We start from the raw sequence: 57,487 nt of genomic DNA, 5'->3' as shown, positions 1-57,487 counted from the left end.
AATTATTTGAAGATATATATCAAATAGAGGTAGAACTTCCGGATAATCCTTTAAGGGCACTAAATGCCTATTTAATTAAGGGTAATGAAAGAAATCTACTTGTGGATACAGGCTTTCGCAAGGTTAAATCTTTAGAAAGCTTAAGACAAAGTTTAAAAGAATTGAATGTAAATATGGACAATACGGATATATTTTTAACTCATCTTCATGATGACCATACAGGTCTTGTACCATTTCTTTTAAATTCTAATAATAAGGCTTATATTCATCCAAGAGAAAGTGAAGAGATATATAATTTAAGAAAAGTAACTTATATGGAAGAAATTAATATATTTAATGAAGCAATGGGATTTCCTAAGGGCGAGGCGGTATCAGCACTAAAAGCTCTAAGAGATCAAGAAGGTTTTGAAGAAAGTTTCACTGAGCCAACTTATACAGATATTAAGGATGGGGAAACATTAAAGGTAGGAAAGTATGAGTTTAAATGCATTTTGACTCCAGGGCACACCCCAGCTCATTGCTGCTTATACGAAGAAAACCATAGGATTTTAATTGGTGGAGATTTAATATTAGCAAAGATAACTCCAAATATAGCCTATAACCTTGAGCAATGGATGGAAAACCCTTTACACGAATACTTTGATAGCTTAGATAGAGTTGCATCTCTACCTATAGACGTAACACTTTCTTCTCATAGAGCTATTATAAGGAATACTAAAAGGAGAATAAGAGAACTCAAGGATCATTATGATCTTAGGTTAGAGGAAATCATGGATATTTTGGCTAATGGAGAAAAACTTTCCCCTTATGAAATTGCAGGAAGAATGCACTGGAGTATAACAATTAAAAACTGGGAAGACTTCCCAATAACTCAAAGATTCTTTGCGTTAGGGGAGTGTATGTCCCACTTAGTCTATCTTGAAAAGCTTGAAATGATAAATAAGTTATATAAAGATGGAAAGATTTATTATGTTATATCAAATAAAGGATTAGTGTGGGCAATAGTTAAATACATTAAAGAAAGTTAAAAGAGTGAGTTTTAAAATAAATATAAAGGATGTTTAGAAATAAGGTTATTTCAAAACATCCTTTTAAGTTCTGAAATTATTGAGCTACTGTTGATGAACAGATTTTACAGATGTTTATAGTTTTTCCGTCTTCACATTTCTTAGTCCAAACTAATTTTACTCTTTTTCTACCGCATAGAGGGCATGTACCTCTCCAACCTACTATTTTCTTAATAACCTTACCTCTTCTTTGCTTACCCATTTTCTCATCGCTCCTTTCTTTAAAAATATATTTTTAGAAAGGCAGAGTTATGACTAAAAGTTAAGATAAGCTTAAATAAAAAAAGTAGTACCACAATTAAATTAGTACTACTCTTATATATTTTTAGGGTATGTTGATTATCTATACATTTTGGTTATAAGATAAATGCTGGAAATGGAAACGAAAACATAACCAGCATTCATCTCATAAGAGTTTAAAATTAAATAAAAATGTAAAACGTAAAATTTTAATGTAAGTAATATTATAGTTTTATTTTAACATAAAACACTATAAATAAATTAATTAAATTAACTATTTACAATAAATTTTAAAAGCTGTTAAGTAATTGTGAAATATATTAATAGAGTGTGTATATAAAGTAAAAAAAGTGATAAGTAGTATAACGTATTTTATTTTACAATACGGTTTATTATTTTACAAATGTTGTATATAATAAAGATATGAATATTAGAAAAGTTGGTGATCACATTGTCAAACCAATTAATTAAAGAAGAAATCTTAAATAAGTTAAAATCAGAAGAATTTACTGGTTTTATAAAGAAATTTGACATTATAAATATAGTTGTATTTGGAAGTGTTTTAACTGAAGAGTTTAATGAAGAATCAGATGTAGATATTGCAGTATTAGGAAGAGGTAGTTTCTCCTTAGATGATATTTTAGAAATAGAATTATTTTTAGAAAAGTTTTTAGAAAGAGAAGTTGATGTTGTAGATTTAAAGAGTAAAACTTTAGATATATTTGTTAAGATAAGTATTCTAAACTCTTGCGAAATTATATATTCAACTGATAATGAGGTCTTTGAAGAGTTTTGCGATGACGTGGAGTGGATATATAGAGAAAATGAAAATTTTATTCATTTTAGAAAGGTTGATGTTTTGTATGAATGAAGAAAGACTTATGAGGATAATTGAGGATTTAAAGGAATGTAGTAGTGATATAGAAGAATGTATAGAAATTATTAAAACTAGCAATGATAGATTACTCTTAAAGTTAGCAAAATCAAGTTTAAGGCAGTTATTTGTTAGTTTTCATACCATACTTGAGGATTTATGCTCCATTATACTAAAGGAAATAAAAAGATTTAAGATAGGTATAAGCTTAAGTGATAGCTTAAAAATATTTAGAGAAGAGGGAATTTTAGATCAGGATACTTATGAATTCTTAGAAAAATCTAAGTTAATTAGAAATAGAATTGCTCATAGATACAAAGAACCAACTCATGAAGAACTTTTCAATCATATTGTGAAATATAAAAGTAAATTCAAAAAGATTATTAGAATAGCAGCTAGTTATTTATAAATTATGAAAGAAGAAAAGAGAGTATTATGAAAAAACACAATCTACAAAAGCAACTAAAATGTAAAATTCTATTTTAGAAAGGAGCACTTAAGATGGATAACAATACTTTATGGTATATGGAGAAGAGAATTGATAGAACTATAAAAAATCTGAACAGAAGAAACATGGGTGGATTCTTTGTTAAAGATAAAAATGAGCTAATAATGCTTTTAAAGAATCTAATAGATGATAATTCCACAGTAGGAGTAGGAGACTCTATGACACTTTTTGAAACAGGAGTTATAGATTTTCTACGCAAAGGTGATTATGTATTTTGGGACAAGTATAGAGATGATATTACTAGTGAAGAGAAGAGGGAAATTTATCTAAAAAATTTTTCTGCAACTACATTCATGTGTAGTACTAATGCATTAACAGAGAATGGTGAACTATATAATATTGATGGTAATGGAAGTAGGGTTGCACCCATACTTTATGGTCCAAAGCAAGTTATTCTAGTAGCTGGAATAAATAAGATTGTAAAGGACATAGAGGAGGCAGAAAAAAGAGTTAGAAATTATGCTGCTCCTATTGATGCCAAGAGGTTAAATAAAGATACTCCATGTACTACCTTAGGGTATTGTGTAGATTGTAAAAGTCCCAACAGAATATGTAATGATTTCACAATTATAAGAGGTCAGTTTATTAAAAATAGAATAAAAGTAATTATTGTGGGAGAACAACTAGGTTATTGATAATTTTAAATAATGTATAGTTCGTATAGAACATGAATTTTTTAGTCTGCAATACTATAATAGACTTTAATAAATCCTTATATCAAGTAATAGATTGATGTAAGGATTTTTTTGTTTATAGAAAATATTTATATATAAATTTATTGTAGTATTTTGAAATATTGAAAAAATATAAAAAATATTCATAATTATATAAAAAATGATTAAAAAACATTGCAATTATTCATGAAAGTAGTATAATTATATAAAAAATAAAAAATTACAATGGAGGTATTAAAATGAATAAAAAGATTAAAATTACATTAATTGAAAATTTAATCCGATTTATGGGGAGGAAAAATTTTAAGCGAAATGCTTCATTAGCATGTTTAAGTGTATTTATGGTGGTAAATACATCGACTGGAGTTATGGCTATGACTATGGAAGATATGGACAAGATACCAATAAATATAGCAGCAGAAAATAATAAGGATAGTTTAAAGCAAAATTTAGAACAAAAGCTAAAACCATATGGAGTATTAAAAAATGGGATTTCAAATAATGAAGAAATTATTCAAGCTAAAACATTAGCAGAGGCTAAAGTAGATGATGTCAGTTTACTTAAACCTTCAGAAGAGAAGAGGGTAGATACAAAAGCAGTTGAAGCTCAGCGCAACTATACATTAAAAGAACTTTCAGCGATGAGCTATCAAGAAATGGTTAATACTATTGCATCCTTAGAGTGGAGAAATATCGATGGACTATTTAAGTATTCTGCAGATTCACAAGAATTTTACGGTGATAGAGCTCGTGTAAAGTATATAATAGAGGCTCTAGATACAAGAGCTAAAACTTTTACAGGCACTAATAACAATGGTATTCCCACTATAGTAGAAGTTTTAAGATCAGGGTTCTATTTAGGATATTATAATACTGAATTAAGTTATCTAAATGATAGAAACTTTAAAGACTTATGCTTACCAGCATTAAACTCAATGATTGACAATCCTAACTTTAAGTTTGGAAATAAACTTCAAAATGGTGTAGTTGAAAGTTTTGGATCTTTAATTGGAAATGCATCTTCCAGTGTAGAAATAGTTAATAAGTCAGCAGCACTATTAAGAGATTATAAAATCAATATAGAGATATATGGCACTGATTTATCAAAGGCTAATGCTATCTACGGAGTAATTAAAGGTATATCCTATGATTTAACTTCTGCAGCCTACGGAAAAGATCCTGCAACAATGCCTTACTACGGTAAAATTGATACCTTTATAAATGAATTAAAAGAAATAGCATTGATGAAAAATACTAGTAGTGGTAACCAATGGTTAGTTAATAATGCCATTTATCAAATAGGAGAACTAGGTGTGTTCCACAGCAATCAGAAGATGGCAATTGGATTATTAACTGATGTTATGGATACTTCAAATAAGTATTCAGAGAAATTTTTTATAGCAGCAGAAAGAATTGATTATCTATACAAAGGCATCAACTCACGTGGAGAAAATATAAACTATACCCAACTTCAAGAAGAGGGCTACAACAAGTACCTACCTAATAAGTATACATTTGATAATGGCTCAATAGTAATGCAAGTTGGATCTAATGTTTCAGAAGAAAAGGTAAAAAGACTTTATTGGGCAGCAAAGGAAGTAGAAGCTCAATTCTTTAGAAATATTGGAAGTGATAAAGTTTTAGAAGCTGGAAATAAAGATAATGTTCTAACTATAAAAATTTTCAACTCCCCATCAGAGTATAAAATGAATCAATATTTAGGTAATGTTAGTACAGATAATGGTGGAATATATATAGAACCTATAGGAACTTTTTACACTTACGAAAGAACAATTCACGAAAGTATTTATAGCTTAGAAGAACTATTTAGACATGAATTTACTCACTATCTACAGGGTAGATATTTAGTTCCTGGTTTATGGGGACAAGGCCCATTTTATGAAAATGAAGATTTGACTTGGTTTGAAGAAGGTTCAGCAGAGTTCTTTGCTGGATCTACTCGTACAGAAGGAGTAAAACCAAGAGAAGCTATAGTGAATCAACTTGCAAAGGAAGAAGCCAACAGATTTACATTAAGTCAAACTATATCTTCAGGATACAATAGTGGATGGCAATTCTATAATTATGGCTTTGCCCTTGTAAGCTACATGTATAATAATGATATGGAATCATTAAATAAAATAAATGATTATGTGATTAATACTGACATAAAAGCATACAGAAATTTTATTTCACAATTAAAGGTTGACTCAAACAAAAATGTAGAATATCAACAATATATGCAGCAATTAATAGGGGATACTACTATAGGAACTCCATTAGTATCAGATAGTTATACAAAGGTTCATCCTAAAAGAACTATAGAAGAAATTTCTTCCGACATAGTAAGTATAAGTAGAATTAGTGGTGTAAATCAAGATAAAACTTATTCAGCAGATTTCAACACATTTAAGATATCTGGTAAGTATGTAGGTGGAACTTCAAAAGGAAGATTACAGGATAATAATGAAATGAATCAAAAAGCTAATGAAATGCTTAAAAACCTATTATTAAAGGGTTGGACAGGCTATGAAACAGTAACTTGCTATTTTACTGATTATAAAGTTGTCAATGGTAAATATGAATATAACTTAGTGTTTAAAGGACTTTTAAATGATAGCTCAGTAAATCCTGAAAATAAAATTCCTACTGCAAGTATAGATGCTCCAGATAATGTAGAAGTAAATAAGACGGTTTTATTTAGTGCAGATAAATCTGCAGATTCAGATGGATTTATAGTAGCATATGATTGGGATTTTGGAGATGGATCTACGAGTTCAACTAAAAATCCAACTCACTCTTATAATAAAGAAGGAAATTATGTTGTTACCCTTAAAGTTACGGATAACAAAGGTGCCATTGGAGAAACAACATTTAATATTAAAGCTAGCAAAACATCTGGAGAAAATGGAATAACTTCAGAAGTAGAACCCAATAATGATTATAATCAGGCTAATTACTTTATAGCTAATAATAAAGATGTAACTGGTACTATACAAAATGCTAATGATGAGGATACATTTGCTTTTGAAGTAGATAATGCTGGTGAAGTTGATATAAAGATTACAGGAAATTCATCTAAAATAACTTGGATAGTTTCTAAGGAGAATGACTTAGACAATTACGTCTGTTGGAAGCAATACACTGAAGGAGATATAAGTAAAGGAAGCTTTAGTGCTACTCCAGGAAAGTATTATATTAAACTATACTCAACAGATGAAGCTATAGAAAATGGAAACTATAGTATAAATATCAATGGTATAAAGTCCTATAATAATGACCCAGAAGTGCCAAGTAATATTACAGAAGTAGAACCAAATAATAGCTTTGAATCTGGAAATGTAGCTATATACAACAACATTGATGCAAAAGGAAAACTACCTACAGGTGGAGACACTGACGTTTTTTACTTTGATGTAGATACTGCATCTAATGTAAATATAAAGGTTGGAAGTACTCAGCAAGGATACACTTGGATAGTGTGTAAATCAGATAACTTAAATAATTATGTATGCTGGAGTCAGAATAGTGAAGTAGATGGAACTAGTGGAAGCTTTAAGGCTGTACCTGGTAAATATTTTATTAAACTATACTCTTTAAATAACTCTAGCAGTGTTGACTATACTATTAAAGTTGATGGTATAAGACAAAGATAGCGTAAGTTTAATAGTTATAACTAAATTTATAGTTTTTTATACTTGATAAATAATAAAGTTTCAACTACAATGTAAGATTTAAAATGTAGTTGAAGCTTTTTTATTGACAAAAATACTACCATGCAATACAATATAGAAAAGGACTATTATGCATTACAATATACCTTGTGATAAATAGTACTGGAAATAAGTTTTGGAGGGGCAGTTTATGAAAACAAAACAGTATATAAAAGAGGTTAATAAGTTTATTAATAAACTAAGTAAAGAAAATGAGGAAAAGTTTGAAAATATATTATTTAAAATACGGTTTTCAAATATTAATGATCATGATGCTGAGGAGTTTATACACCATTGTTTAGATTTATTTTTACAAGCTGAGGAAAGAGGAATTGACGTAGAAGAAGTACTAGGAAATAGTGATATAAATTCCTTTTGTGATGAGTTTATATCAGAAACAATAGAAGGGTACTCAGTGCTAGAAAAAGTGTACTGGAAGGTTTCTAAGCTACCAATAATATTGATTATTTTTACTGGCGTGTTTGAGATGTTTGTAGGACAATTAATTGATAGTTGGGTAAATAAAACAACACTTTTTACAGTTTCAGTTACAGTTTCAATGTTAGTTAATACTATAATTGTAATTATATTAACTAATTATTTATTATCTAAAATACAATATATGTATAATATTTTTAATGGAGAGGATAAAAAGAAAGATAGAAAGATAACATTTTTATTATGGATAGGCTTTTGCATTATAACAGCTATATTTGTATTAACTAAACTGTTTTTAACAAAGGTACTTTTTGAAGTTAACTATTTAATATTCATGGGCATACTTATAACTATTTATTTGATACAGTATTTCTTTGAAAATAAAAATCAATAGAAGGAGGGAACCATGAATAATAAATCACAGTTATTAAAGGGAAGTTTAGAGGGCTGTGTTCTTAAAATTATAGATTTAAAAGATGAGATTTATGGATATGACATTGCTAGAATATTAAAGGATAATGGTTTTACTGATATTTCTGAAGGAACTTTATATCCACTGTATACACGCCTGCAAAAGAATGGTTTTATATCGTCAAAAATGAAGGAGTCTCCCCTTGGCCCTGCTAGGAAATATTATAGTTTAACAGATAAAGGCCGTGAAGAACTAAAGGATTTTGTGGATACTTGGGAATATATGAGTAAAAATATAAATGATATAATTAAAGGGAATATTCAGTAATATATTTCTTAATATTTAAATATATTCAATAATTTATATAACCATAAAATCCTTATATATTAGTATACTTTGGAGGCGGTAATGTTAAACTATTATTTGAATAAAAAGCTTAACATTGATATAGATTTATTTTGAATACCTTTATAGAGTATTTCTATTGTATCACTTTTATCCACCATGCCAAGTATATATAGTAATGGTAAATAGTGATCCTTAGTAGGAATGGCGTTATTTTTTTTATCTCCATATTCAATTAGAGATTCAAAGTTTCTTGATTTTAGATTTGTTACTACTTCATTTTCAAAATCAATAGCCCATTGATATGGAGTAGTATCATAATTCATATCTGCTAAGTATAAATTATGGACAATGTTTCCACTGCCTAATACTAAAATATCATGCTCTCTTAAAAATTTTAATTTTTTACCCATTTCGTAATGATATATAGCAGGTTGTGCCATATCAATACTAAGGGCTACTACAGGAACATCAGCCTTTGGATACATATGTTTTAAGACTGACCAAACTCCATGGTCAAGACCATATGTATTAATAGGCTTTATGTCAAGATTTTCAAGCATTCTACTGATTTCAGGAAAACCTGGACATGGATATTTTATTTCATATAATTCATTTGGAAAACCATAAAAATCATATATAAGTTCTGGATTTTGGGATGTAGTAACTGCAGTGGCACCGTCTGACATCCAGTGAGCAGTAACCACCATTATTGCCTTTGGTGTAGGTAGAGTCTCACAAATATTATAAATACTTTTTGTGTAGCTATTGTCAGTTATGATATTCATTGGTGAACCATGCCCTATAAAACCCATTGGGAATTTCATAATATCACTCCTTAATATACTTTATTATATAACTTAATTTTATTATATCAAAAAATAAGGTGAAATATATTTAATAATTATTTTGTTCAAAATATATCATGAAGAAGTAAGTGGTAAATAACTAATCATTTTGATAAGCTATTTACCACTTACTTTGAAATTAAGATATGTATTTTATCCGATGACTACCCGCTCTAATACTCCCATCTTCTTCAAAGTGGGAGTATTAGAGCGGCTACGACCCTGGATAACGATTTCCCCTAAAGGACAACGAATTCTAAGTATCGAAAATACTGATACTAAGAATTCTGTTAGTAACCTTCAGGGCGAGTAAAAACTCCCTCTGAAGCAAAGAACTCTGTTTATAATTGAGATAAATCTGATACAAATTCAATATCTACATTTAATGAACTTAATAATCTTTTTAATTGCATTGCAGCAATAGCTGAGCTTGGTGGTGTTGAAACTATATTTTTGAACCCAGTAGCTTTATACATTTTAATGCAGTTCTCAAGAATTGGAATCATTTCTGCTTTTGATGTTGATAATTCTGAACTTTCAAGTGCAAGAGTAAAGCTTGATGGAGTTATAGACTTTACAGCATTATTATAATCATTTAAGAAATTTTTGCCATCCTCCTCTTGAAAAAATCCTCCTACAGTGATAAATAAGACCTTCTTAGCATTATTAACTTCTACTTTATACATTTAAAATTCCTCCTTTAAAATTTATATAAAAAAGCTCCCATTGTGTATCCAGAACCAACTGAACAAAAAATAACGAGATCTCCCTTATTTATCTTTTTAGTTTCTATAGCTCTATTAAGCGCAAAAAACGGGCTTGTACATCCAGTATAACCATATTCATCTGCAACAAAGGTATAAGTGTCACTACTAACCTCTAAATTTAATTTATTTAATGTTTCTTTTATATCAGCATGGGAAAACTGTGAAAATAAGAAGTGTTTTACATCTGTTATAGATTCATTTCCTTCTTTTAAGAGTTTATTGATAAGTTTTACCCATTCATCACTAAAGTAAGACACATCATGATTTACCCAAGCATATTTTTTACTATCTATAGGCAGTTCTTCATCATATATATGGGATAATCCACATTCAGGGAAAACCATATATTTATGATTTTTAGAATCAGTATGGAAGGCAGAATTAAGAACCCCACCAGTTTCTTCATCACTAGTAAGTAATATTGCAGCTGCACCATCTCCAACAGTAGAATTTACTAACTCACAATCACTTTTGGCAAGGAGTGAGCCATATGAAGCACCAACGATTAAAGATTTTTTATATTTACTTTTAGATTTCATATAGGTTGCAATGCTATCTATAGCTGTTATCATTCCTATACAATTATCGTTCATGTCATAAGTTAAATCGCAGTTACATGCATCTATAGCATCTCGTATCAAAAGAGCGTTAGTAGGTATTAAATGTTCTACAGAATCACTAACAAATACAATAATGTCTAATTCAGAAGCCTTAACATTAGCTTTTTTCAAACAGGATTTAGTAGCTTCCAAACTCATAGTAAGAGAATTTTCTGTATTGTTATCAACTAAATACCTAGACTTTCTTCCTAAGTGATTTAAAAGTTTTTCTAAATCTTGTCCATATTTGTTAATGAAGTGTTGATTCTCTATTCTTTTTTTAGGATGATATATTGATACTTCTTGAATTTTTATTCCCATAAAGTCCTCCCCATTCACATTTGAATTTGATGTTTAAATATATATATTACATATAAACAAAATGGTACAATATATATGTAAAAATTATAAATATAGTAAAAAATATATTCTACTGAGTTTATTATTCTACAAAAATTTCAAATAAAATAAATTTAAAATATAATATAGTATTATATTTTTGATATCACTCTATTATTATCGTCACAATTCGATTTACTTTATATGTTTTATAATTTATATTCTTACTTTATTAGAAGCCGATATAAATTTATGAAAAGAGAGGAAGTTGGATTAACCTCTAACTTTTTTATAGTAGTTGACTCTTGGGTTACCGAAGGGTTTATAATAATAATAGATGGCAAGGTGCACACTTGTAGAGCTTATTTGTTGAGGTGAAGTTATGTTTAAGATTGGTGAATTTTCGCGTATGAGTGGACTTTCAATTAATACACTGTATCATTATGACAATGTAGGAATTTTAAAACCTATATATATAGACAAATTTACTGGTTATAGATACTATGATGCAAGTCAACTTATAACCATAAATAAAATAATTGCTTTAAAGGATGCTGGATTTTCACTTGTTGAAATTAGCAATTTCTTTAATAATAATTCTAGTAATGAGTCGCTTATAGAGGTTTTGGAAGTGAAAGCAGATTTACTTGAAAAGGCACTAGAACTAGAAACAAGTAGGCTTCAACGTCTTCGTACAAATATATTTTTAATAAAGAATGGAGGCATACCTACTATGAATGAAATTTCAATTAAAAAAGTAGAAAAAATCTTAGTTGCATCATTGCGAAAATGTTTTGTGAAGGATGGTAATCAAACTTATGATGAATTTTGTGAAAGCCTATGGGCACAAGTTAATGAATATATAGATAAAGTAAAAGGAAAACGTACAATTCCGTGTATGACACTTTATCATAAAGATAATACTTCAATACAGGATATGGAGGCTGTAGAACCTATAACAAAATTAATCCCAGAAGGTGATACTGTCAAAGTATCTGAACTGCCCATGATAGAAAAAATGGCTTGTATAGTTCATAATGGCTCATTTGCTACAATTGGAGAAACCTATGAAATAATGTACAAATGGATTTCAGAAAATAAGTATTCAATCTGTGGACCAGTGCGTGAAATATACCATGAAGGTGAATGGGTAACAGATGATCCCAATGAATATGTAACAGAGCTACAATTTCCTATAAATTAATATGATTAATTTTTAATAAAAATAGACTACTCAAATGTATATAAAGATAAATAGAAAATGAATATTATAATACCGTATTATTCTTTAAAATGAATATACGGTATTTTTTAATAATTGAATGCTAAAGTGTTATATATAAATTACCAAGTATAGATATTTTGTATAATATGGTATAATTTCCTTGGAGCTGCTTTTGGTTTTAATACTTACTTTTAATGACTTTATTGGAGTTATAAAATGAGGATTCACTTTTTTAGTGCTATGTGAATGAAGGGAGTAAAGATTTATATGAAAAAATCTTTAATAAAAAGTAAAACTATTACTGAATTAGAAAAAAGGATTAAACAGAATGGACATAAGGCTGTAGAAGAATTTACACATGATTTACAACATAAGGGTTCTCCAATAATAGAACATATAGAAAATGATGATAAGAATAGCTTAGTTACTTTTATATATGAAGGGATTAAAGAGTGTAAAAATGTTTTGTTTATACCTGATATAGGATTAGATAGATTTAAAGATAACTATAGAGATTTTCAAATGGAAAAAATAATGGAAACGGATCTATGGTTTATTACTTATGAAGTAAGAAATAATTTAAGATTTATATATTACTTTTCACCAAATGATCCATTGGATGATGATTGGAATGAAAGATTTGGTAGTAGAGTTAAGTATGATAAGTTTTGTAAAAAAGCATTGAGTTTTGATAAAGAGAATCCAGAAGATAAGGGTTCTTATGTATTAATGCCTAAGTCACCTGAAGATATTTGGTCAACAAAAATAGAAGATGTACCAGAAGGAAAAATAGAGGAACATAGGTTTGAAAGTAAAAACTTAGAGGATAAGCGTAGAATCAGAGTTTATACACCTTATGGATATGATAAGAAAGAAAAACCTTATGGATTTATGGTTTTAACTGATGGTGATGATTATATCTCTAATCTTTCTGCAATAGAAACTTTGAATAATCTTATTGCCACTAAAGAAATACCACCTATAGTTGCCATATTTATTGATTCAACAAAAAATAGAGGAAAAGAACTAAAGTGTAATGATTCATTTTGTAAGTGCATTGCAAGGGAAGTAATCCCATGGGCTAAAAAAAATTATAATATTTCTAGCATGCCAGAAAAAGCTATAATTTGTGGACTTAGTCTAGGAGGATTAACAGCAGCTTATTTAGGGTTAAACTATTCAGAAGTTTTTGGAAATGTCCTTTCTCAATCAGGTTATTTTTGGTATAATTCAGAAGACTATGTACCTGATGAGGATTGCTGGATGAGCAAAATGTTTAAAGAAGTAAACAGGCTTCCTCTTAAATTTTACCTAGATATGGGGGTTTTAGAAACTAAGTATAAAATTATAGATCCTAATATAAATTTAAGAGATACATTGATATCTAAAGGATATAAAGTTGATTTGCGATGGTTTAATGGAGGACATGATTACTTATCTTGGGGAGAAACCTTGGCACATGGATTAATTTCACTTATAGGAATAAAGGAGAAATTATAAGAATATAGCAATATGCATATTAGGAAGGTAAATAAAAATGATATTAAAATCTTTCGAGGTAATTGATGAAAAAATAGAATAAGATGGTGAAGGAGTTTAAAGAATGGGTGATATACATTATAATCTTCAATTTGAAAGACTATGTGAATTTTTACAAATTGGTAAGATAGTAGATGAACCTAGAAGAATATCCGGAGGTCTTTTGCATAGAATGTATGCTATCAAAACAACAAAAGATAAATATGCTGTTAAAGCATTAAATCCTCAAATAATGCTAAGAGACGAGGCAATGAAAAATTTCATCAATTCAGAGGAGATTGCTAATGTTGCATCAAAGAGTGTATCAGCTCTTCCAGCTAAAAGATTTAATGAAACTTTTATCCACGAGATAGATAATCAATTTTATCTTGTATTTGATTGGATAGATGGTAAAAGTCTAAAATCTGGTAGAATAAGCATAGTTAACTGTGAAAAGATAGGTTCTATGCTTGCTGATATACATATGACAGACTTTTCAGAATTAATGATAGTTAATAATTGGTCAGATAATGAAAAAATAACGAATTGGAATCATTATTTACAAATGGGAAAAGAAAATAATATGATCTGGGTAAACTTGATGAGTGAAGTAGTTGATAGGCTGTATGAATGGAGTATTCAGGCAAAAAGGTCTTCAAAATTACTTGCAACAGAAATGGTTATTAGTCATAGGGATTTAGATTCTAAAAATGTTATGTGGAGCAATGATAAACCAATTATTATTGATTGGGAGGCTGCTGGCTATGTAAATCCTATGCAAGAATTAATTGAAACAGCTATATATTGGGCTGAAAATGAAACCGGAAACATTAATAAAGAAAAATTTTTAGCTTTTATAGGAGGATATAAAAATATACATGGTCCATTAAAAGGAAATTGGAGAATAGTATTATTCAATGGATTTCTAGGTAAACTTAGTTGGTTAGAGTATAACTTAAAAAGATCTTTAGGTATTGAATGTGTAGATAAGGAAGAACAGAATTTGGGAATTAATGAAGTAACTGAAACAATAAATGCTCTTACATACTATTCTGAGATAATTCCTAAATTAGAAAAGTGGATAAATAATATTCTTTAAAAAAGTAATAGATATAAATATATTGAAAAGTATGTTATAATATGTATAAATATGTAATATATAAATTTAAATTACATATAAGCAGTGAAACTTACAAAATGTTAAATTATAAATAGGGGGATTCGGGGATGAATAAAATTACAAAATATGAATTTAGGAAAGTAACAAATAATGATGTTGAAGATATGATTACATGGAAGTATGAAGGAATTTACTCATTTTTTGATAATGACTTCTCAGAAGGAAAAATAAATTATGTAAAAAGTTTTCCTATGGATGATAATGTGTACGCAATTTATGATGATAAAAATGAATTAGTAGGAAATTGTGCTTTTTACCTTAATGATAAAGTAAGCTTTTCAATTCAAATGAGACCAAGTTTAACAAGCAAGGGCATGGGAAAGGAATTTTTACAAGCTATTTTAGAATTTGCTAAGGAAAGGTACAATTTAAAAAATATAGAGCTTTCAGTTCTTAAATTTAATGAAAGAGCTATAAGATTATATAAAAGTTTAGATTTTAAAGTTATAAATGAATTCATAGGAAAAACAGTTAAGGGAGAAATGGAATTTATAACCATGTCAAAAGAATTATAAATAGAGTTCTTAGTATCAGTACTTTCGATACTTAGAACTCGTTGTCCATTAGGGTAAATCGTTATCCGATGACTACCCTACATATTTGTACTAGGAATGTAGGGTAGTCTTATATTTCCTTTGTTACAATTAAATATGAAAGGGGAAGGTAAAATGGAATGGGTTGATAGAATGACAGCAACAATAGATTATATTGAGAATCATTTGACTGATGATATTATGTATGATGAAGTAGCAAAAGTTTCTTGTTGCTCAATGCATCAATTTGGACGTGTTTTTTCTTATGTTGTAGGAGTATCTCTATCTGAATATATTCGTCGTAGAAGATTAACCCTTGCAGGATTAGATTTACAAAGTAGCAATAAAAAAGTTATTGATATTGCTATAAAGTATGGATATAATTCGCCCGATGCATTTACTCGTGCTTTCGTTGGAATGCATGGTGTAACTCCTAAGGTAGCGCGCACTTTGGGAGTAAAACTTAAAGCTTACCCACCCATCACTTTTCATATTTCAATAAAAGGAGATGTTGAGATGGAGTATCGTATTGAGGAAAAGAAAGAAATAAAATTGGTTGGACTTGTTAAACAAATAAAGAGGCAGTCTGCTAATGCTGAAGCTAATGATTGGAAAGAAGCTTTAGGTGAAGTATGGGATATTTGGGATGAATTTTTGGATAGTGATATTGATAGGAAGATAGCATGTGAATACAAACTTTATCGCAGCCCCATGTGGCAGATGGGTTTCACCAAAACTTTAGAAAATGGAGAAACTATACTGGCTATTGGTGCTGAAGTTGATGAAAATGTTGTAACGGATTTGCAAAGTTATACTATACCAGCAGGAAAATGGGCAGTATTTACTGCAAGAGGAAGCCTCAATGGCAAGGCGCACCCAATTGATGTCATGTGGACAAAAATAACAGCAGAATGGCTTCCTAACTGTGGATATGAAAGAGCAGCAGACTATGAACTTGAAGTTTATCTACCAGGAGATACAAATGATGATGATTATGCCTGCGAAATATGGGTTCCTATTACTAAGAAGTAGATATATATATTCTAAAATTAAAAATATCTATAAAAAATAAATATTCATTGGTTAAAATACCGTAGTATTCAGTAATGATTACACGGTGTTTTTATTTTATGATTTAACTATATAGTAAATTGTATAATTAAAGTAATATTATTTGAGAGTTGAATAACATGGTATTTAAAATATAAATTACTATAAAAATATATAGAAAATAATTTGGTTCAATATGGTATAATTTCATTAAGTTTACTTGTTTTACAGGTCACATATAGGAAAAAGTATTATGAGTTTTAGTGTTTAATGTGATGTTTATTTAAAATAAAATAATTATTTTAATAGTGAAAAGTAGGAAGGGGCAAGTATAGATGATATCATATAAAGTAGGATTAGAAAATATTCAGTGGGATAAACTTTTTGACCTATATAAAAGAGTTGGATTATTGAAACGGTTTATGGAAAATAATGAATACCACAAAATTCAATCAGCATTTAAAATAGTTATAAAGTTGTTATAGCATGGGATGATGAAAAATTAATAGGAGCCTGTAGAATGATATCAGATGGCATATGTTATGGCTCAGTATTTGATGTGGGGGTATTGCCTGAATATCAGAAAAAGGGTGTAGGAAAGAATTTAATGAACACACTTTTGGAAGGAGAAGACTATATACCTATTCATCTTACCGCTACTTTTGGAAATGAGGATTTCTATAAAAAAATTGGTTTTAAAAGGCATAAAACGGCTTACTCTAAATATCCATGGGAAACCATATATACAGAAGAATAAGCATGTTATGGAAGGAGTAGTATAAATGGAGTCTAAAGAAATATTAATGCTCATAGATAATATATCTCCCCATGCAAAAGAGTATGTAGAAAAAGCATTTGAAAACAATCAAGTGGATATAATATATTCTGTATCAACAGTGGAAAATATGGGAGTATTTATAGCTGTTGACAATAAAGATTGTTGCATTTTTTATGCTTATTTTCTTAATGGAAACAATATAGAACAAATTTTAGATATTATAAAAAATAAGACTAAAGAATATATTTTAAAATTTGACTCAAAAGAAATATGCTTTAACGTGTACGGGAATAATCTAAAAATAATTAATGAAGTAAGAAAATTAGGTTTTAAAGTAGATGTTGAAGGATATCATCTTGAATTCATTGGTAAAGAGTTACCTAATTTAAATTGTTGTAATTTAATTGATAAAGGATTCAAAAGTGATATGTTAAAAGAATTTATTAACTTATTTGATAGTTCATATTATCAGTTATATAAAGATAATGGTTGGCGGGTAAATACTAATGCCATAAATGAAGAACAATTTTACAAAAAGCTTATTGATTTAGATAAGCATAGCCAAGTACGTTCATTCTGGATAAATAATGAGTTGGTAGGTGCATATATTTTCTGCCAAAACTATATAACTGATATTGTAGTTAAACCTACAGTTCAAAATAAAGGATATGGAAGTTATATATTAGCACATTGTATTAGAAATATGAGTATGAATGAATCTATTAGAAACATAAGACTTCGAGTAGCTAAGTCAAATACTGGTGCTAAAAAGTTATATGAAAGAAATGGTTTTATTGAAATTGCTTATTTTTCAGAACATACATATGAATAAATATGATTAGCTTATTAAATTTAATGCCTGAACTATTTGTATGGATGTTAGTAAGTAAATATAAAAAAAGAGAATAAACAATATTAAATAGTTCATGATATTTTTATGAATGATGCATTTCTAAGATAGTGAAGCAAAGTTAAGGAGAAAATTATGAATGATATAGAACAAGTATTACAGACAGAATATAGTGAAGAATTTGATAAACTAAGAAAAAATAGAATGTTCGTCAGTTATCATAAATACGGTCCTATAAAAAATAACTATGGTGAGGGTTTAATTAATTCAGTTGAAAATCTAGAAATAAGATTAAAAAAGTATAAAGAAACTGGTAATACAGAATTTTTAGTTGATGTTGCAAACTTCGCAATGATCGAATTTATGTATCCTAAACATAGTAATGTTCACTTTGATAGTGAAAACCATGGTACTAGATTAAAGGGAATGACTGTTAATGATTTGAAACAGTTATAATACATAATTCAACTAAATAGTTAAGAAACAAAAAATAATGGTTGATAAAACTCTAGTGTAGATAAATGAGTTAGATAAGATATTTGGTTTTTCAGATATAACGGAGGTAAGAATGATAAAGGATATTATTAATGAAAAAGGATTTAATATAGAAACAAGTAGGTTACTTCTTGTGCCTATTTCAGAAGAATTTGCATATGATTATTTTACTGAATTTAATGATGAAATAACAAAATACCAGTATCCAGAGCCTTTTAAAAGCCTAGATAGTACAAGAAAATTTATTGATGAGTTTACAGAACTTAAAGAAATGGGAACAAATTTGGTGTGTTGTATTTTAGATAAGGAATATAAATTCATTGGAAGTATAGAGATTCATCTGATAGATACTAAGACTCCTGAGGTGGGTTTATGGATACGAAAGAATGAGCAACGTAAGGGGTATGGATATGAAGCTATTACTGGTCTAACTAACTTTTTTCGTGAACATATGGATTTAGATTATTTTATTTATGAGGCAGATCGTCGTAATCCTAATAGTATTCAGTTAGTTAAAGCTCTAGGTGGAATAGAAGGTGGATTCAATAAAGCAGAAAGTAATTGTGGAAGTACTTTAGAGTTGAACATGTATTATATTAAATAGTAAGGTTATAAAATATCGGATTATTCAGAAATGAGTATACGATATTTTTTTATTTTCTAATTTTACTACATATACAAATATATGGATGATAATCCGGTGTAATATGGTATAATTTTATTAAGATTACTGTTTCTGGAGAATGCTAGGGAGGGAGTTTAATGATACTTTTAAAAGAAGTTACGGAGAAAAATTGGAGAGATGTTAACTTACTAGAAGTGGAAAAAGAACAGCAACATTATGTATGCTCTAATGTTGGTATTTTGGCTAGAGCTTATGTTTTTAGACCTCAAAGAAGTCAAGCTAAAGCAATATATAATGATAGTGAAATAGTAGGATTATTAATGTATAGAGAGTGTGATGAATTACAAGCCTTTGTATTTGATCAAATGATGATTGATAGAAGATATCAGAGAAATGGATATGGAGAAGAAGCGGTATTCAAAGCAATAGAACTGATGAGAAATAATGCAAAATACAGCAGAATAGTTTTATGTTACTGTGATGGTGATATTGCTGCTAAAAATCTTTATACAAAGTTAGGCTTTCTTCATACAGGAGAAGTAGATGAAGATGAAATAATTATGGCTTTAGATTTATAGAGTTAAATACATTTATTCTGTTAAATGAGGTGTAAAAATATGGACATAGATAGTATTATTTTTGATTTAGATGGAACTATATGGGACTCAACATCTAGTGTTATAGATTCATGGAATAAAACTATAGGTAACTATGATGAGGTGATAAATAAACTTACGCTAGATGATATGAAGGGTGTTATGGGGTTAGTAATAGAGGATGTTGCATTGAAGTTTTTCCCATATTTAGAAGAAAAAAATAGACTTAAAATAGTTAAGCATTGCTGTAAGGATGAATGTAATCATTTAGGCAAACATGGTGCAATTCTATATGATAGGGTAGAGGAAACTTTAAAGGAATTATCTAAAAAATATAAATTATTTATTGTTAGTAACTGTCAATGTGGATATATAGAAGCCTTTTTTAAATCACATAAGTTAGATAAATATTTTATAGATTATGAGAATGTAGGAAGAACAGGTTTAAGTAAAGGTGAGAATATAAAACTAATAATAAAAAGAAATAACTTAATTAGTTCAGTATATGTTGGTGATACTGAGGGAGATTTAAAAGCATCACGAATTGCTAATATACCTTTTATTTATGCACAATATGGTTTTGGGGAAGTTAAAGAATATGATTATGTAATTAATAGCTTTCACGAACTTTTAAAGTTTGTGTAACACTATAAGAACATATGTTTATAAATTACAATACATAGATTTATTAACAATCTGTAGATTATATTGTGAAGTAAAAAGGGGGAGTATAATCAATGAAACCTTATGAGAAATTGGCAAAGTTTTATAAAAAAGGTTGGGGAAAAGATAGTATTAAATACGGAGATTTAATTTGCAATGTAATTAATATTTACAATCTAAATATTAAATCTGTGTTAGATGTTGCTTGTGGTACAGGCATACTAGCATCGAAATTATATAATGAAAATTTTGAAGTTAGTGGAATTGATATTTCAGAAGATATGATTAATGTAGCAAAGGAGACTACAACGGGAATAGAATTTGCAGTTGCAGATATGGTAAATTTCACTTTGAATAAAAAATTTCAGCTTATAACTTGTGCATTTGATGCACTAAATTATTTAGTAACAGATTCAGACATGAAAAAAACTTTAAAAAATGTTTTTTTACATTTAGAGGATAACGGAATTTTTATATTTGATATTAATACTCCAGTTTTATATGAAGAAAGGCATTTTGGAATAATTGATAGAAAGTTTGATAATATAGAATTCAAACAAATATTAGAATATGATAAGGTAAGTAAAATAGGTAAAACTGTCTTTGACTTTGGTGATAATCAATGTGAAACACATATTCAAAGGGCATATACTGTTGAAGAAATGGATGAGTTTCTTATAAATTCTGGCTTTGAAATAATGAATAGGTATAAAGATTTTAGATTATCTCCAATTGATGATAAGTCATATAAAATATTTTATGTGGTCAAAAAGGTTAACTAATAATCTTCATGAACTGTAAAGCTAGGAAAGCTGGAGGTATACCTTATTTTAAGGAGGAGTCTATGATTAGAATTGAAGGAGACAAGATTTATTTAAAAACATATACTAGAGATGAATATCATGAACACTATAAATCCTATGTTACAGATCCAATTATGGATCCAAATACCTATATTTATGATAAAGAAAAGGTTGATAAAAAGTATGATTCTATCATAGAAAAGGAATCATGGTATCCTAGGGTTGGAATTTTTTTAAGGGATGGAACAATCATTGGAGAATTATCTTTTAAACGAGTTGATTATGAAAAAAGCAGATGTGAACTTGGGATTACCCTTGCCAATAATAATTATAAGGGATTAGGGTATGGAACTGAAGCAGTTAAATTGGCAATAGACTATGTATTTAATACATTAAAACTTAAATGCATATATGCTGATACAATGGGCTCAAATAAGAGAATGAAAAGTATATTTGATAAATTTGGATTTGAGTTTATAAATAGAGAAGAGCATTTTTTGATATGCATGATAGATGGGAAGATAAGCTAAATTATATATTAAGAAATCCAGAGGCAACGGTACTAACTAAGGAAGATGATAATATTGTAGAGAAAAATGAAAGGGTGGATATTAAATGAAAAAGAAGTTAGCAATAGTGTTGTTGGTAGCAGTATTTGTAATAAATATAACTGCCTGCAATAATAAAGTTAACAGCAAAGAAAAAATTTCTACTAATGATAATGTTAAAGAAGAGGTGAAAATTGAAAGGTTTCCATACATGGCTGATTTTGGAAGAGGGAGTATAAATAACATTGAAGAACTCAAAGATGAGTGGGGAAAAAATAGTAGTGATTTAAGAGGATATGACCTTGAGAATCTTGACTTATATGGGGAGAAAGATAGGCTTTTAAATTCAGTGTTTGATAGTAAAACAAAATGGCCTGGGAAACTTCCAGAGGAGTTTAACCCTGAAAGTTTTTTAGAGTTTCATAAAAATCCAGGTCTTGAAATAAAAAAACTTCATGAAAGAGGAATAACTGGTAAGGGCATAAACATAGCATTTATCGATTATTCTCTTTTAGTAAATCATGAGGAATATCTTGATAGAGTAAAGATGTATGAAGAAATTCATTATGAACCAGAAGAGGCACAGATGCATGCTCCAGCAGTGGCATCCATTGCAGCAGGTAAGAATACTGGAGTTGCATCGGAAGCAGATTTGTATTTTATAGCATGTGAAAACTATAACTTTGTTAATAGTGAAATGGAACTAGACTTTTCTTGGACAGCAAAAGCAATTGAAAGAATTATTGAAGTAAATAAATCCTTGCCAAAGGATGATAAGATAAGAGTTTTATCTATATCAGCAGGATGCAAGCCTGAAAGTAAGGGGTATAATGAATTTATAGAAGCAATTAAAAAAGCAATTAAAGAAAATATATTTGTTATAACTGTAAATATGTTTGACACATATGAGGATAAGTTTTATTTCCATGGATTAGATATAGATTCCCTTGCAGATAAAGATGATATTTCTAATTATAAAGTTACAGAATGGAAAAAGTGGATGTCAAAAATAGAGCATATTGATGAACTTAATAAGTATTATGAAGAGAAATTTAATATGGACAAACCAGAAGAATTACTACTTATTCCTATTGATTCTAAAACAGTGGCTAGCCCTACAGGAGAGAAGGATTATGTATTTTATAGAGAAGGGGGATGGAGCTGGTGTATGCCTTATGTTGCTGGACTTTATGCTTTAGCTTGTCAAGTAAAACTAGATATTACGCCAGAAGAATTTTGGAAACAAGCTCTTGCAACAGGAGATAGCAGACAAATAGAAAAAGGAACAGAAAAATATAAGGGAAAAATACTAAATCCTGAAAAATTAATTTATAGTCTAAGCCAATAGTATATGAGCTAGTTAAATGACAAATATGCATAGTGTTGATTTAGATTACTATACTTTTCATATGATTTTAGGCTATGCTGTAAAAATCATATGAAAATCTATAACTATAATTGATTTATTTAACTATAAGATTTTATCAAGAAGGGAGAAGATTAATGAAATCAACTTACGAGACTGAAAGGTTAGTTTTAAGAATATTAGATGAAAATGATTCCGATAAAGTGGTAGATTATGTAGTACGAAATAGAGAGTTTTTTAGCCAGGTTGAACCGCAAAGAGAAAATGAATTTTACACTGTCGACTTTCAGACAGAGGAATTAAGAGGAGATTTTAAGTATATTCAAAATAGAAGCTTTCTTAGACTTTGGGTATTTAATAAGGGAAACTATGATAAGATTGTTGGACAGGTAACCTTTTATAATATTGTACCTTATGATTTCTTATCATGTCATATTGGATATAAATCAGACAAAGATGTAGCTAGTAAAGGTATAATGACAGAGGCAGTTAAAGCTGGGATTAAGATTATGTTTGAAGAATATGGAATACACAGGATTGAAGCATATGCGCTGCCAAATAATAAAGCATCAATAAGGGTTTTAGAGAAACTTGGATTTATATATGAAGGTATGGCAAATAAGTTTTTAGAAGTAAACGGGAAATGGGAAGATCATCTACACTATGCTTTAATCAAAGAATAGTAGATTTGAAATAGAATTTTAAAGTTAATGATTTACATTTACAATATACCATATAATATGAATTAAAATTGAAAAGAGATTTATCTAAATATCGTATTAAAAGTTGTAGAAGAAATGTTAAGCTGCATAAGGGGGAAGTATTAGTGGAGTATTTTGATGTTTTAAATAGAGATGGTAGTAGAAGTGGTAAAATAGCACCAAAAGATGAAGAGCTTTTAGAAGGACAATATGATTTAGGAGCACATGCATATATACATAACTCAAAGGGAGAATTCTTAATTCAGAAAAGATCAAAATCAAAACAGTTCTTACCTGGTGGATGGGATATTCACATGGGACACGTTATAGCTGGAGAAACAAGTAAAGAGGCTATTATTAGAGAGATACATGAAGAATTAGGTATAAAAATAGATGATATAATTTTTCTTAAAAGAGTTTTATGGGAAAAATACAATCATTTCATTGATATTTTTGTATTATGTAAAGATATTGATACTTCAGATTTAACCTTACAAAAGTCAGAGGTAGACGATGTTAAATTTATTTCAGCCCAAGAGATGATTAATTTGATAAAATCTATGGACTACAGACCTGAAGAATATAGAACAGTTATGAATGACTATGTTAATGAAATTATTTTAAATTTTAAGTAGAATAAAATAAATATGTAACTATTTATATATGAAAATAGTTACATAGGAAACTATACAACTATTTAACTATTTAAATAGTTGTTGTCATACCAAGGGTTTCAGCGATTTTTATATTTGAACAACATGAAATTTATAAGTAGATTTATAATAAAATATATTTACATATGGAAGGAGAATTAGTATGAAATATGCAATAGAATTATATTTTGATAAGGAAACAGAGGAAAAAATTCTTAAATTGGCTAAAGGAATTGCAAGAGAGAGAATCAGTGAAAAATATTTAGAATGGAAGACTCGTCCTCATATTACCATAGCTATATTTAATGATATTGATATTGAAAAGTGTGACAAGTTATTAAAAGAAATAGCTAAGGATACAAAATCATTTCCCGCTTTGCTTTCTAGTATTGGGGTGTTTAATAATACTAGAACTGTATATCTTGCACCAGTTGTATGTGGTGAATTAATTGCTTTACATAAAAATATACACGAAACTTTTGCATTTTGTGATCATAGTGGTTGGGAATATTACACAGCTGGACAATGGGTACCTCATTGTGCCGTTATGCTGGGAAGTGAAGATAAAGAATCAGCATTAGTGGAAGCTACAAAATACGTAATCGAAAACTATGAGGTTTTTCCAAACAGTAGATATGAAGAAATTGGTTTTGTTGAAGTTGTAATGCCTGTAAAAGAAATAAAACCTCATAAGCTCAATATTTTCATGTAATTATAATTATTATAAGAAGTTTTTCAGAATAATTTGTTTTAAAATTTAATCTTAAAATTGAAAATATAATAAATAAAAATTTTAGTGAGGAAGTAATATGAAAAAAATTACTATGTCAAAGGGTGAATTGAGAAAATTCCTGGTGATGTATCAGGGGCTATCTTCACCAAAATCTTTTAAGGGTGAAGAGGGTATTAAGAATTTTATAAATAGAGTAGGGTGCATACAATATGATCCTTTAAATATGGTAGGGAGAAATGCTGATTTGGTGCTTCAGTCCAGAGTTGAAAATTATAACCCTATGATGCTAGAAACTCTTCTTTATAATAAAAGAGAACTCATAGATGGCTGGGATAAGATGATGGCTATCTATTCCGTTAAAGACTGGCCTTATTTTGAAAAAGTGAGATTAAGAAGAAAAGAAGAAATTGAGAGAGTATTGCATCATAGAAGTTCAATTGAAGCAATTAATCATGTGGATGCAGCAAAAGAATATATAGAGAAAAATGGTGCTACCTTGCCTTCAAAGCTGGATATTGGACGTGTAAAAAGTGGAGTTTGGGGTCATGGGAAACTTTCCAGCGCTACCATGGACTATATGTGGAACAGCGGAATTTTGGGCGTTAAAGAAAAGAAGAACACACAAAAGGTTTATGACTTGATAGAAAACCTATTGCCAAAAGAGCTACTGGATGTGAAGGAACCTTTTAATAATGATAATGATTTTTATAAGTGGTATGTTAAAAGAAGGATAGGAAGCATAGGGATCTACTGGGATAGAAATGGTGGAGGATGGCTTGGTCATTTTGTATCCGATAAAAATCTTAGAAAGAAAATATTAAAGGAACTACTAGAGGATGGTGAGCTTATACTTGTAAAAGTAGAAGGACTAAATGAAACTTTTTATATAAGGGCTGACGATACATCAATGTTAGATAATCTTAATTCTAGTATTGATAAAAAAGCAAGTTTTCTGGCTCCACTTGATAATCTTCTTTGGGACAGAAAGTTAGTTAAAGATATTTTTGATTTTGAATATAGTTGGGAAGTATATAAACCTGTTTCAAAGAGGCAGTATGGATATTATGTATTACCAGTTTTATATGGAGATAAGCTTGTAGCAAGATTTGAACCTGAAATACATCGAGGAAATGAACCATTGATAATAAAAAATTGGTGGTGGGAAGAGAACTATCAAGTAACAGAAGAGGCTATAGCTGCTATGATGGGATGCTTTGAAAGATTCTGTAAGTATCTAAAAGCAGATGGATTAGAAGAAAGTTCATGGAGGAAAATAAAAGGCTAGACTATAGTTAATTTTTATTATGTAAAGTAATTGCTAGTAATTTACCAAGGAGAGATATATATGATTATGCCAACACATATTGTTACAGGAGCAGGAGTCGTTGAAAATGATAAAGAAGAGATTTTATTAGTCAAAACTCATCATGGGGGCTGGGTTTTTCCTGGTGGTCAAGTTGAAGTCGGAGAAAACGTTATTGATGCAGTTGTAAGAGAAATAAAAGAGGAAAGTGGGATTAATGTTACAGTAAAAAAACTTTTTGCTATTTCCTCAAATACAGCCACACATGAAGGATATAATGGAGTTAAGACAGTACCTACAAAGGTGATGATGGATTTTATTTGTACATTTGTAGATGGTGACTTATGTATTTCAGATGAGAATTCAGAATCACGTTGGGTAAAGAAGGATAAAGTTCTTGATATGATTACATCACCATCTATTCGTCAACGTTTTCAAGCATATTTAGATTTTGATGGTAATGTTCAATATCTAGCATATGTTACAAAGCCAGAATTTGACTTACAAGTTAGTAGAAAGATATAAAGGGGAATTCTTTTATGAAATTTATTTATTGTCCTATATGTGGTAAAGAATTAGACGAAAAAAGTATTGGGGATGAAGGATTAGTAAGATATTGTATAGATTGTGATAAACCATATTTTGATGGCCCTGCCAGCTGTGTTGAAGTTCTAGTTATTAACGAAAATAATCAAATATTGCTATTAAAGCAAAATTATATTTCCAAAACTCATTGGGGAGTAGTTTCTGGTTATGTAAGTAATGGTGAAACATTGGAAGAGACAGTAATAAGAGAAGTTTTAGAAGAAACAGGTCAACAAGTTGAAAAAATGCAGTATGTAGAAAGCTATTACTTTAAACCAAATGAATTAATAATGGCTGGATTCATTGCCTTTGTTAAGGCAAAATCATTTAATAATTCTAATGAAGTTGATGATATTATGTGGTGTGAAATTGATGAAGTTAATAAATATATTGCAAGAGTAAATAATATGTCTGGCATTCATTTTGATAATTCAATGAAATTGCTAAACTTATAAATATTACAAAGGAATTCTTTTATGAATAAATTTATTTTAACGGAAGAGTTAATTAGACAATTAAAATTACCAAAAGGAATTTATATTAGGCAATTTAAAGAAACAGATTTTTCTTCTATTCAAGTATTATATGAGAAACAAGGATGGATGACATTCTTAAAAAGATCAGAAGATGCATTAAAGGCATGGGAAAATTCTAATATTACACTTGTTGCATTAGATGGAGACATAATAGTTGGATTAATTCGTGCATTAACAGATGGAGAAATTACTACTTATATAGCTGAAATTATAGTTGACACTAGTTATAGAGGAATGGGCATAGGAAAAGCTTTAATTGATATATGTCATAATTTATATCCGAATACAAGATTAGATTTACTTTCAACGGATGGAGCGGACGACTTTTATCAAAGAAATAGTTTTAGAACGAACATGGGATTTAGAAAGAGTTATTCTTTTGTAAGAGAATGATGTTATGCCTGTAAAAGAAATAAAACCTCATAAGCTCAATATTTCTATGTAATTTATTTTTATCATGAAAAGTAATGATCAGTAATTGATTAAGGAGTGATATATATGATTATGCTAACACATATTGTTACAGGAGCAAGAGTAGTTGAAAATGATAAGAATGTTCAAATGTTACAAAGCCAGAATTTGACTTACAAGTTAGTAGAAAGATATAGGGGTAATATTTAGATGAAAAAAATCTGTTTATTTAATGTAATTTCTATAACTTATATATTAATGATAATTTTATTGATAGCTATAAAATTAGCTTTCAATCTATCACTAATTGGAAGTTATACTAATACAGCTTTAATTATATTGGGGTTATATCTTGTTATTTTATATATAATTAAAGAAACACAATCTAGTAAAGTGATTGGATATATGGTGTTTATAGCGATCTCACTTTTAGTTATAACTTCTCAGTTATTGTTCCTTTCTAAAAAGGAGTTATATTTTCAGGCTCCTAATAGATCAAATACTATAATAGTTGTTGAAAAATCATCACTATTAGATGGTTATAGTACTATATATGAAAAAAAGTATTGGTTATTTAAGAGAAGTGTAAACTGGAATAGGGTAGAGGGGCTTAATAATTTTTCAAGTGGACAATATACAATTGAATGGATTAGTGAAAGTTCTGCTATTATAAAATGTGCTGGTGAACATTATGGACAAGTTAATATAGATTAATAGTATTTCAATTAAATTATAAATTTAAGGAGAGTATTCATAATGAAAGTTACTTTAAATAATTATTATATAAAAAATTATGAAGATAGAAATAAAAAGCAAAATTCAAAAGGAAAATTTTTGAAATTATTGGAAGAATCAAAAGCTAGTAATACTGAAATAAAAACATCAGGTAAAAGGAAAATAGAGTACATACTTGAAGGTGGTATTATAAAAGTTTATGTTAGTGATGGTAAAAATCCACCTAAGTGTATAAAGAGTATTCCAGCAAAATCTGCATCAAAGGAATTATTGGCAAGAGTGAAATGCTTAACAATAGCAGATTCTTTATACATTAATGAATTAATGAAGTCTAAAGGGGAATCTGATGAAAAGGTAAGTGGAGATACTGCCATTAATGAAGAGAGCATGATAAATAATTACGATTAAATTAAATATTTTAGGGTTGATAAGGAAATACGAGAGAGTTAGAATGTTAAGTTTAGTTGACAAATTTCCATTTTAACTTGATAGAAAAGGTGTTTAGTGTTTAGTATACTATAGCTACAAGTTAACTTGGATTTTAGGAAAGGCTGGTGATAGTTATGTCATTAGGCGAAAAATTATTATATTTACGTAAAAAGAAAGGTTTATCTCAGGAGGATGTTGCAGAGAAATTAGGTGTATCTCGACAAACGGTAAGTAAATGGGAGACCGACCAAACGGTTCCTGAACTTATTAAAGCAAAATTACTAAGTCAACTTTATAATGTAAGTTATGATTATCTTATTAGTGGAAGCCATATTAGTGGTGATGTTACTGGCATTGAAATGATAGTTGATGAAATTGACTGGACAGGTGCGTGGAGTAAAAAGTATCCAATTTTGGCTTCATATCAAGGGATAAAAGGAATATATACTTATAGTGAGAAAATATCTGAGTTATATGATGCTTTTAAAATTGAGTTTGGGTTTGATGACGTAAATACTGTTTTAGTTTTAAAAGATATTCTTTACCAAAAGTATAAAATGGCAAAAAAGAAAAACAACCAGTAAGAACGTAATTTGTGGTAAATTTAATATTAACAAGGTGTATTAGTATATTTTGTAATAAAAATTAATTAAATTGCAATGTCAGTATATAGGTATAAGCATATATTGTTAATGAAGTATTATTTAAAGGGAGAAAATATGTTATCTAAGGAGAAGTTTATTAAACAATCGCTAGAATTAAATCTATTCTTTTTAAGAATAATGAAGGAGCATCTAGTTTTTGTTGGTGCATCGTTAATGCCTAGATCTCAAAATTACCTTCATTATGCAGATATGTTAAAGGAACAACTAGATGGATTGCTTAGAAAGACTATAAAATTATCTAGTGGAATTATCGATCCAAACATTGGTAATACAGGAGAAATAATTACAAACTATACACTAGAAGCAGAAAGAGCTACAGAATTTTACACTGGAATTAATATCAATACAAATACAACTGAAATGGAATTATCTTTAGGAGATTATCAAAATAGTAAAACTCTAGATGGTTTATCAGAAGAAGTATTTTATTTAAATAAAGAGATTATTCCTGTAGTAAATGAAACAGCTAAGTTAAAAAATAAAATAAAAGTAAATGTATTAAAGTGCAAGATGTTTACAGGTTCTTATCCACTTTTAGTGGATCATATTTTAAGAGAAGCAATGTTCTATCTTAGAATGTTAGGAAGGTTACAGGAAAGAGTTGAGATGGACATTAATAAGGAAATGGTTGATCAGGAAGCTTTCTGGAACAGAATTATGGCTGAGCATTCTAAATTTATTAGAGGCTTTTTAGATCCAACAGAAGAGGAATTATTTAATGTTGCTAACAAGTTTGGTAAGCAATTTGATAGATTGACAGAAGAAGCACTTACTATGCACGATAATACAATTTCATTAGCACATATATCCACTGTAACTGAGGAGAGTAGAGAGGCCACTAAAGATATTAGAGATTTCAAGATGAAAGGAACAGAAGGATTATTAAATTGTAAGATTAAGTCCATAATTTTACCACTCTTAGGAGATCATGTTCTAAGAGAAGCAAATCATTATCTAAGATTGCTAAATAATTACAAAACAAAAACATATTCTTCATATAGATAAAATTGATATAAGAATAAATGGGTTTCTAAAATACTGTGAAATTTAGTGATGAATTTTACGGTATTTTTATTTTTCAATAATTAATTTATAAATAAGCTACCTATAATTTATATGGTATAATTTACATATAATAACCATGCAAAATGGTATTGAATATAGGCGATTAATTTATCATATGCGTTAATAAAGTCAAAGAAAATATTTTAAGTTTGGTATTATAGAAGTTAAATGGATAATTTTACAAAGATCCTTGAAGTGTATTTTAATAAATGATACCCTTATATTATCCCCTATGGGGGGATGATATAAGGAGGGATAGAATGAATTGGGTAAAGAAAAATAAAGATAATATTATTACTATATTTTTATTATCAATTCCTGTAATAGTAGAAAATATTCTTCAAACACTACTGGGAACGGTAGATACCTACTTTGCAGGACAGATTAATGATAGTGCAATTGCAGCAATTAGTGTAACTAATTTAATTGTTAATGTGTTCATTGCTTTTTATACTGCTATAAGTATAGGAACTAACGCAATTATTTCAAGAAATGTTGGGAGATGTGATTTTGAGGAAGCCAATGCGACCATAAAACAATCCAATATATTAGGTATCATAATAGGAATATTGGTTGGAGCAGTCAATTTAATATTTTATAAACCGATATTAATGATTTCAGGTGCTTCAAATGAAATATTAAGTTATACAGTACCATATTATATGGTTGTTGCAGTACCATCAGTACTCCTTTGCTTATCACTTATTCTATCAAGTTGTTTAAGAGCAACTAAAGATACTAGTACACCAATGATAGCAACGGGTGTTGCTAATATATTAAACATAATTTTAAATTATATTTTTATGAGATTAGGATTAGGAATTCTAGGGTTAGGTTTAGCTACAACTATCTCACGTATAGTAAATGTTTTAATTCTTTTATTAAAACTAGTAAATGGTAGTGTTATCAAGCTTGATTTGACAAATATAAAGATTAAAAAAGATATAATAAAATCCATAATGAGAATTGGAATACCAGCTGGAATTGAAAAATTAGTTATGAGATTAGGTCAATTAGTATACAATAGCATGATTATTTCTATTGGTATATCAGCATATGTAGCCCATAATATAGCAGGCAATATTGAAAGCTATTCCTATATACCTGCAATGGGTTTGGGGGTTGCTACAGCTACTCTTGTTGGTATAAGTCTTGGTGAAGATAATACTAATAAAGCTAAAAATATTGTTTTTTTATCGGATTTCATTGCAACTATTTTTATGATTTGTATTGGAATTATATTTTTTATATTTGCCCCACAATTTGCAATGATTTTTACAGATGCAAAAGAAATACAAGAAATGGTTATAAGAGTATTAAGGTTGATTGCGTTATTTCAGCCATTTGCAGCAATTACCCAAGTATTTACCAGCGCGTTGCAAGGTGCTGGAGATACAAAATTTCCAATGTATGCAACACTAATAGGAATTTGGTGTGGGAGAGTAATAGTTGGATATTTACTAGGAGTAACATTTGGGCTGGGATTATTGGGAGTATGGCTTGGGTATGCTTTAGATATTACAATTAGAGGTATTATTTTGCTAAAACGTTTCTTAAATGGAAAATGGCAGAAAATTAACATATAATTAAAATAAAACAAAAGGAGATAAATTTATGAGTGATGAAAATGGACATAACCATACACATAAAAATACTAAAGCTGTAATAAATAGATTATCAAGAGCTATAGGACATTTAGAGGCAGTGAAAAAGATGGTTGAGGATGAGCGAGATTGCAGTGAAGTATTAGTACAGGTCTCAGCAGTAAAATCTGCAATTAATAATATTGGTAAAATAATTTTACAAGATCATATTGAAAATTGTGTTGTTGATGCTGTAGAAACAGGAGATAAAAAAGTTCTCACAGATTTAAATGATGCAATAGGTAAATTTATTAAGTAAATCCTAAAATATTTTTAATAATACTAATTATAATTAGTTTAAATATCACATGTTCTAAAAGGAATGTGTGATATTTTTTCATTTAATAACCAAGCTATATTACAATTCAAACATTGAAATGTAAATAGTTGATGTTGGAAACAGAATAGTAGAAATTAGAAGAATGTGATATATTTTGGGACTTTCATTAAAATTATATGTTATAATTTTCTTAAAGAATTATTTGTAATTAATTTAAATATATAGTAATTATTCAAAAATAGATATGTTAAGGAGATTTATATTATGAAGGCAGAATTATATGAAAAAATTTTGGAAACTGAATTGAAATATATAAAATGTTTTTCAGATTATGCTGAACTGAAGAAATCAATCATTTTCACAGACAAAAAACTACTTGATATGTACATGCATAATTTCACTTTTCTTAAAGAGTCAATGGAGATGGGGGAACTAAGAAGCTTTATTGAAAATAAGCTTGGTGAAATGCAAAAGTCAAATAATGAACATTTACATATCATGATGGATTATAGTGTGAAATGGGATGAGTTAAAAAACTTGATTCAAGAGCCTGAGATTACAGAATACTGTTTTATGGCTATAGAGCCAAAAGATTTTAAGAAATTAAAAGTAAAAGATGATTGCATAGCTTTAAAAGCAGATACTCTTGAAATACTTGATGCTGGATACAAAGCTGATGTACAGGCCAATAAGGCAGCTATGGGAGAAGAGTTTGCTATAAAAAGAAGCAAAAGAAAGATGGAGGTATATAAGGAAAATCCTGATTTGAACCTTTATGTTTGCTACAAGGGAAAGGAACCTATAGGTAAGTGTGAGCTTTTCATAAAAGATGGCATTGCAAAGATTGAGGATTTTGATATTATTGAGGAATTTCAAAAACAAGGATATGGCACTTCTATGTTGCATAAATTGCTAGAAGAATCTCTTAATGCAGGAGCTGATATAGCATACTTAATAACAGACAATTTCGATACAGCAAAGGATATGTATAAAAAATGTGGATTCTCAATATGCGGTATTAAGACATCTATATTATTTATAAGGTAGTTATAGATTATAACATGAATTAAAGTAGATAGTTGGGGAGGAAATATGAATATGATTAACATTGTAAAGGCAGAATTAACAGATTCTAAAGTTATAACTGAAATTAAGAAATTTGCATATAATGATGAAACAAGTAGATTTGGACCAGGAAGGGATGGTGGTCCTCCAGGATATGATTCAGAAGAAGAAACACGAAGACTTATTAAAAACTATTTATGCTATAAGATTATCCTTGATAATGATATAATTGGATTCTTTTGGCTACACGGAGTAGAACAAGAGTTTTATGAATTGGAAGATCTATGTATTCATCCGAAATATCATAATAAAGGTTTTGGATTTAAGACTATGAGTCTAATGGAAGAAATGCATCCGCAGATAAAAAGATGGATATTGGGAACTCCTTATTATAGTGTAAGAAATCAATATTTATATGAAAAAGCTGGTTATAAAAAAACTGGACAATCAGAAGATGGATTTCTGTTCTTTTATGAAAAGTTAATTTGTTAAACTATAAAGTTGTATATCAAAGATGATTTAATATGAACTTCTAAAACATTACTAATAATATTTTAATAATGGTTAATGAAGCTTTGAAGATATTAACTAAGTTTTGATTTAGGCAAATAGGAGTAAAGATTATGAAAGAAAAAATAAAAAAACTTTTAGGTGCAAATATGGACATAGATTTAACAAGTAATGACAAGGTTGATTGGAAGCAAAGTCGTTGTCCTTGGAATGAAAAAGAAGGTTCTAATACACATAAATGTGCAGTGAAAAATACTTCAATATGTGAATATTTTTGTGGTATTGAGTATCTCGATACAGTAATTTGTTGTTTTCCTAATGAAAATCCAAATAGATGATATATACATTTAACTATGTCTAAATCCTTGGAACATTGGGATAAAATTACAATTGAGAGATGATAATGGGAGATATATTTTTCTTTGAAAATTAATGATTGATATCCGTTATAAATGTATAGGGGGGAATATGTGTGATAGAAAAAATCAATTCAGAGATTATTAAAAGTGAAAATGACATACTTGATATGTTAGATAATTTAGTAGAGAAACGGGATAATGAGTGGTGGAGCAATTTTTATTCTTATAAGGAAAAAGCAATTCCATTCTTTAAAAATATTCCTGATGAAAACCTTGCTTCATATTTTGAGTTAGATTTATTAAAACAAGGAAAAGCACTTGATATAGGATGTGGAAATGGTAGAAATTCATTATATCTTGCACACAAAGGGTTTGAAGTTTATGGAATTGATTTTTCAAAAACATCTATTGAATGGGGAAAACAATTGGCGAAAGAACAATCTATAGAAGTGAATTTTTTATGCCAATCAATATTTGACTTTAAATGTGAACCAGAGAGTTTTGATTTTATCTATGATTCAGGATGTTTTCATCATATAAAACCTCATAGGAGAAATCAATACCTAAGTGCTGTTTTAAAACTTTTAAAGCCAGATGGATATTTTTCCATGAACTGTTTTAATTTAAACGGAGGTGCAAATATATCTGATTATGATGTGTATAGAGATTATTCAATGCATGGTGGACTTGGATTTTCTGAGTATAAGCTAAAAACAATTTTAAAACTACACTTCAATATACTTGAATTTAGAGAGATGAAAGAGATCGAAAATGACAATATATTTGGAAAATCTTTTATGTGGACAACATTATTGAAGAAAAAATAAAATGTAAATATCTTTATATTTATATAGTGAAAATTTTAAATTAAGTTGATGACAATTTATGGTGTGTCAGATTACAAATTTGAGGGGGAGAAATATGAATTTTATCGTATCTACCGGAGAAGTTGATAATGTAATTAATATTATGAAAGAAGTCGCTTCTTGGGGACGCTCTGTTGGATTAAATGTATGGAAGGATGAACACCTTACAAAAGAAAAATTAATGGTAAATGTTATGGAAGAAGATTTTTGTGTGGGAAAAGTTTCAGGAGCTAATGCATGTTGTATGATATTGCAATGGAGTGATACTTTCTTTTGGCCAAATTCAAAGGAAAATGAAGCTGGATATATACATAAACTGTGCGTGAGAAGAGAGTATGCAGGACTGGGTCTACTAGGCAAAATGGTTAAATTTGCAATAGAAGAATGTAAAAAAAGAAATATTAAATACTTAAGATTAGATACAGGATGGACTAATAAGAAATTATGTAATCTTTATAAGAGTCTAGGATTTGAGATAGTTGATAAATTCTTATTAGATAATGGTGGAGCATTTGCATTATTTGAGATGAAAATAGAATAAATAAGCTAACCTATTAATAGGAAGTATCATACTGCCATAGAAATATTATCCACATAATAGGAGGTGAAAGGTTTGAGAGATTACTTTATGAAAACAGAGCGTATAGGTTTCTCAAATTGGTCAGATTGCGACTTTACACTAGCACATCAGCTTTGGGGAGAAAAGGATGTTACTAAATTTATTTGTGCTACAGGGGAATTTACAGAAAATGATATTCACAATCGTTTAAATATTGAAATTTGTAATGGCAAGGGTTTTCATGTTCAATATTGGCCTATATTTGAAATAACAACAGGAGAACTGATTGGCTGCTGTGGTGCACGCCCATTTAAATCTAAACAACACTCATATGAAATTGGTTTTCATCTTCGTAAAAGATACTGGGGTCAAGGTTATGCCCATGAAGCAGCAAAAGCAGTAATCAATTATTGTTTTTCTAAATTAAATGCAGACAAGCTTTTTGCAGGACATCACCCACATAATGTTGGATCTAAAAAACTTTTAGTATGCTTAGATTTTCATTATATAGGAGATAATTTCTATGAACCAACAGGACTGTATCATCCATCATATGAAATGACTAATCTAAGATTATAATCATAACGTGTAGTAAGCTAAGTCCACTAGTGAAGAACTCTATTGAAGGAAGGGAGAAATATCAATGGAGAATTATAATAGCACAAAAATACTTTGGGACAATATATTTAAAGCAGTAATACCAAATAAATATGAAAATGCAGATTTGGGACAAGCAGATTTAAATGAAGCTTTAAAGTGGTTAAGTAGTGGAACAAATAGCATTGTAGATTATATGGATGTGGAAGTGGGGCATTACACACTTAGACAATGATTTATTACTTGAAACAACAGGATTATACTTGTGGAATTTAGAAACAGAAAAATGGTGTAGTATATTGGAAAAATATTTTCATATATATCTTAAAAAGGATATTTACTATAATCAACATGAACAGTATAATAGATTATTTTTATTAGTAAACAAATAGTATAAATTTTAAATATAAGGAGTGGTAATAAAATATGCATAACCTTATAAATGCTATTCCGTTATATAATTTCTTAAAATATTGTAATAACAATTCCTCTGAGAAAATTATATTAGACTGTGGTGCTGGTGGTTCTAATCCACCTCTTTCTTTGTTTTATGAATTTGGATATGAAACTTATGGAATTGAAATATCTGAAGAACAATTAGAAAAGGCAAGAGCATTTTGTATAGAACAAGATAAAGATTTAAATATCATATTTGGTGATATGAGAAAAATACCTTTTGAAAATGAGTTTTTTAGTTTTTTGTATTCTTATAATACATCTGTTCATATGAAAAAAGAAGATTTCTCACTTGCTTTATCAGAATTTTATAGAGTGTTAAAACCTGGAGGACTATGCTATGTGAATTTTTTAGGTAAAGAGTGTGATACTTATGGCATAGGAAAAGAAATTGGTGAAGGGGAGTTTTTACAAATTGAAGATAATGATGAAGTGATCTATTGTCATTATAAGGATAACGAAATTGAGCAAGCCCTTACAAAATTTGAAGTTATATATAAGGAAAAGAAATCAGTAAAAAGAAATATCGATGATAGAGAAAATACATCAGTTTATCTTGAATATATACTAGTGAAAAAGTAATTGAATAAGATTAGTTGTATAATTGGGGGGATGAATCAATGATTGAAATTAGACAATTAAAGGAATCTGACATGCAGCAGGCCTTAGAATTAAAGATTTTGTGCTGGACGGAAGAGTTGGCAGGTAAGGCTGAAAACACCCTTTCAGTTTCTCAAGAATTAGACTTCTGGGTAGAGTGGATGCATACAGGGAAAGAAAATAATGATGTTCGCTTGTTAATTGGAGCATTTGAAAATGACAAGATGCTTGGAGTAGCCTTTAGCAGTTTTGCGGAAACCTTTGATATACCTGAAAAAGGTATAGAGTTAAATGGGATTTGGGTATATCCTGACCAGCGAAATAGGGGGATTTCTCTCATGATGATTATTTATACATTGAGTTTCTACATGTCTATGGGTATGGAAAAGATTGTTATCTATAACCATCATTATGCAGCATCAAATCAGTTTTATCACAAATTTTGTGGACAAGTTGCCAAACAAGAATATCAGATGGAGGGTAAACTTTTGGTGGATGTATTCTTAATAGACATATTATCAATGAAAAGCAGAATGGAGCAATCTCTAAAGAAATATATAGGAGAATATGCCTATGGAAATTAAAAAAATTAAAGCTGAGAATATTGAGCAAGTAAGGGAGCTACACGTATATTGTACAGGCCGTCAGTGGACTGATACTAAACCAGCAAAGGATGAATTATCATTTTATACTCCTGATGAAATATTAGGAATGTTTGATGAAGAGAAACTAGTAGCTATGATAAGGAACTATACATTTAATCAGTCAGTGAGAGGTGTAATTAAGAAGATGGGAGGGGTTTCCCATGTGGCTACTTTTCCTGAATATCGTTTGCAGGGATATGTAAAGGACTTGATAAAATCAGCATTTATAGATATGAAAGAAAAAAATCAATCTATTAGTTTATTACATCCTTTTAAAGAAAGTTTTTATAATTCTTTTGGGTATGTGGGTACAAATGACAATTTGCTAGTTAAAATTTCTTTAGATGGATTTTTTCATTATTTAAAAGATGTATCAAAAATAAATGGTGAATGGGAAGAGAAAAGAGTAAGAGCTATTGAGGTGCAAGAGGAATTTGAAGCATTTAAATTTGAACTTGATTTGTTGGAGCATCATGGACTTGTTTTTCTCAATAATATGTCCAAGGAGTATTGGATAGAAGATCATGGTGGTGTAATTGTAGTATTTATAAAGAAAAATAATAAAACTATGGCAGCAGCAAAGTATATTAAAATAGGATCAGGAGAAAATGGAAAAATTTTTGTGGCAGAAATGTATTGGAAAGACATAGAAAGCAGAGTGATGTTATTCAGATATTTTGCAAAGCACAAAGACCAATTTTCACATATAGAATTAAGAGTTCCATATGGTACTAATTTTTGGACATGGTTGAATGATCCAATGAGGCCTTTTGAAGTAAAGATTAACAATAATCCATGGATGGTAAGAATTATTGATGCAGTAGAAGCAATGAATGATATTAATGTAGCTTTAGAAGGTAATATTATTTTAGAATTATATGATGAACATTGTCAGTGGAATAATGGTATTTATAAGTTAGAAGCTGTGAATAAGAAACTAAAAATGAGCAAATATGAGAGTAAAAAACCAGATGTAAAGATGGACATAAAAGGGCTTACCGCACTATTGTATGGTGCATACTCTGTAGAAGAGCTTGAATTTAAGGAATGGATTATACTATCAGATTCAAAGTTTAAAATAATATTAGACCATTGGTTTCCTAGAAAGTTTCTTTATAATCCATATTATTTTTAATGGTGTAGTTTGTAATAATGATTTTTAAAAGATATAACATGGAATTTGATAATTGTAGTATAAGTATTGTTAAATGTGATGAGATAAGCAATACGATAGCTGTGAAATGCATTAATGATACAGGGCACTTGGAGGAAATAGGAGAGTAGAAGGTTAGGAAGATGCTTTCGCAAAATATATCACTAATCTTATATAAACTGTTGAGCATGTACTTTAATATTATTGTTAACGAACGCCATTTGCATAAGTAAGAATCTAAATCTTTGATTTAGTTATTCGAACTCAGTTCTTCTAATTTATTAGAAGAACCTCCTAGAACATTTATTACTTAGGATTTATGAATGGTAAAATCGTAAAGCAACGCAACTTGTTTGAGTGAATACGAGTTGTTGTGTTGTAGATTTTAACTTGAATAAATCCTTTTAGTAAATCAATGCTTCGAAACGGCTGAACAGCAATAATATAAGTACAAGCTCAACATTTACTTAGATTAGCTTATTTTGCGAAGGCCCCTCATACTTTCATAAAAATATAATCATTTAAGTGTTCAATACTATTAGAACTCCTTCTAATGATTTTTACGTCTATTTTTATTGGAAGATGCTATAGAAGCTATGATAATAAAAATAGATATATTTACAAGGTTAATGTAGAAATCTATACTGCTACCACTTAGGTTATATTCATCAACATATATTCCTCCTTGCCATATACTTAAATTTGATATAAGTACTAAGAATAGAGAATTTACTATAATAATAAAGGAATTAATGGCTTTACCTCTATATTTCATAAGTATCATATATAATAAGTTGAAAATAAGAAATGCTAAACATGCATATGAAAATGCCCCCAAAAGATCCAAAATGTTATCCTCCTAAAATAAATATTTAAGTATATAAAAGAATTATGTAGTTTATACATAGTTCTCACTTACTATAGAAATTCCTTGTTCGATTCTAGATTTGCTCTGAGAAATATAGTTTTTCATCCATTGACTCATGTTAGAAAAACCAGTGCTACGACATATACCTATATAGACGATAAGTTCTCTTAGTTGAAGAAATAGAGGTATTTGTTTTAGCCAATATTCATCTATATGATTTTCTTTAAGGTAACCATCCATAAAGCTTTTCATAAAAATACAACTTTGAGCTTGTCTTTCATCCATGCTATCATCTAAGAATACATAAGTAATATAAAACAATTGAATAGCTATATCTTCAATAAACCAACTATATTGACACTCATCAAAATCAAATATATTAATATCTTTATTATCTAGGAAAAAATTTCCAACATTAATATCTCCGTGAATAATTCCAAAGGAATCAGAATCCTTACAGAGCTTATTTATTCTATTCACTATATCATCATAACTTTCAAAAATCTTGAACTGATCAGCAGAAATATATTTCTTTATGTTTTGCAGATAGTAATTATGTGACCAATCAGGTCTCTTAATTTCTTTTGATGAAGGTATGTACTTCTTAGATAAAAAATGCATTTTCCCTGTTAATCTACCACATTTCTCAAATAAATCTTTATTACTAATGCATTCAGGATATCCAATCTTTCTTCCAGTAGCTTTTTCAAAAGAAGTAGCTGTAAAGTACGATCCTCCTATATGGATTTTTTCTGATAAATTACCAGAGATAGAGTAGATGGGCTTTGAAGCTGACACTCCACTATTAATTAAATATAAAACCCAGTCAAGTTCACCTTTTATAAGGTTATCGCTTCTATGTGAGCTATGAGTAAATCTTAAAATATAAGATTTCTCCTGCTTTTTATATTCATAAACATAGTTTTGAAAACCTCCAATTAAATTTAGTGTAGACATATCTATATTAAACTTTCTTGCCGCTTCTCCTAAAATTTGATTATTAAATAATTTCTCAATTTCTCTATCCAATTCTTCCACTTCCTTATTAAAATAAATATAATTCTGAGTTTAAATTTTAGACCAATTTATATAGCATGATTTGAGGTCATAATACGTCAATGTATACATATCTGGTAATCAAAAAATATATAGTTGTACAATAGTATAAGAATATTTTACTATAATTAACTTAAATGGTGTATATTTTAAGAGGAAAATTTAATATAATTTCATGTGGTATTATAACTCCATTATGCTAATAAAAAATGATATTCATGGAGATAATTAGCTTTTAATTTGAACATATGTTATAATATGGTAAAACAAGGTTGTGCTTATTAAATATTGTGTAGCATTGGGGGAGTTAAAATGAAAATAAAATCACATACGAAACTTAATTTATATTCCTTTATATCTATTGGGATTAGTGCAGTTATATATTTTATATTTATGATCATGGATATATTTTATCTACCTAAAGATAATGAGTTACTTTTACTAATCACCATATCATTAATTTTAGTAATTAGTATTATTGGAATGATATATAGCATTTTAAGTTCAAAATCACTAAGAGAAAGAGAGATTAGTAATATATGTGTTCCTAAAGTGGATTTATTTTTAACAATCGCTGCCCTAATTATAAATGTTGGTATTGTAGTTTTAACCCTACCAGCGCTTATTATTACTATAAAATTTATGTATTTTTAAGTGAAATATATTTGTATGTAGGTTATAAAATTTTTGAGTTTGATATCTTGTACTAATTATTTATAAAGGAGGATAAGTAAATGAGCATACAACTTAGAAAGAGGTTAATTAACCAAATAGAAAGACCATTTCAATTTAAAATCAGTGACCTAGTTTTAGAAGGAGCAGAGTTAGAAAGTAAATTAAATACTTATCTATCAATGTTTATAGAGGGAACCTTAGACACTGACCTTTCTGGTAAAAAACCAGATAAGTTTATTGAAAATCTTAGGAATAATATTTTGGGAGATTTTTCGAAACGATATATTATAACTGCACAATGTAAGGATGATGTAATAGGTATTTTAATAGCTTTACCTGGAAGTGTGAATGAGATGCATATTTATTCACTGCATGTTGCACCAGATCATAGAAATAAAGGAGTTGCTTCTACACTATTAGCTACCTGTGTAAATGATATGCATAAAAAGAATATAGAAGATATTATTATAGATGTACATATAGACAATAAACCTGCTTATGATCTATATAAAAAATTTGGATTTATTGAAGTTGAGAATATAATTTAATAAAGGAATAATGTTAAGTATATTAAAGCCATAGATATTAATAATTAAATTAAATAAAAAATAATAATGAATATTTAGAAAATATGCTATAATAGAAATATTAAAAACAGAATAATTATAATTTAGTTTTAATAGTGGTAACAATTATCTAAAGAACGGAGGAAGGCTTTTGATATACATTACAGAACCTGGATTTGAACCGAAGCATATAAATCCATTTACAGATGAAAGATATACTGATGATTGGATTGTATTTTGCTTAACTAATTCTAAGAATTATGAAATAACCAATGGAAGAGGCAATTCATCTGTATATACTTTAAAGGTAAGTAAAAAGTGTAAGCAGTGGGAATTTAATCTTATGGATTTTATAGAATATGAAAATAGCTATTGTAAGAATATGATTTTGTCGGTAGATGAGGAAGACTTAATTAAAGCAAAGGAAGAATATGAGAATCATCATTATAATGAAGCTTTTTTAAGGGGAAATGAACCTAGGGTTCTTATTCATAGTACCACAATGGAGAATTGGGAAAAAATTAAAAGCGATGGATGTTTAAAGTCGTGGAATATACTAAAAAAAGAAGGTAGCAACTACAAGGACAAGCCTATAGGTGAGCTTCTTGGTGATCCAAAGGACTATAGTGATTATATTATGTTTTCTAATGGGAATGTTTCAAGTGAAGTCGTTGTATTATCCAAGGAAAATAATAAAATTATTATGGATGAGAAAATGAAATATAAAACAGGTGCAAGGTTATATTTTGATATTGAAAAAATAGCTAAAGATGGATTATTAGTTCGTGATGGTTGTCATCTAAAGGTAAAGGGCATGTTACCCCTAGATAAATATCTAATCTGGACTGCTACATGGGAAAATCTTAATCTAGAAAATAAATATTCTACACCTGAGAACTTTACAAAAATAGCAAATGAAACCTTCAATTCTCTCTTTGGAGATGCACTTATTAAATAAAAGTTTATATATTAAAAAAGGAGAGAAGTAAATTTGTGTTTACACAAACTTACTTACTCTCCTTCATATTTTAAAGGATTAAAAAATTCTTTGTTTTTAACATTTCTTCATAAATTCTTCAATTTCTTCGACAGTTTTTATAATCTCATCAGACAAGACTTTACATCCATTTTTAGTTATAACTACATCATCCTCAATTCTTATTCCTATGCCTTCTTGGGATAAATATAGGCCAGGTTCTACTGTAATTACCATGCCTTCTTCAAAAGGCGCATCATAATCTTCTACATCATGGGTATCTAGTCCTAAATGATGACTTACTTGATGATAGTAATAATTAGACAATTCATTTTCATCCTTTATTATACCAAGGTCAATTAATCCCTCTGTTAAAGCTTTTTTTGTAACCTCATTTATTGACTGAAAAGTATGACCTGGTTTAAGAGCTTTTATAGTTTCAAGTTCAGCATTTAATACTATATTGTATATTTGTTTTTGTCTTTCGGTAAACTTACCGTTAACAGGAAAGGTTCTAGTTATATCTCCATGATAATAATTCCATGCTGCACCTACATCACATAAAACCAAAGAGTTATCATTAATTTCGCAATTATTATCTTCATAATGGAGAATTGTTCCATTTTTTCCACTGGCAATTATACTTGGAAAGGCAAAATCTTTCACACCATTGTTTTTTAATGAAAAATCGAAATAGGACTCAAGTTGATATTCCGTAATATTAGGTTTAGCATTTTTCATCATCGCTTCTATTCCTAATTTAGTTTTCTCTATAGCAGATTTAATTTCTTTAATTTCCTCTTTTTCTTTGCACATTCTTAGAATGGATAACTTAGGATATACGTTGTGTATAAATACCTGAGAGTATCTTTCCTTTAAATCTTTGGCAAAGCAACCATTAGTAGTTAAATCATCTTCATAGGCATCTTTTTCTAAATCTAAATATATATGGACTAAATTTTTAGTTGATATTAAACTATTTAAATCTGTTTTAAAGTCATCTATAAATCTAATATCATTTATTCCAGATATTTTTTTAGCATCCTCAACATTAATACTCTTACCTACCCACTTAGCTCTTTTTTCATCAAATTTTCTGATATAAAGTCTTTCTTCTATATTCCCATTTCTATCTTTAATAACTACAAGATTTATATGCTCTTCATCAACTCCACACAGGTAATAGAAATTTCTATTTGGTGTGAACTTATAATTATAGTCATTTGATTTCTTCGGTGCTTTTCCAGCAAACATTATTAATATGGATCCATTAGCTAATTCCATTGATAACTTTAGCCTATTCTTCTTGAAAAAATCTTTATTCATTTCAAACAACCCCTTCATTAAGTAATAGATAATAGTTAAGTTCAAGGCACATTAAATTTTTTATAAAAGATGTTTATATAATAATATTAACCTAATTTCAGTTTATAGTAAATGATTACATAAGTGAAAATATAGAAACTTATTCATGGATAAAAATAATTTTTTTTCTTAAAGATATCTTTAATATACATATGTATGGTAAAATATTACCCATAAGTAAAAAATGAAATAATTAGTTTTTATATTCCTTATAATTGTTATATTGGAGGTGAATAAATGGCAAAGATTAGAGAAATTACTTGTGATGTAGCGTGTAATAAATTAAAAAGAAAAATACCCTTTGCCTGGGATTTAAACATATATCGAGGTTGTGAACATGGTTGTAAATATTGTTATGCTATGTATTCACATCAATATTTAGATTCAGATAAATATTTTGAAGACATATATGTAAAAACTAATGTGGTTGAACAATTGGAAAAACAACTGAGTAGTCCTTCGTGGAAAAGGGAAGTTGTTAATATTGGAGGGGTAACAGATAGCTATCAACCAGTAGAAGAACAGTATAAACTAATGCCGGATATATTAAGACTTATGATAAAGTATAAAACACCATGCATTATTTCAACTAAATCAGATTTAATTTTAAGAGATTATGATTTAATAGATGATCTTTCTAGGGTTACCTATGTAAATATAGCAGCTACAATTACATCTATGGATGAAAATATACGAAAATTAATTGAACCAAATGGAGTAGAATCTTTAAAACGATTTGCAATGTTAAAGGAATTTAGTAAAACCAATGCATCTACTGGACTTCATTTTATGCCTATTATTCCATATATAACAGATACTTTTGAAAATATAAATTCTCTATATTTTCATGCTAAAGAATGTGATGTGGATTACGTTCTACCAGGAACTCTTTATTTAAGAGGTAGTACAAGAAAAGTATTTTTAGATTTCATAAAGAAAGAATTTCCAAAGATATATGATGACCTACTATTATTATATAAAACTGGTGGAGCAAATAAGGAATATAAAAATAATTTATATAAAACAGTAAATGCTTTGAGAGAAAAATATGGTTTATCAAGTAGTTATTCCAAACCAATGAAAGAAAAGTTAAATCAAGAATGCCATACTCAATTATCAATTTTTGATTGAAATTGGAAAATATAATACAAATGGCAAATTGGAAAATATTTAAAGTGTAGAAAGGTATTATAATTATGATGAAGATAAAAAATCACAATGAACTTATAATTAGAAAAGCAACAGTTGAAGATTCTAATGAAATTGTAATGTTAGTGAAACAAGTAATGGGCGAGGTAAGTTTCTTTCCTAAAGACCCAGACGAATTTGACTTAACAGCTGAAGACGAGGCAGAATATATTAAAAATACATCTTTATTTTTAGTAGCAGAGATAAATGAGAAAATAGTAGGTTCTACCACATTACAAAGGGGTAGAACTAAAAGGACAAGTCATGTTGCAGATTTTGGTATAACAATTTTAAGGGAATACAGTGGGTTAAAAATAGGAACTTTGTTAATGGAAGAGGTTATAAAGTGGTGCAAAGAAAATCAAGTTGAGAAAATTGAATTAGAGGTTTTTGAAGAAAATACACCTGCTATAGCACTTTATAAAAAGTTCGGATTTATTGAAGAGGGAAGAAAAAATAAAAACATAAAAATCAAAGGTGAATACAAAAACACATTGTTACTAGCTAGATTTTTAAAAGAAAATTAAGAGATAAAGTTAAATCGGATATAATAGTAAATAGGAGTAGGTATATTACTAGCAACATATCTATTCCTATTTTTAATGTATAATGATTATTCTTTGAGTTATTTTCTAAATTTTAATGCTACAGAATTTATTAAAGTTTTTGATATTGGTCCAAAGTCACGAGAATCTACGCTATCTAATCTATTATCCCCCATGACAAAGTATCCATCAGGTGGAATCGTAAGGTTTAAATCATCTTTGCTGGATTGACTATAATAGGCATAAGGTTCATCTAGAAGCTGCCCATCAATATATACTTTGTTTTCCTTGATTTTTATATTTTCATTAGGGAGTGCTATAACACGCTTAAGTAAGTTATAACTACCTTCATTATCAGCTTTAATAGAAACTAAATCTCCACGCTTAATTTTTTTCAAATCAGATTTAATAAGAAGTAGTTTGGAATCATCTGATAAAGTTTTTTCCATAGATTTCCCAGAAACAGTTGAATAGTATATACCTATTTTAAAAACTAAAAGTCCGCCTTGTAGGATAAAAGCAATAGATAATAAAATAACTATTAATAGGAATTCTGGTTTAGGTATAGACTTTCGTTGTAACCACTCCTTCATATGAAAAACCTCCAACATTGAATTATAAACATAATTACTACTCCTAATAAATAGGCCGTAGGAATAGCAACTAATAAACATTTACCTAAGTCTAGGAAAGAATATCTTTTCAAAACAAGCACATCCTTCTATATAATATTTTTATTAAATAGTAGATATATATTAAAACCTGACCAGATGCATTATCAAATTATCTCTATACTGACCTTCATGAAATTCTCTTTTTTTAAGGATTTTTATAGCCTTGAATCCACATCTTTCATAACATTTAATAACACATTTATTCAGCCTAAGATTTAATGAGGGTTAAGTCTATTATACTATTATTTACCATATTGGAATATATATTGATTTAAAATATTTTTTTATATTTAGGGAAATAGATTAAGAAAAATACTTACTGATAAGAATAGATAATTATTATGAATATACATAAATAGAAAAAATTTGTAATAAACTTTAAGGTTTTGTATAATAAAGAAAATAAATAATTGTAAAGATTAACAATGATAAGGATTAAAATTCAAAAAATATTAGAGATAATATAAAAATTGTCTAATATATTTATAAAAGGGAGTAATTATATGATTAAGATACGAAGGTATGGAAGCCAACCATATAATATAGCAGTTATTCACGGAGGACCTGGTGCTCCAGGGGGAATGGCTCCAGTAGCAAAAGAATTGTCAATGAAATATGGAGTTCTTGAACCTATGCAATCAGCAAATTCTATTGATGGACAAGTTTCTGAACTTAAAGAATTGCTTGAAAATAATGGACAATTTCCAGTAACACTAATTGGTCATTCATGGGGAGCATGGTTAAGTTATATTTTTGCATGGAAATATCCAGAGTTAGTAAGTAAGGTTATACTTATAGGAAGTGGATCCTATGAAGATATTTATCTTTCATCAATGAATAGTAAAAGAGCTAACAGACTTACAGAAGAAGAAAACTTAAGAGTTGGTACATTATTTCAATTATTAAATGAACATAATAATCCAAACAAAAAAGAAGTATTGCGTGAATTTGGAGAATTAATGGCAAAGGCGGATTCCTATAGTCCAATTTCTATTGAAAATGAATCTCTAGATTTCCAACCAGAAGTTTTTCAAAGTTGTATGGAAGAAATTAATAAATTAAGAAGCAATGGAGAACTTTTGGATTTTGGAAAGAATATAAAATGTCCTGTAATTGCTATACATGGTGAATATGATTCTCATTCTTTTGAAGGTGTTGAAAAGCCACTGACAAGAACCATAAAGGATTTTAAATTCATATTATTAAAGAAATGTGGACATAACCCTTGGAATGAAGTTTATAGTAAAGATAAATTCTATGAAATAATCTTCAGAGAGTTAGAATCAAGATAGATGAGGATAAAGTTAAGGCAAAAGCACTAACTTAAGGAGAAGATTAAAATGATAAGGAATGTTTATGAGCAGTGCCCTATATTAAAAAATCATTTGACTGCATTAAAACAGACAACAATTAAAGATGCAGAGGAATTGCTAAAGTGTTATTCAGATAAAGAGGCTGTGAAATTGTTTAATTCTGATAACTGTAATGGTGATGATTTCTATTATACAACAGTTGAAAGAATGGAGGAGGCAATTAAATTTTGGACTTTTTCCTATGAGAATAAATACTTTGTGAGATGGACGATAATTTTGAATGATACAAATGAAAGAATTGGAACTATTGAAATGTTTAAAAGAGAAGCAGAAGATGAGTTTAACCATTATGAATTATTGAGAATAGATTTGCATAGTAAATATGAAAAACAAAAATATATAGATGATATTTTAGAAATTGTAAATAAGAATTTTTTTGAACTCTTTAATGTTGAGGGAATTCTTACAAAAGCAATTCCAAATGCAACTGAGCGTATTGAGTCATTAAAGAAAAAATATTATGTACCATTAAATAGAAAAATGATGCTATATGATGATTATTTTATAAGGACAAAAGTATAAGTTTAAAATTTAAATAACTTTAAATAGGAGGAAACTATGAGTAAATTATCTGAATTACCTAATATAGGTAAGAAACTAGAAGAACAACTTAAAGAAGTCGGCATAAAAACTGTTGAACAATTAAAAACAGTCGGGAGTAAACAAGCATGGTTAGATATTAAAGCCATAGACGATTCTGCTTGTATCAATAGGTTATGTGCATTAGAGGGAGCAATACAAGAAATCAGATGGCATTCTCTTTCAGAGGAAGTAAAGCGAGATCTAAAAGAATTCTATAATACAGTAAAAAGCTAAGTAAATCTAATATTCCTATAATATCACCAAACAATATATTGGACAATCATCATGAAAATACTCACATAAAACTTCTGAGTGAATAATCTATCAATATAGTTATTTCATTGATGGAGGTAATGAGTGGGATATTATATTAAAGTTGAACCAAATGTGAAAATTTATGTAGAGGATCTTAATCCAGAAGGAAAAAAAACAATTCTATTTTTACATGGTTGGCCTGGTAACCATAATCTGTTTGAATATCAGTTTGACCAATTTCCAAAGTATGGGTATAGATGTATCGGAATAGACACCAGAGGTTTTGGAGATTCTGATAAACCTTATGATGGATATGATTATGATCGTTTATCTGATGATGTTAGATGTGTAGTAGATGCACTAAGTCTTAGAGATTTCACACTAGCAGGGCATTCAACAGGTGGAGCTATAGCTATTAGATATATGGCTCGTCATAAAGGATATGGAGTATCTAAGCTAGTTCTTATATCTGCAGCAGCACCTAGTCTTATTAAGCGTAAAAACTTTCCATATGGATTGGATAGAGAAGAAGTTGTTAAAATTATTGATGGGACATATAATGATAGGCCTAAAATGCTGAGAGATTTCGGAGATATATTTTTCTTTAAATATATATCTGAACCATTTTCTCAGTGGTTTTTTAATCTCGGACTACAGGCAGCTGGATGGGCCACAGCATCTATTGCAAACACGTGGCTAGGTGAGGAAAAATTATTTTCTGATTTAGAGACTATAAGAGTTCCAACATTAATTCTTCATGGCATTCATGATAAAGTGGTTCTATTTGAGTTAGCTGAAATTCAAAATCAGTGTATTAGAAATTCAAAACTTGTACCATTCAAATATAGTGGTCATGGAGTATTTTACGATCAGAAAGAAAAATTTAATGAAGAATTAATGAGATTTGTTGAAGAATAGAAGCTTATAACATAGGAGTATTTAATAAGAAATTAGAATGTTTATCTATAGAATACCGTACTATTCATTTATGTATATACGGTATTTTCTATATGAAATTATTATGGAGGTATAATCATGGATATAAATACTATAAATAAGTTAAAAGAAAACTTTAGGATGAGAAATATAGAGGTTGAATGTTTTGAAGATTTAACTGAAGTTAAGAATCATATATTAAAAATTATACATGAAGAATGTATCATTGGAATTGGTCATTCAGCTACCCTTCAGAAAATGAATATAGTAGAATCACTGATGGACAGAGGAAATATAGTTTATGATAAAGAACTTGGAAAAACTAAGGATGAAACTAAAATGCTGAAAAAGAAAGCTCTTATAACTGATTGGTATATTACTGGTTCTAATGCTGTGACCACTGATGGGAGAATTATCAATGTGGATCATAGTGGAAATAGGGTAGCAGCAATTACTTTTGGACCAGATAAAGTAATTGTAGTTGTAGGTAAAAATAAAATTGTAGACAATGTTGAAGAGGGAATGAAAAGAGTTAAGAACATAGCATGTCCTTTAAATGCAAAAAGAGCAGGTTATAATCCACCCTGTGTAGAAATAAATAGATGTGTAGATTGTAAATCAAAGGAAAGGGTTTGTAATGTTCTTTCCATAATTGAGGGACAAGCGGATAAAAATAGGATGAAATTATTTATAGTTAATGAGGAATGTGGTTTTTAATATGTATTTAACTCAATAGTTACATGAAAGGTAGAGATAAATATGATAATTAGGACGGGTAATTTGAATGAATTAAAGGCTTTATGGAAAAATGAATCTCCCACTAAAGAATATTTCATTAAAGAAATTGAAAAAGATAATATAGAGTTTTGGACAATTGAAAATGAGAAAGATAGCTCGTTAATAGGAGAGCTTTATATATTTTGGAATTCGGAAGATAAGAATGAAGCTAATGGTAAAGACAGAGCTTATCTTTGTGCTTTCAGAATAGAAAAAGGCTTTAGGGGGTTAGGACTTGGGAAGAAGCTCATGGAAAGGGTTCTTCAAAGAGTTGAAGAAAAAGGATTTAAAGAAGTAACAATTGCAGCTGATAACAATGATTTAGAAAGATTAACAGCTATGTATAAATCTTGGGGATTTATTGAATTGGTAAAGTTTCAAAACTACGATTATCATTATATTGATAACAATAATAACCCGACCTACTACGAGATTCCATTTGGATTATACTTAAAAAGATTATAAAAAAAGAAAAAATGGAATAGTATAAATCTTTTTACAATATTAGAATAAGAAAGTATTTACTATATCTTTTAGAAGGGAATACAACTATGAAAATATTAATTATAGGGGCAAGTGGATATTTAGGAAATACAATATATAAGAAACTTAAGAAATGTAATAATGATGATATTTATGGAACTTGTTATAGATTAGGGAATCATGAACTTTTACAAATCAATGTATTGAATAAATTAGATATAGAGAAGTTGCTTTCATTTAAACCTGATATAATTATTTGGAGTATTATTGATGTGGAAAAAGAGATGTCCTTATCTAAAATAGGTATAAATGAGATAGTTACTAATATCTCTAAAGATGTACGTTTAATTTATATTTCTACTACAATTGGAAAAGGAAAGAATCAAACTGAAGATGTAATTACTCATAAACGTATGCCTAATGAATATTTTTCAAAGTATATTAACGGTAAAATTGAAGGCGAAAGTATAGTTAAAAGGCATTCTAATCATGTAATTGTAAGACCAGGGAGTATATATGGTTATGACTATGATGGAAGAATGGATACTAGAATGAAGTCTTTATTGGAAATTTCAAAAACGGGTAGAAGTTATTCAAGAACCGCAAATTTCTATGCAAGTTTTATTAATGTAGAAGATCTAGCAGAGGCTATAATTGAACTTATATATAGCCATTTTAAAGGAACAATAAATATAGCATGCGAAAAACCAGTAAGTCATTATGATTTTAACATACATTTAGCAAAATTGATGAATATTGATAGCAGTTTTATAGTACCTGATTATAAGCGAGAAGATATTTATCATAATATAAGTGGATATAAAAGAAAAAATATTATTAAAACATTTATAAGGGAGATTCAAGATTAATTAGAGGATATATCAATATACCTTGGTTAAATTAGGGGGCATAGTATGGAGTACATGGGAAATAAGGAATATTGGGATGATAAGTTTAAAAATAGAAGTGACAAGCCGTTGAGTGCTGAAAAATCAATAATTGAAAATATAGCATACTTTAAAAAAGGATCTGTTCTTGATATAGCATGTGGAGATGGTAGAAATACTTTATTTTTTCTTGGAGAAGGATTTCAAGTAACAGGAATTGATTTTAGCAATAAAGCACTTGAAAGGTTGAATAGATATGCAAAAATAAATAATTATTTGGTTCATACAAAGCAAATTGATTTAAGTGTAATAAATTCTTTAAAAAATATTGGAACATTTGATAATGTTCTAGTTAACCATTATAGATTAAGCAAGAACCAGCTTGAATATGTGAGAGAATGTATAGCTGATGATGGCATTTTATTTGTATGTGGTTTTGGATGGAAGCATAAAGTAGATACTAAAATTAGAAAAGATGACTTGATTCAGCAAACTGATTTTGAAGATTTAAATAAGTCATTTAAGTTAATTAAATATAGTGAAAGTCAAGATGATAGGGGCTTTATTGTTACGTATATTTTTAAAAAGATAAAATATTAATATATAATGGATGAATAGAGAGAACATATTAGAGAGGATAGGCGTAATAAAATGAAGAATACATGGTTTTGTTATATAAAAATAGATGAAGAAAGTAATTCTGTGTTTACATCAGGAATGACCTTTAAGGACTTTATGAGTGGAATTAAAGAAACACCTAATAACATTCTAGTTTTAAAGGGATTTCCAGATGAGGGCAATTGGAGTCATAAGTTAGGGTTTGAATATATTTTGCAGAATAACATGGAAAGTTTTATAGAAGAAGATGTATATAGTTATGGGGATTTTTGTTGGGTAGATTTTCAATGTGAAGATGATCTTGAGAAAGTTAGTAATGAGGAACTGGCAGAGTTATTGTATTTAGCACATCGAGTTGAACCTTTAAGGAAGTTTACTTTCGATAGTTTACAAAATAGATATGCTTATCTTTGTCATGATGATGATTATATAGTAAAGGTTTATATGAATGATATAAAAGTTTATAAAGAGGTTATTCATCACAAAATTCTTAGTGAGTTAAAGGGAAGAAAAAGAAGTATTGAGCCAGTACCATCAGAGATATTAGATAAACTTTATGATATGTTTAAGGGTGGGGCAGCATTTGATTTTGAGAATGCATATAGTAATGGTGTCAACATATATCCCATTAAAAAAGATGGTTATATTGATGATATACACAAAAGTCTTGATAGAAAGAGAAATATACCTGGATGCGGAATATGCCTTGATTATAATCCTAGAACTAAAAAGTGGATGATATACTAGAAGATCCAGAGGGGAACACTATTGAAATAACAGGAAGATATTTTAAAGAGGTGAAATAAATGTATCTAGAAATGAGGGATAAGGTTAACTTGTATGTAAAGCAATCAGGACAAGGTATTCCGTGTATATTTGTCCATGGTGGACCAGGGGAAGGAAGTCTTGATTTTGAAGTTTTAGGTGGAATTGCATTAGAAGATTTTATGAATATGATATATTTTGACCAAAGAGGAAGTGCAAGATCAGAAGGAGACGAGGAAACTGAGTACTCTATTGATAGACTTGTAGAGGATATGGAGGAAATTAGAAAAAAATTAGGCATATCAAAGTGGATAGTCATGGCTCATTCCTTTGGAGGAATTATTGCAACAAACTATGCTCATAAGTATGGAGAGGCTATAGACAAGCTTATTTTATTAAATGTTACTCTTAGCATGGAAGATTCCTTTAAGAGTCAAATATATCATGGATCAAAATTATTATCTGAAAATGAATTAAAGTCCATAGAGGCTAAATCATATATGGAAAAATGGCAACATATAGTTACTAGACTTATTGAAAAAGATATCTTTTATAAACTTCAATATAAGGAATATGATAATTTTTTAAAATTAAGGGAAGTAAGTAATACAATAGATAGTTTTAATCCATCTATGGCAAATCAAGGACTTAGCAATAAAGAGTATTTAAAGAATTATTTTGATATTACTAAAAAAATAAACATTCCAGTCCTTGTAGTAGCTGGCAATGAAGATTATGCTGTAGGACCAGATCATCATAAAAATTTTATATTTCCTAACATGAAGATTAAAATTATTTCAGGAAAGCACATGTTATATATGGAAAATAAAGAGGAAGTTAAGTCAGTAATTGAAGCATTTATAAAGAGCTAATTTAAGTAGCAAAGACGCTGAAACCCGCATGAACAGAACAACTATTTAAATAGTTAAATAGTTATATAGTTATATAGGTTTATATATGACTATATAACTAGGTTCATATGTTAATATTTATATAGTTTCATATCTATGAGAGGATATGGACACCTTAGTAAAGTTTTAAGTTATAGAAAGGGGATTAATTCCTTGGAGTATTTTGGGTTAATTGCATTTGTACTAGTCCTATCTCAGATGGGATATTCATCAAAAATAAAAAAATTAGAAGGTGAATTAAAGAATTTAAAAAGAAAGATTAAGGGGGAAGAGGCCTTGTCAAAGTTGTTAAAGGATCTAATTGGTGTGAAATGTATTATTGATTGTGATGGAGCTGTAGTATTTACAGGCAAAAGCGAAATGGAATGTGAAGTTCTTGATGTAGATGATGAGTGGGTTAAGATAACCTATAAAGATAAAAAGAATGTTACTAAAACTAATATTATCCGTATTGAAAGCATAGATAATATAGAGATAATAAATTAGATAAACAAGTAAAGGTTAATAATTAAGCACCTTCCTAATAATCTTTAAGAAGGTGCTTTTAAAATTTAATAATATTAGATATTTATTCTTTCTTCTGTATCTTTATCAAAAAAATGAAGTTTGCTAGTATCAATTGCTATATTTATTTGTTCTGATTTTATATCTGTAGAAGATGGAACTTTTGCTATTAACTTGTTACCGTTACAATCTAGATATAAGTATGATTCTGATCCCATTAGTTCAGTAATATCAACTTTAGTTGAAATAATATTGCTTAGACTATCTTTAATGGTGTTATTCTCAACATATATATCTTCAGGTCTAAAGCCTAAGATAATAGATTTATTTGCGTAGTTGTTAAATAAAGACTTAATTTTATCTGTATTAGGTAATTTAATTGTAATGCAATTAAGTTTAGCATAAAAATTGTTAGAGTTGTTTATAAGAGTAACTTCTAGGGTATTCATTTTAGGAGATCCCATGAATTCTGCTACAAATAAGTTACAAGGATTATTATATAGATTCATAGGGGTATCTACCTGTTGAATAAGGCCATCTTTCATTAGTACAATCCTATCTGCCATGGTCATTGCTTCTGTCTGGTCATGGGTTACATATAGAAAGGTTGTACCTAAAGTTTTATGTAGCTTGATTATCTCAGTTCTCATCTGAGTTCTAAGCTTTGCATCTAAATTTGATAGAGGTTCATCAAGTAGAAACACTGATGGATTACGAACAATAGCACGTCCTAGTGCAACACGTTGACATTGCCCCCCTGACAGCTGCTTAGGTTTACGATATAATAGTTCTTCAATGTCTAGAGTTTTAGCAACTTCAGTGATCTTTTTATGAATTTCATCCTTTGGTACCTTTTTCATTTCAAGTCCAAAAGCCATATTTTTATATACAGTCATATGGGGATATAGAGCGTAACTTTGAAATACCATGGCAATATCTCTATCCCTAGGAGCTACATTGTTTACTAATTTATCACCAATGAATATTTCACCCTCTGTAATACTTTCAAGACCTGCAATCATTCTTAAAGTTGTAGATTTTCCACATCCTGATGGTCCTACTAAAACAATAAATTCCTTATCTCTTATTTCTAAGTTAAAGTTTTCAACAGCAATATTGGTTTCATCATATTTTTTAACAATATTATTAAAGGTTATAGTTGCCATTTTATTACTCCTTTTCATAAGATTTAAATAGGATAACATAGATTATAGCATACTTATTTGAAAGTTTTCATCATATTTTCTTTTAACTATAAAGATTTATATATATTGGTAGAATATTATAATATATAGTATATTAATTATGAATGTATATATTATTTGTTTTAGGGGTGTTTACAGTAAATTTAAATGCAAATAGGATTGTGGGGGAAAAATGATGTTTAAAAGTTTAGGAGAAAGCACAATAACTTTAGTAATTACTATTTTACTAGTAATAGCTTTAGCTACATTATGTGTATTTCTATTTTCAAAGTTGCTTGAGGGGTATAATTTAAAGAAAAAAAAGAAGAGTCATGAAGAACAAGTAGAAGCAGTGGTTACAGTTGATGAAAAAACTTTTGACATTAAAGATGATATAAGGGAAAAAGTTAATAATCAGATAAGTAAAGTAAAAAGAGATGTTATAGAATATGCAAATGATAGAGTTAATAATAGTATGTCTGATGTTTTAGCAACCACTATGAAAGGGAAAAAAAGATTTGTGGAGAAACAGATAGTCAATGAAATGGGAGAAACTGTTAATAATACTTATGAAGATGTAATAAAAGAGGCAAGAAACAAATTTTCACAGAATAATGAGGAGCTCATAGAAATTATAGAAACTAAAATAAAAAATTATGTTAGTGATAATAGTGAAAAAGATTATAGGGGAATTAAT

At 28.7% G+C, this 57,487-nt stretch carries 72 protein-coding genes (2 of these 72 only partly in view); 63 read left to right on the top strand and 9 right to left on the bottom strand.

Translation table 11 applies throughout. From position 1 onward, the window contains the following. On the top strand, positions 1-1,028 hold the 3' portion of the coding sequence (locus tag B3B03_RS17420; protein ID WP_346877930.1) for an MBL fold metallo-hydrolase. It extends 10 nt beyond the left edge of the window; the window shows 1,028 of its 1,038 coding nt (coding positions 11-1,038); its start codon lies beyond the left edge, outside the window; its stop codon occupies positions 1,026-1,028. Between the two features lie 76 nt (positions 1,029-1,104). Here B3B03_RS17420 and B3B03_RS17415 read toward each other — a convergent pair whose 3' ends face one another. Then, a complete protein-coding gene (locus tag B3B03_RS17415; RefSeq protein WP_167402990.1) occupies positions 1,105-1,269 on the bottom strand; it encodes a hypothetical protein in 165 nt (54 codons plus the stop codon). A 489-nt stretch (positions 1,270-1,758) separates the two neighbouring features. On the opposite strand from B3B03_RS17415, the gene mntA reads away from it, so the two are divergent. The 6 genes from mntA to B3B03_RS17385 all read left to right on the top strand — a co-directional run bounded on the left by mntA (position 1,759) and on the right by B3B03_RS17385 (position 8,253). Continuing rightward, positions 1,759-2,178 (top strand): type VII toxin-antitoxin system MntA family adenylyltransferase antitoxin, encoded by a 420-nt coding sequence (mntA, locus tag B3B03_RS17410; RefSeq protein WP_346849045.1) that lies wholly within the window; start codon positions 1,759-1,761, stop codon positions 2,176-2,178. Continuing rightward, positions 2,171-2,590, top strand: coding sequence for a HepT-like ribonuclease domain-containing protein (locus B3B03_RS17405; RefSeq protein WP_035131763.1), 420 nt, complete (start codon positions 2,171-2,173; stop codon positions 2,588-2,590). The genes mntA and B3B03_RS17405 overlap by 8 nt, the downstream gene beginning before the upstream one ends. A 92-nt stretch (positions 2,591-2,682) precedes the next feature. Then, positions 2,683-3,324, top strand: a complete 642-nt coding sequence (locus tag B3B03_RS17400; protein ID WP_346849044.1) for a lactate utilization protein — start codon at positions 2,683-2,685, stop codon at positions 3,322-3,324. 278 nt (positions 3,325-3,602) lie between these two features. Then, positions 3,603-7,019 carry a collagenase gene (locus tag B3B03_RS17395; RefSeq protein ID WP_346877929.1) on the top strand — a complete coding sequence of 1,139 codons (3,417 nt, stop codon included), beginning with the start codon at positions 3,603-3,605 and terminating at the stop codon, positions 7,017-7,019. Between the two features lie 208 nt (positions 7,020-7,227). Then, positions 7,228-7,908, top strand: coding sequence for a DUF1048 domain-containing protein (locus tag B3B03_RS17390; protein ID WP_346849042.1), 681 nt, complete (start codon positions 7,228-7,230; stop codon positions 7,906-7,908). A 12-nt stretch (positions 7,909-7,920) separates the two neighbouring features. Then, complete coding sequence (locus B3B03_RS17385) at positions 7,921-8,253, top strand: PadR family transcriptional regulator (RefSeq protein WP_035131768.1); 333 nt, start codon at positions 7,921-7,923, stop codon at positions 8,251-8,253. Between the two features lie 92 nt (positions 8,254-8,345). Here the strand turns inward: B3B03_RS17385 and ygiD are convergent, their stop codons facing one another. The 3 genes from ygiD to B3B03_RS17370 form a co-directional block, all read right to left on the bottom strand. After that, on the bottom strand, positions 8,346-9,098 hold the full coding sequence (ygiD, locus tag B3B03_RS17380) for a 4,5-DOPA dioxygenase extradiol (protein ID WP_346849041.1): 753 nt from the start codon (positions 9,096-9,098) through the stop codon (positions 8,346-8,348). 362 nt (positions 9,099-9,460) lie between these two features. Further along, complete coding sequence (locus B3B03_RS17375) at positions 9,461-9,805, bottom strand: hypothetical protein (protein WP_346877928.1); 345 nt, start codon at positions 9,803-9,805, stop codon at positions 9,461-9,463. Between the two features lie 14 nt (positions 9,806-9,819). Further along, on the bottom strand, positions 9,820-10,806 hold the full coding sequence (locus B3B03_RS17370) for a 3-oxoacyl-ACP synthase III family protein (protein WP_346877927.1): 987 nt from the start codon (positions 10,804-10,806) through the stop codon (positions 9,820-9,822). A gap of 400 nt (positions 10,807-11,206) precedes the next feature. Here B3B03_RS17370 and B3B03_RS17365 point away from each other — a divergent pair, with 400 nt between their 5' ends. From B3B03_RS17365 to B3B03_RS17175, 39 genes are all read left to right on the top strand, one after another. Further along, positions 11,207-12,028: a MerR family transcriptional regulator gene (locus tag B3B03_RS17365; protein ID WP_346877926.1), complete on the top strand. Its 822-nt coding sequence runs from the start codon at positions 11,207-11,209 to the stop codon at positions 12,026-12,028. 288 nt (positions 12,029-12,316) lie between these two features. Next, on the top strand, positions 12,317-13,549 hold the full coding sequence (locus B3B03_RS17360) for an alpha/beta hydrolase (RefSeq protein WP_346849037.1): 1,233 nt from the start codon (positions 12,317-12,319) through the stop codon (positions 13,547-13,549). A 103-nt stretch (positions 13,550-13,652) separates the two neighbouring features. Further along, entirely contained in the window at positions 13,653-14,666 is a 1,014-nt protein-coding gene (locus B3B03_RS17355; RefSeq protein ID WP_346877925.1) for a phosphotransferase, read from the top strand. A 128-nt stretch (positions 14,667-14,794) separates the two neighbouring features. Beyond that, positions 14,795-15,262 carry a GNAT family protein gene (locus B3B03_RS17350; protein ID WP_346849035.1) on the top strand — a complete coding sequence of 156 codons (468 nt, stop codon included), beginning with the start codon at positions 14,795-14,797 and terminating at the stop codon, positions 15,260-15,262. A gap of 153 nt (positions 15,263-15,415) precedes the next feature. Beyond that, positions 15,416-16,312, top strand: coding sequence for an AraC family transcriptional regulator (locus tag B3B03_RS17345; RefSeq protein ID WP_346877924.1), 897 nt, complete (start codon positions 15,416-15,418; stop codon positions 16,310-16,312). 353 nt (positions 16,313-16,665) lie between these two features. After that, positions 16,666-16,815 (top strand): hypothetical protein, encoded by a 150-nt coding sequence (locus B3B03_RS17340; RefSeq protein WP_346877923.1) that lies wholly within the window; start codon positions 16,666-16,668, stop codon positions 16,813-16,815. Positions 16,816-16,850: 35 nt separating this feature from the next. Continuing rightward, positions 16,851-17,087, top strand: a complete 237-nt coding sequence (locus tag B3B03_RS17335; RefSeq protein WP_346877922.1) for a GNAT family N-acetyltransferase — start codon at positions 16,851-16,853, stop codon at positions 17,085-17,087. Positions 17,088-17,112: 25 nt separating this feature from the next. Further along, positions 17,113-17,940, top strand: coding sequence for a GNAT family N-acetyltransferase (locus B3B03_RS17330; RefSeq protein WP_346877921.1), 828 nt, complete (start codon positions 17,113-17,115; stop codon positions 17,938-17,940). Positions 17,941-18,093: 153 nt separating this feature from the next. Then, positions 18,094-18,414 carry a hypothetical protein gene (locus tag B3B03_RS17325; RefSeq protein WP_346849031.1) on the top strand — a complete coding sequence of 107 codons (321 nt, stop codon included), beginning with the start codon at positions 18,094-18,096 and terminating at the stop codon, positions 18,412-18,414. A gap of 112 nt (positions 18,415-18,526) precedes the next feature. Beyond that, positions 18,527-19,057: a GNAT family N-acetyltransferase gene (locus B3B03_RS17320; protein WP_346849030.1), complete on the top strand. Its 531-nt coding sequence runs from the start codon at positions 18,527-18,529 to the stop codon at positions 19,055-19,057. A gap of 158 nt (positions 19,058-19,215) precedes the next feature. Beyond that, a complete protein-coding gene (locus B3B03_RS17315) occupies positions 19,216-19,656 on the top strand; it encodes a GNAT family N-acetyltransferase (protein WP_346877920.1) in 441 nt (146 codons plus the stop codon). Between the two features lie 39 nt (positions 19,657-19,695). Beyond that, positions 19,696-20,319 carry an HAD family hydrolase gene (locus B3B03_RS17310; RefSeq protein WP_346877919.1) on the top strand — a complete coding sequence of 208 codons (624 nt, stop codon included), beginning with the start codon at positions 19,696-19,698 and terminating at the stop codon, positions 20,317-20,319. Positions 20,320-20,411: 92 nt separating this feature from the next. Next, positions 20,412-21,119, top strand: a complete 708-nt coding sequence (locus B3B03_RS17305) for a class I SAM-dependent methyltransferase (RefSeq protein ID WP_346877918.1) — start codon at positions 20,412-20,414, stop codon at positions 21,117-21,119. Between the two features lie 62 nt (positions 21,120-21,181). After that, positions 21,182-21,670, top strand: coding sequence for a GNAT family N-acetyltransferase (locus tag B3B03_RS17300; RefSeq protein ID WP_346877917.1), 489 nt, complete (start codon positions 21,182-21,184; stop codon positions 21,668-21,670). 85 nt (positions 21,671-21,755) lie between these two features. Next, positions 21,756-23,036, top strand: a complete 1,281-nt coding sequence (locus tag B3B03_RS17295) for a S8 family serine peptidase (protein WP_346877916.1) — start codon at positions 21,756-21,758, stop codon at positions 23,034-23,036. Between the two features lie 155 nt (positions 23,037-23,191). Continuing rightward, positions 23,192-23,737 (top strand): GNAT family protein, encoded by a 546-nt coding sequence (locus B3B03_RS17290; protein WP_346877915.1) that lies wholly within the window; start codon positions 23,192-23,194, stop codon positions 23,735-23,737. A gap of 143 nt (positions 23,738-23,880) precedes the next feature. After that, complete coding sequence (locus B3B03_RS17285) at positions 23,881-24,390, top strand: NUDIX domain-containing protein (RefSeq protein WP_346877914.1); 510 nt, start codon at positions 23,881-23,883, stop codon at positions 24,388-24,390. A gap of 181 nt (positions 24,391-24,571) precedes the next feature. Then, the gene (locus B3B03_RS17280; protein WP_346877913.1) at positions 24,572-25,120 is read left to right on the top strand and encodes a 2'-5' RNA ligase family protein; all 549 of its coding nucleotides are present in this window, start codon (positions 24,572-24,574) and stop codon (positions 25,118-25,120) included. 97 nt (positions 25,121-25,217) lie between these two features. Continuing rightward, complete coding sequence (locus B3B03_RS17275; protein ID WP_346877912.1) at positions 25,218-26,426, top strand: winged helix-turn-helix domain-containing protein; 1,209 nt, start codon at positions 25,218-25,220, stop codon at positions 26,424-26,426. A gap of 60 nt (positions 26,427-26,486) precedes the next feature. Further along, the gene (locus B3B03_RS17270; protein ID WP_346849019.1) at positions 26,487-26,969 is read left to right on the top strand and encodes an NUDIX hydrolase; all 483 of its coding nucleotides are present in this window, start codon (positions 26,487-26,489) and stop codon (positions 26,967-26,969) included. Between the two features lie 14 nt (positions 26,970-26,983). Further along, a complete protein-coding gene (locus B3B03_RS17265; protein ID WP_346868901.1) occupies positions 26,984-27,484 on the top strand; it encodes an NAD(+) diphosphatase in 501 nt (166 codons plus the stop codon). Between the two features lie 21 nt (positions 27,485-27,505). Then, a complete protein-coding gene (locus B3B03_RS17260; RefSeq protein ID WP_346877911.1) occupies positions 27,506-27,958 on the top strand; it encodes a GNAT family N-acetyltransferase in 453 nt (150 codons plus the stop codon). Between the two features lie 105 nt (positions 27,959-28,063). Then, positions 28,064-28,186, top strand: a complete 123-nt coding sequence (locus tag B3B03_RS17255; RefSeq protein ID WP_346877910.1) for a hypothetical protein — start codon at positions 28,064-28,066, stop codon at positions 28,184-28,186. Next, positions 28,187-28,690: a hypothetical protein gene (locus B3B03_RS17250; RefSeq protein ID WP_346877909.1), complete on the top strand. Its 504-nt coding sequence runs from the start codon at positions 28,187-28,189 to the stop codon at positions 28,688-28,690. Between the two features lie 42 nt (positions 28,691-28,732). Further along, complete coding sequence (locus tag B3B03_RS17245) at positions 28,733-29,119, top strand: hypothetical protein (protein WP_346877908.1); 387 nt, start codon at positions 28,733-28,735, stop codon at positions 29,117-29,119. A gap of 155 nt (positions 29,120-29,274) precedes the next feature. Next, a complete protein-coding gene (locus B3B03_RS17240) occupies positions 29,275-29,724 on the top strand; it encodes a helix-turn-helix transcriptional regulator (protein ID WP_346849017.1) in 450 nt (149 codons plus the stop codon). 108 nt (positions 29,725-29,832) lie between these two features. After that, the gene (locus tag B3B03_RS17235; RefSeq protein ID WP_414632269.1) at positions 29,833-30,810 is read left to right on the top strand and encodes a DUF2935 domain-containing protein; all 978 of its coding nucleotides are present in this window, start codon (positions 29,833-29,835) and stop codon (positions 30,808-30,810) included. A gap of 320 nt (positions 30,811-31,130) precedes the next feature. Continuing rightward, positions 31,131-32,456, top strand: a complete 1,326-nt coding sequence (locus B3B03_RS17230; protein WP_346877907.1) for an MATE family efflux transporter — start codon at positions 31,131-31,133, stop codon at positions 32,454-32,456. 28 nt (positions 32,457-32,484) lie between these two features. Next, the gene (locus tag B3B03_RS17225) at positions 32,485-32,772 is read left to right on the top strand and encodes a metal-sensing transcriptional repressor (RefSeq protein ID WP_346877906.1); all 288 of its coding nucleotides are present in this window, start codon (positions 32,485-32,487) and stop codon (positions 32,770-32,772) included. A 285-nt stretch (positions 32,773-33,057) separates the two neighbouring features. Beyond that, complete coding sequence (locus tag B3B03_RS17220; RefSeq protein WP_346849014.1) at positions 33,058-33,840, top strand: GNAT family N-acetyltransferase; 783 nt, start codon at positions 33,058-33,060, stop codon at positions 33,838-33,840. A gap of 45 nt (positions 33,841-33,885) precedes the next feature. Further along, complete coding sequence (locus B3B03_RS17215) at positions 33,886-34,350, top strand: GNAT family N-acetyltransferase (protein ID WP_346849013.1); 465 nt, start codon at positions 33,886-33,888, stop codon at positions 34,348-34,350. 131 nt (positions 34,351-34,481) lie between these two features. Continuing rightward, positions 34,482-34,706 carry a hypothetical protein gene (locus B3B03_RS17210; RefSeq protein WP_346849012.1) on the top strand — a complete coding sequence of 75 codons (225 nt, stop codon included), beginning with the start codon at positions 34,482-34,484 and terminating at the stop codon, positions 34,704-34,706. 134 nt (positions 34,707-34,840) lie between these two features. Continuing rightward, positions 34,841-35,554 (top strand): class I SAM-dependent methyltransferase, encoded by a 714-nt coding sequence (locus tag B3B03_RS17205; RefSeq protein WP_346877905.1) that lies wholly within the window; start codon positions 34,841-34,843, stop codon positions 35,552-35,554. 94 nt (positions 35,555-35,648) lie between these two features. Beyond that, positions 35,649-36,134 (top strand): GNAT family N-acetyltransferase, encoded by a 486-nt coding sequence (locus tag B3B03_RS17200; RefSeq protein WP_346877904.1) that lies wholly within the window; start codon positions 35,649-35,651, stop codon positions 36,132-36,134. A gap of 72 nt (positions 36,135-36,206) precedes the next feature. Further along, the gene (locus tag B3B03_RS17195) at positions 36,207-36,731 is read left to right on the top strand and encodes a GNAT family N-acetyltransferase (RefSeq protein ID WP_346849009.1); all 525 of its coding nucleotides are present in this window, start codon (positions 36,207-36,209) and stop codon (positions 36,729-36,731) included. Between the two features lie 64 nt (positions 36,732-36,795). Then, positions 36,796-36,984, top strand: coding sequence for a hypothetical protein (locus tag B3B03_RS17190; protein WP_346877903.1), 189 nt, complete (start codon positions 36,796-36,798; stop codon positions 36,982-36,984). Positions 36,985-37,175: 191 nt separating this feature from the next. Further along, positions 37,176-37,787 (top strand): class I SAM-dependent methyltransferase, encoded by a 612-nt coding sequence (locus B3B03_RS17185; RefSeq protein ID WP_346877902.1) that lies wholly within the window; start codon positions 37,176-37,178, stop codon positions 37,785-37,787. Positions 37,788-37,825: 38 nt separating this feature from the next. Further along, entirely contained in the window at positions 37,826-38,389 is a 564-nt protein-coding gene (locus tag B3B03_RS17180) for a GNAT family N-acetyltransferase (RefSeq protein ID WP_346849007.1), read from the top strand. Further along, positions 38,379-39,584: a GNAT family N-acetyltransferase gene (locus B3B03_RS17175; RefSeq protein WP_346849006.1), complete on the top strand. Its 1,206-nt coding sequence runs from the start codon at positions 38,379-38,381 to the stop codon at positions 39,582-39,584. Before B3B03_RS17180 ends, B3B03_RS17175 begins: the two co-directional genes overlap by 11 nt. Positions 39,585-40,152: 568 nt before the next feature. On the opposite strand, the gene B3B03_RS17170 is transcribed toward B3B03_RS17175, so the two are convergent. Continuing rightward, positions 40,153-40,449, bottom strand: coding sequence for a hypothetical protein (locus B3B03_RS17170; RefSeq protein WP_346877901.1), 297 nt, complete (start codon positions 40,447-40,449; stop codon positions 40,153-40,155). Positions 40,450-40,500: 51 nt separating this feature from the next. Next, complete coding sequence (locus B3B03_RS17165) at positions 40,501-41,499, bottom strand: phosphotransferase enzyme family protein (protein WP_346877900.1); 999 nt, start codon at positions 41,497-41,499, stop codon at positions 40,501-40,503. Positions 41,500-41,838: 339 nt separating this feature from the next. Here B3B03_RS17165 and B3B03_RS17160 point away from each other — a divergent pair, with 339 nt between their 5' ends. The 3 genes from B3B03_RS17160 to B3B03_RS17150 all read left to right on the top strand — a co-directional run bounded on the left by B3B03_RS17160 (position 41,839) and on the right by B3B03_RS17150 (position 43,725). Then, positions 41,839-42,180 carry a hypothetical protein gene (locus B3B03_RS17160; protein WP_346877899.1) on the top strand — a complete coding sequence of 114 codons (342 nt, stop codon included), beginning with the start codon at positions 41,839-41,841 and terminating at the stop codon, positions 42,178-42,180. An 80-nt stretch (positions 42,181-42,260) separates the two neighbouring features. Next, positions 42,261-42,749, top strand: coding sequence for a GNAT family N-acetyltransferase (locus tag B3B03_RS17155; protein ID WP_346877898.1), 489 nt, complete (start codon positions 42,261-42,263; stop codon positions 42,747-42,749). Between the two features lie 169 nt (positions 42,750-42,918). Further along, positions 42,919-43,725 (top strand): hypothetical protein, encoded by an 807-nt coding sequence (locus B3B03_RS17150; RefSeq protein ID WP_346877897.1) that lies wholly within the window; start codon positions 42,919-42,921, stop codon positions 43,723-43,725. 96 nt (positions 43,726-43,821) lie between these two features. On the opposite strand, the gene B3B03_RS17145 is transcribed toward B3B03_RS17150, so the two are convergent. Further along, positions 43,822-45,069: an aminopeptidase P family protein gene (locus B3B03_RS17145; RefSeq protein WP_346877896.1), complete on the bottom strand. Its 1,248-nt coding sequence runs from the start codon at positions 45,067-45,069 to the stop codon at positions 43,822-43,824. 276 nt (positions 45,070-45,345) lie between these two features. Here B3B03_RS17145 and B3B03_RS17140 point away from each other — a divergent pair, with 276 nt between their 5' ends. Both B3B03_RS17140 and B3B03_RS17135 read left to right on the top strand, forming a co-directional pair. Further along, a complete protein-coding gene (locus B3B03_RS17140; protein WP_035131835.1) occupies positions 45,346-46,239 on the top strand; it encodes an SPL family radical SAM protein in 894 nt (297 codons plus the stop codon). Between the two features lie 65 nt (positions 46,240-46,304). Then, positions 46,305-46,823: a GNAT family N-acetyltransferase gene (locus B3B03_RS17135; RefSeq protein WP_346877895.1), complete on the top strand. Its 519-nt coding sequence runs from the start codon at positions 46,305-46,307 to the stop codon at positions 46,821-46,823. Between the two features lie 98 nt (positions 46,824-46,921). On the opposite strand, the gene lepB is transcribed toward B3B03_RS17135, so the two are convergent. After that, complete coding sequence (gene lepB / locus B3B03_RS17130; RefSeq protein ID WP_035131837.1) at positions 46,922-47,434, bottom strand: signal peptidase I; 513 nt, start codon at positions 47,432-47,434, stop codon at positions 46,922-46,924. 584 nt (positions 47,435-48,018) lie between these two features. Between lepB and B3B03_RS17125 the strand changes: the two genes are divergently transcribed. The 11 genes from B3B03_RS17125 to B3B03_RS17075 all read left to right on the top strand — a co-directional run bounded on the left by B3B03_RS17125 (position 48,019) and on the right by B3B03_RS17075 (position 55,588). Beyond that, entirely contained in the window at positions 48,019-48,807 is a 789-nt protein-coding gene (locus B3B03_RS17125; RefSeq protein WP_346877894.1) for an alpha/beta hydrolase, read from the top strand. Between the two features lie 48 nt (positions 48,808-48,855). Next, on the top strand, positions 48,856-49,410 hold the full coding sequence (locus B3B03_RS17120) for a GNAT family N-acetyltransferase (RefSeq protein ID WP_346877893.1): 555 nt from the start codon (positions 48,856-48,858) through the stop codon (positions 49,408-49,410). A gap of 36 nt (positions 49,411-49,446) precedes the next feature. Further along, positions 49,447-49,704: a TfoX/Sxy family protein gene (locus B3B03_RS17115; protein WP_346877892.1), complete on the top strand. Its 258-nt coding sequence runs from the start codon at positions 49,447-49,449 to the stop codon at positions 49,702-49,704. A 123-nt stretch (positions 49,705-49,827) separates the two neighbouring features. Continuing rightward, positions 49,828-50,643: an alpha/beta hydrolase gene (locus B3B03_RS17110; RefSeq protein ID WP_346849308.1), complete on the top strand. Its 816-nt coding sequence runs from the start codon at positions 49,828-49,830 to the stop codon at positions 50,641-50,643. 117 nt (positions 50,644-50,760) lie between these two features. Continuing rightward, on the top strand, positions 50,761-51,378 hold the full coding sequence (locus B3B03_RS17105) for a lactate utilization protein (protein WP_346877891.1): 618 nt from the start codon (positions 50,761-50,763) through the stop codon (positions 51,376-51,378). Between the two features lie 63 nt (positions 51,379-51,441). Further along, entirely contained in the window at positions 51,442-51,903 is a 462-nt protein-coding gene (locus B3B03_RS17100) for a GNAT family N-acetyltransferase (RefSeq protein WP_346877890.1), read from the top strand. An 86-nt stretch (positions 51,904-51,989) separates the two neighbouring features. Next, positions 51,990-52,790: a sugar nucleotide-binding protein gene (locus tag B3B03_RS17095; RefSeq protein ID WP_346849305.1), complete on the top strand. Its 801-nt coding sequence runs from the start codon at positions 51,990-51,992 to the stop codon at positions 52,788-52,790. A gap of 45 nt (positions 52,791-52,835) precedes the next feature. Continuing rightward, positions 52,836-53,408, top strand: a complete 573-nt coding sequence (locus tag B3B03_RS17090) for a class I SAM-dependent methyltransferase (RefSeq protein WP_346877889.1) — start codon at positions 52,836-52,838, stop codon at positions 53,406-53,408. A gap of 51 nt (positions 53,409-53,459) precedes the next feature. Next, a complete protein-coding gene (locus B3B03_RS17085; protein WP_346849303.1) occupies positions 53,460-54,173 on the top strand; it encodes a hypothetical protein in 714 nt (237 codons plus the stop codon). A 59-nt stretch (positions 54,174-54,232) separates the two neighbouring features. Then, entirely contained in the window at positions 54,233-55,063 is an 831-nt protein-coding gene (locus tag B3B03_RS17080) for an alpha/beta hydrolase (RefSeq protein ID WP_346877888.1), read from the top strand. 192 nt (positions 55,064-55,255) lie between these two features. After that, positions 55,256-55,588 (top strand): hypothetical protein, encoded by a 333-nt coding sequence (locus B3B03_RS17075; RefSeq protein ID WP_346877887.1) that lies wholly within the window; start codon positions 55,256-55,258, stop codon positions 55,586-55,588. Between the two features lie 74 nt (positions 55,589-55,662). On the opposite strand, the gene B3B03_RS17070 is transcribed toward B3B03_RS17075, so the two are convergent. Further along, entirely contained in the window at positions 55,663-56,772 is a 1,110-nt protein-coding gene (locus B3B03_RS17070; protein WP_346849300.1) for an ABC transporter ATP-binding protein, read from the bottom strand. Between the two features lie 214 nt (positions 56,773-56,986). Between B3B03_RS17070 and B3B03_RS17065 the strand changes: the two genes are divergently transcribed. After that, positions 56,987-57,487, top strand: the 5' portion of a protein-coding gene (locus B3B03_RS17065; RefSeq protein WP_346849299.1) for a hypothetical protein. It continues 909 nt past the right edge of the window; only the first 501 of its 1,410 coding nucleotides appear in the window; its start codon is at positions 56,987-56,989; its stop codon lies beyond the right edge, outside the window.

Origin of the sequence: Clostridium sp. UBA5712, from assembly GCF_002419845.1 — a bacterium.
GTDB classification, from domain to species: domain Bacteria; phylum Bacillota; class Clostridia; order Clostridiales; family Clostridiaceae; genus Clostridium_J; species Clostridium_J sulfidigenes.
This window is presented reverse-complemented; position numbering and strand designations above follow the sequence as displayed.

Bases quoted from the DNA above. Each gene is read 5' to 3' on its own strand.
- B3B03_RS17260 (WP_346877911.1), top strand. From the start codon at position 27,506: ATGAATAAATTTATTTTAACGGAAGAGTTAATTAGACAATTAAAATTA.
- B3B03_RS17235 (WP_414632269.1), top strand. From the start codon at position 29,833: ATGAAGTATTATTTAAAGGGAGAAAATATGTTATCTAAGGAGAAGTTT.
- B3B03_RS17345 (WP_346877924.1), top strand. From the start codon at position 15,416: ATGGAATGGGTTGATAGAATGACAGCAACAATAGATTATATTGAGAAT.
- B3B03_RS17305 (WP_346877918.1), top strand. From the start codon at position 20,412: ATGAAACCTTATGAGAAATTGGCAAAGTTTTATAAAAAAGGTTGGGGA.
- B3B03_RS17160 (WP_346877899.1), top strand. From the start codon at position 41,839: ATGAAAATAAAATCACATACGAAACTTAATTTATATTCCTTTATATCT.
- B3B03_RS17125 (WP_346877894.1), top strand. From the start codon at position 48,019: ATGATTAAGATACGAAGGTATGGAAGCCAACCATATAATATAGCAGTT.
- B3B03_RS17390 (WP_346849042.1), top strand. From the start codon at position 7,228: ATGAAAACAAAACAGTATATAAAAGAGGTTAATAAGTTTATTAATAAA.
- B3B03_RS17365 (WP_346877926.1), top strand. From the start codon at position 11,207: ATGTTTAAGATTGGTGAATTTTCGCGTATGAGTGGACTTTCAATTAAT.
- B3B03_RS17240 (WP_346849017.1), top strand. From the start codon at position 29,275: ATGTCATTAGGCGAAAAATTATTATATTTACGTAAAAAGAAAGGTTTA.
- B3B03_RS17190 (WP_346877903.1), top strand. From the start codon at position 36,796: ATGGAGAATTATAATAGCACAAAAATACTTTGGGACAATATATTTAAA.
- B3B03_RS17270 (WP_346849019.1), top strand. From the start codon at position 26,487: ATGATTATGCCAACACATATTGTTACAGGAGCAGGAGTCGTTGAAAAT.
- B3B03_RS17295 (WP_346877916.1), top strand. From the start codon at position 21,756: ATGAAAAAGAAGTTAGCAATAGTGTTGTTGGTAGCAGTATTTGTAATA.
- B3B03_RS17175 (WP_346849006.1), top strand. From the start codon at position 38,379: ATGGAAATTAAAAAAATTAAAGCTGAGAATATTGAGCAAGTAAGGGAG.
- B3B03_RS17375 (WP_346877928.1), bottom strand. From the start codon at position 9,805: ATGTATAAAGTAGAAGTTAATAATGCTAAGAAGGTCTTATTTATCACT.
- B3B03_RS17245 (WP_346877908.1), top strand. From the start codon at position 28,733: ATGAAAGTTACTTTAAATAATTATTATATAAAAAATTATGAAGATAGA.
- B3B03_RS17265 (WP_346868901.1), top strand. From the start codon at position 26,984: ATGAAATTTATTTATTGTCCTATATGTGGTAAAGAATTAGACGAAAAA.
- B3B03_RS17185 (WP_346877902.1), top strand. From the start codon at position 37,176: ATGCATAACCTTATAAATGCTATTCCGTTATATAATTTCTTAAAATAT.
- B3B03_RS17315 (WP_346877920.1), top strand. From the start codon at position 19,216: ATGATACTTTTAAAAGAAGTTACGGAGAAAAATTGGAGAGATGTTAAC.
- B3B03_RS17220 (WP_346849014.1), top strand. From the start codon at position 33,058: ATGAAGGCAGAATTATATGAAAAAATTTTGGAAACTGAATTGAAATAT.
- B3B03_RS17115 (WP_346877892.1), top strand. From the start codon at position 49,447: ATGAGTAAATTATCTGAATTACCTAATATAGGTAAGAAACTAGAAGAA.
- B3B03_RS17200 (WP_346877904.1), top strand. From the start codon at position 35,649: ATGAATTTTATCGTATCTACCGGAGAAGTTGATAATGTAATTAATATT.
- B3B03_RS17290 (WP_346877915.1), top strand. From the start codon at position 23,192: ATGAAATCAACTTACGAGACTGAAAGGTTAGTTTTAAGAATATTAGAT.
- ygiD (WP_346849041.1), bottom strand. From the start codon at position 9,098: ATGAAATTCCCAATGGGTTTTATAGGGCATGGTTCACCAATGAATATC.
- B3B03_RS17145 (WP_346877896.1), bottom strand. From the start codon at position 45,069: ATGAATAAAGATTTTTTCAAGAAGAATAGGCTAAAGTTATCAATGGAA.
- B3B03_RS17280 (WP_346877913.1), top strand. From the start codon at position 24,572: ATGAAATATGCAATAGAATTATATTTTGATAAGGAAACAGAGGAAAAA.
- B3B03_RS17385 (WP_035131768.1), top strand. From the start codon at position 7,921: ATGAATAATAAATCACAGTTATTAAAGGGAAGTTTAGAGGGCTGTGTT.
- B3B03_RS17400 (WP_346849044.1), top strand. From the start codon at position 2,683: ATGGATAACAATACTTTATGGTATATGGAGAAGAGAATTGATAGAACT.
- B3B03_RS17355 (WP_346877925.1), top strand. From the start codon at position 13,653: ATGGGTGATATACATTATAATCTTCAATTTGAAAGACTATGTGAATTT.
- B3B03_RS17275 (WP_346877912.1), top strand. From the start codon at position 25,218: ATGAAAAAAATTACTATGTCAAAGGGTGAATTGAGAAAATTCCTGGTG.
- B3B03_RS17300 (WP_346877917.1), top strand. From the start codon at position 21,182: ATGATTAGAATTGAAGGAGACAAGATTTATTTAAAAACATATACTAGA.
- B3B03_RS17320 (WP_346849030.1), top strand. From the start codon at position 18,527: ATGATAAAGGATATTATTAATGAAAAAGGATTTAATATAGAAACAAGT.
- lepB (WP_035131837.1), bottom strand. From the start codon at position 47,434: ATGAAGGAGTGGTTACAACGAAAGTCTATACCTAAACCAGAATTCCTA.
- B3B03_RS17230 (WP_346877907.1), top strand. From the start codon at position 31,131: ATGAATTGGGTAAAGAAAAATAAAGATAATATTATTACTATATTTTTA.
- B3B03_RS17340 (WP_346877923.1), top strand. From the start codon at position 16,666: ATGATATCATATAAAGTAGGATTAGAAAATATTCAGTGGGATAAACTT.
- B3B03_RS17135 (WP_346877895.1), top strand. From the start codon at position 46,305: ATGATGAAGATAAAAAATCACAATGAACTTATAATTAGAAAAGCAACA.
- B3B03_RS17215 (WP_346849013.1), top strand. From the start codon at position 33,886: ATGAATATGATTAACATTGTAAAGGCAGAATTAACAGATTCTAAAGTT.
- B3B03_RS17155 (WP_346877898.1), top strand. From the start codon at position 42,261: ATGAGCATACAACTTAGAAAGAGGTTAATTAACCAAATAGAAAGACCA.
- B3B03_RS17370 (WP_346877927.1), bottom strand. From the start codon at position 10,806: ATGGGAATAAAAATTCAAGAAGTATCAATATATCATCCTAAAAAAAGA.
- B3B03_RS17180 (WP_346849007.1), top strand. From the start codon at position 37,826: ATGATTGAAATTAGACAATTAAAGGAATCTGACATGCAGCAGGCCTTA.
- B3B03_RS17360 (WP_346849037.1), top strand. From the start codon at position 12,317: ATGAAAAAATCTTTAATAAAAAGTAAAACTATTACTGAATTAGAAAAA.
- B3B03_RS17415 (WP_167402990.1), bottom strand. From the start codon at position 1,269: ATGGGTAAGCAAAGAAGAGGTAAGGTTATTAAGAAAATAGTAGGTTGG.
- B3B03_RS17070 (WP_346849300.1), bottom strand. From the start codon at position 56,772: ATGGCAACTATAACCTTTAATAATATTGTTAAAAAATATGATGAAACC.
- B3B03_RS17310 (WP_346877919.1), top strand. From the start codon at position 19,696: ATGGACATAGATAGTATTATTTTTGATTTAGATGGAACTATATGGGAC.
- B3B03_RS17090 (WP_346877889.1), top strand. From the start codon at position 52,836: ATGGAGTACATGGGAAATAAGGAATATTGGGATGATAAGTTTAAAAAT.
- B3B03_RS17255 (WP_346877910.1), top strand. From the start codon at position 28,064: ATGATTATGCTAACACATATTGTTACAGGAGCAAGAGTAGTTGAAAAT.
- B3B03_RS17405 (WP_035131763.1), top strand. From the start codon at position 2,171: ATGAATGAAGAAAGACTTATGAGGATAATTGAGGATTTAAAGGAATGT.
- B3B03_RS17225 (WP_346877906.1), top strand. From the start codon at position 32,485: ATGAGTGATGAAAATGGACATAACCATACACATAAAAATACTAAAGCT.
- B3B03_RS17325 (WP_346849031.1), top strand. From the start codon at position 18,094: ATGAATGATATAGAACAAGTATTACAGACAGAATATAGTGAAGAATTT.
- B3B03_RS17395 (WP_346877929.1), top strand. From the start codon at position 3,603: ATGAATAAAAAGATTAAAATTACATTAATTGAAAATTTAATCCGATTT.
- B3B03_RS17350 (WP_346849035.1), top strand. From the start codon at position 14,795: ATGAATAAAATTACAAAATATGAATTTAGGAAAGTAACAAATAATGAT.
- B3B03_RS17210 (WP_346849012.1), top strand. From the start codon at position 34,482: ATGAAAGAAAAAATAAAAAAACTTTTAGGTGCAAATATGGACATAGAT.
- B3B03_RS17250 (WP_346877909.1), top strand. From the start codon at position 28,187: ATGAAAAAAATCTGTTTATTTAATGTAATTTCTATAACTTATATATTA.
- B3B03_RS17080 (WP_346877888.1), top strand. From the start codon at position 54,233: ATGTATCTAGAAATGAGGGATAAGGTTAACTTGTATGTAAAGCAATCA.
- B3B03_RS17085 (WP_346849303.1), top strand. From the start codon at position 53,460: ATGAAGAATACATGGTTTTGTTATATAAAAATAGATGAAGAAAGTAAT.
- B3B03_RS17095 (WP_346849305.1), top strand. From the start codon at position 51,990: ATGAAAATATTAATTATAGGGGCAAGTGGATATTTAGGAAATACAATA.
- B3B03_RS17120 (WP_346877893.1), top strand. From the start codon at position 48,856: ATGATAAGGAATGTTTATGAGCAGTGCCCTATATTAAAAAATCATTTG.
- B3B03_RS17330 (WP_346877921.1), top strand. From the start codon at position 17,113: ATGGAGTCTAAAGAAATATTAATGCTCATAGATAATATATCTCCCCAT.
- B3B03_RS17105 (WP_346877891.1), top strand. From the start codon at position 50,761: ATGGATATAAATACTATAAATAAGTTAAAAGAAAACTTTAGGATGAGA.
- B3B03_RS17335 (WP_346877922.1), top strand. From the start codon at position 16,851: ATGATATCAGATGGCATATGTTATGGCTCAGTATTTGATGTGGGGGTA.
- B3B03_RS17140 (WP_035131835.1), top strand. From the start codon at position 45,346: ATGGCAAAGATTAGAGAAATTACTTGTGATGTAGCGTGTAATAAATTA.